The organism is Microbacterium sp. lyk4-40-TSB-66, assembly GCF_030209475.1.
Taxonomy (GTDB): Bacteria; Actinomycetota; Actinomycetes; order Actinomycetales; family Microbacteriaceae; genus Microbacterium.
This window is the reverse complement of record NZ_JARVRW010000005.1, coordinates 1-57,671: the sequence shown is the minus strand read 5'-3', so window position 1 is coordinate 57,671 and position 57,671 is coordinate 1. Positions and strand designations below refer to the sequence as shown.

The window sequence follows — 57,671 nt, the reverse complement described above, 5'->3', positions numbered from 1 at the left end:
ACGCCCCGACCGGACCGGAGGGGGGCTACACCTCCGCCGTGGCCGCACCGGGTGAGGTGACGATCAGCCACACGCGCGTCGGCACCTCGCCGGGTCTGTCGAGCACCGGTCAGATCGTCCTCGCGAGCGTGCCCGTGCGCGTCCTCGCCGCCGGTACGGCGCGGATCGAGCTCTCGGCCGCGCGCCTGGTCTCGACGACGGGAGAGGTGACGACGAATGCCGCCGGGGCGTCGATTTCGCTCCCCCTCACCGCGGTCCCCACCCCGACGCCCACGCCGACGGCGACCGCGACGCCCGCGCCGACCGTCACCACGTCGCCGACCCCCACGTCGACGGCGACCGCGGCACCCATCCCGACGGCGTCCGCATCGCCGTCGCCGACGGGCTCGGCCGCCGCCCGCCCGGGAGGGTCCGATCTCGCGGCCACCGGTGCCGATGCGGCCGCCTGGCTCACGTCCGGCGCCGTCGGTGTCGTGCTCCTCGCCGCGGGCGCTCTGCTGGTCGCCCGTCGCCGCCAGGGGGTGCGCGAATGAGCGTCCGCCTTCCGTCCGCCCCGTCTCGTGAAGGATCCGTCATGACCCCCCTGTCCCGGCGCGCCCTCGCCGTCGCGGCCGCCCTCGGCGTCGTCGCTGCCGGTTCCCTCGTCGCCCCCGCCGCAGCCAACGCGGCGCCGGCGCCCACGGCGGCACCGTTCCTCGCGCCGTACTACACCGAGCTCGACCTCACCGGTGACGAGCAGGTGACCGCGGCCGATCTCGACGTGCTCGCCGCGGGGATCGGGCTCACGTCCGACGACCCCGGATGGCCGGATGCCGCGGGCGCCGACCTCGACGCCGACGGTGCCATCACGGCATCCGATCTCGCCCTGCTGTCGCAGCGTGTGATCTACGACGACGGTCCGTTCGAGCTCGTCGAGGCCGACACCGTGTCGATGCAGGCCGCCATGAACGCCGGCGTGATCACGTCGGTCTCGCTCACCCAGCAGTACCTGGATCGCATCGCCGCGTACGACAAGGTGGTGCGGCAGGACGGCGGGCGCCCGCTGAACTCCATCATCACCACGAGCGCGGTGGCGCTGCGGGCCGCGGCCGAGGCCGACACCGTGCGCGCCGAGAAGGGCATGACGAGCATGCTCCTCGGCATCCCGGTCGCTCTGAAAGACAACTACAACACCGTCGACATGCCGACCACGGCCGGCTGCGGATGCTGGAACGCCAACCAGACGACCACGGATGCCACCATGGTCGAGGGTCTGCGCGCCGACGGCGCGGTCATCGTGGCGAAGGCCTCGATGGATGAGTTCGCCATCAACCTGTCGTCGCAGTGGTCGGCGCACCAGCCCGCGGGCACCGCGCTGACCGTGTCGAGCCCGTACGACACCACGAAGACCTCGGGCGGCTCCAGCGGTGGCACCGGCGCCGCGATCGCCGCGAACCTGGCGGGGCTCGGCTTCGGCACAGACACGGGCGGCTCGATCCGCATCCCGTCGACGTACAACCAGCTCGTGGGGGTGCGTCCCACGGTCGGACTCGCCAGCCGTGACGGCATCGTGCCCCTCGCGCTGTCGCAGGACACCGGTGGGCCGATGGCCCGGTCGGTGCTCGACGCGACGGTCGCGCTCGACGCCGTCGTGGGCCAGGACGCCGGCGACCCCGTCACGGCCCGGCAGGCGGGGAAGGTCCCCGAGACGTATACGGCCTACCTCGACGCGGACTCGCTCGAGGGCAAGAAGATCGGTTACATCGCGTCGATGCTCGGCACCGATCCGATCACCCAGCGCCTGTTCACCCAGGCGCGGGCCTCGCTGGAAGCGCAGGGTGCCACGGTGGTCGAGGTGGCCGCCCCCGAGGGCTTCGCCGCGATCGTGGGCGAGGGCAGTGGCAGCGGTCCCGAGTTCAACCACGACCTGAACGACTACATCGCCGCGTACCTCAATCCCGCGGTGACGACGCGCAGCCTGCTCGAGATCTCGCAGTCGCCCAACATCGTGCCCGGTCGCGCCGAGAATCCCTACGGCTCACGCGCCGCCGTCACCGAGGAGACCTACCAGGCGTGGGCCGGCCCCGAGGGGACGCACACCCTGCAGTTGGCGCGCGGCAAGCAGATCATGACCGCGCTGATGGAAGAGCAGGATCTGGATGCCGTGATCTATCCGAGCGGCAACCCGTACTCCACGATCGGAACGAACATGCGTCTGAGCCCCAACACCGGGCTCCCCGCGGTGACCGTGCCGATGGGTCAGGGAGTGGCGGGGGAGGCCTCGACCGGGGGAGTGAACCTGGAGTTCCTCGGGCGCGACTTCGCCGAAGGCCCCCTTCTCGGTCTCGCCTATTCGTTCGAGCAGGCGACGCACGCCCGGACGACGCCGGCGGCCTACGGTCCGCTCGGCTGACTCCTGCGGCGGCTCCGGACTTTCTGTCCGGAGCCGCCGTCGGGCACGTCGCCGCGTGCGACCCCGGGCTCGCGCCCTCGGTAGACTCGGGGCGTTCGGGAGGGTTGTCCGAGCGGCCGATGGACCTGGTCTTGAAAACCAGTGGGCAGCGATGTCCCGTGGGTTCGAATCCCACACCCTCCGCAACGTGAGAAGCGGGCCCCGTAGGGGTCCGCTTCTCACGTTATGACCGGCCGAGCGGAAGTCGAACGGAGTCGGGCCCACGCCGCCGGAGGCTCCGCGCGTCGCGAAGCGGTCGGTGGAGGGGCGGTCGGGAGAATCCCCGCACCCTCTGCGTGAGGACCGATCGAGCCGGGTTCGTCAGGCCGGGCCGGCGTGTGAAATGCCCGGTCCTCACGCCATTCACAGCCGAGCCTCCCTAGTATTGCTGCGATCTTCGGCTGCCGCGTCGAGGTCGACGTGCTGCCGGGCCGGTGGCATCCGTCTCGAAAGGACCCGAGTGAGCAAGACGACCACACCGCGCGGGCAGCGCACCGCCGCCCGCCACGGGCGACTGTCGTCGCCGGGGCCGTTCGCCCAGCTGTTCCGCGGGCTCGCCATCGTGCTCGCCGTGCTCCTCGTCTCGGGCGGTGCCGTGTTCGCGTACGCCGCGGTCGACCTCACGCGCAGCTTCACCGCCGACGCCGTCGACCTCGAGGGCCAGCCCGCCGTGCCGCCCGACCTGGGCGAGCTGAAGGGCGGGGTCAACCTGCTGCTCGTCGGCACCGACGAGTGCGAGCCCGACTTCGCCCAACTGTTCGGCGACCGCTGTTCGGGAGATGACGCCGAGGGCAACCTCAACGACGTCAACATGCTCGTGCACATCTCCGATGCTCCGCGCCGCGTGACGGTGATCTCGTTCCCGCGCGACCTCATGGTCCCGATCCCGTCGTGCACCGACCAGGACGGCAACGTCAACTCGGCGATGAGCAAGCAGCAGATCAACAGCGCCTACCTCTACGGCGGTCTGTCGTGCGTCGCCGCGACCGTCTCGGAGCTCAGCGGCCTCGAGATCCCCTTCGCCGCCAAGGTGAGCTTCGGCGGCGTCATCAACATCACGGATGCCATCGGCGGCGTCGACGTCTGCATCGCCAACGGCATCCAAGACCCCTACACCGGCATCGACTGGCCGGCCGGCATGCGCCAGGTCAAGGGCCTCGATGCTCTGCAGTTCCTCCGGACCCGCCACGGCGTCGGCGACGGCGGCGACCTCGGGCGCATCTCGAACCAGCAGCAGTACATGTCGCGTCTGGCGAACAAGCTCAAGAGCCAGGAGGTGTTGTCGAACCCGGCGACGCTCTACAAGCTCGCCTCGACGGCGCTGCGCAACGTCGACCCGTCGACGTCGCTGACCAACCCCCTGACGCTGGTGCAGATCGCGTCGGCGGTGAAGGACGTGCCGTTCAGCGACATCGTCTTCATCCAGTACCCGACCTACACCGACCCCTCCGACCCCAACCGCGTCGTCCCCGACCGGGAGGACGCGGACACGCTCTGGTCGGCGCTCGCCGCGAACCAGCCCCTCGAGCTGTCGGGCAACCTCAGCGACGGCGACGGCGTCGTGGTCGACGAGAACGCCGCACCCGCGCCGACTTCGGCCCCCGCGGACACGGCGACCCCCGCCCCGACCGACGGCGCCCCGACCGACGGTGCCACCCCCTCTCCTGCTCCGAGCTCCGACGCGATCGTCCTCCCCGACGGCATCGCCGGCCAGACCGCGGCGCAGGCGACCTGCTCCAACGGCAACGTCCGCGAGTGATCTCGGGCCCTGTCGCCCGGCATCCGGATCGTGGTTCGGATGCCGGGTGGGGACCGGTTAGTATGGACCGGTGTGTTCGAGCCGCGAGGCGCCGATCACCTGGAGACGTCGCATAGTCAGGCCTAGTGCACCACCCTGCTAAGGTGGAGTCCCCGTAAGGGGACCGAGGGTTCAAATCCCTCCGTCTCCGCACGCAGATGTCAGCTCGGAACCCGCGGAAATCCGCGGGTTTTCTGCTTTCCGGAGACGGCTCCTCCCGCCGTGGACGCGTCCTGCGCGCGCCGCTACGGTGAGGGGGTGCGTGCGGTGATCTCGATGACGGGTCGACTGCTCGTCGCGCATTGGCCGGCGCTCGTCGCCTGGTACCTCGCCGGCACGCTCGGCCGGTACCTCGGCATCGAGGTCGCGGGCTTCGTCGGCGGATACACGGCGATCGGCGGCATCCTCCTGCTGCCCCTGGCGATCCTCGCCAAGATCGTCAGCGTCGTGGCCATGTTCCTCGTGCTTCGAGACGGGATGCCGCGCCTCGGCGTTCTCGCTCCGCCGCCGGTGGATCGCGCAAGCCGGCGCGGGGCGTTCCGCGACGCGCTGCTGTCGGCGATCCTGCCGTTCATGGCGGTGTACGCCGCCCTCGGCTTTCTGCGCGAGGATGTCGCGGCCTACCTCGACGCCGCGCTCAGCGTGAAGATCGGACGGGACTTCACGGCGATCGTCACGGGGACGGTCGTCGACACCTCCGGAGCCGTCGATCAGTTGTCGTGGGAACCGTGGACGATCGCTGTGGTGATCCTCGCGCTGGCGGGGCGAGGGGCCTGGAAACGGTGGCAGGCGTCGCTCCCGTCGTGGACCTCGGTCCCTGCGACCTATCTCGAGGCGCTGTGGGTGTTCCTCGCCGCGTACTTCATCGGTGAGGCGCTCGGACAGGTGTCGGGCTGGATCGACAGCCGCCAGGCGATCGCCTGGCTCGCCGACGCCCGGGAGTGGGCCGGCGGGTTGTTCGCACCGCTGGGCTGGGTGTGGGACGCCGTGCTCTGGCTCGCGGGACAGGCGGGGACGATCGTGCTCGTGCCGCTGGCATGGCTCACCGTCGCCGGGGTGATCTACGGGCGAGCGGTTTCGCCGCAGGGCGTGCAGTGGCGCGGTCAGCTCGCGGCGCGCGCCCGCACCCGTTACGGCGTCGTGCCCGAGCGCCTGCGGCGACGGCTCACCGACATCGGCGCGGGCCTCGGAAGCCGTTTCCAGCCGATCTGGCGGGCGATCGTCCTGATGTGGCGAGGTGGACCGATCCTCGTCGGCGGGTACGTGCTCCTGTACGCGCTCCTCCTCCTCGGCGAAGGGTGGTTGCGCATCGCGATCACGCGCATCGTCGGCCCCAACGACTTCGACACGTTCTGGATCGTTCTCGGCCCGCTGCCCCTGATGCTCGTACCGCTCGTCATCGAGCCCCTCCGCACCGTGCTGGTGGCCGGCGCCTACGACGCCACGATCGGAGCGCTGATCGGCGCCCCCGTCGTGGCATCCGGTCAGCAGACGGCGGGCTCTCCGGATCCGTCAGGGAAGGCGGAGGACGAGGTAGCCCGGGAGCTGGTCGCCGACCGTGAGCTCGAGGCTGAACGGTCCGGTGGCGTCGTCGGGGACGAGGTAGGGGACCGCGATCGTGAAGGGCGTGGTCTCGTCTGACGGGCAGGAGCTCGCCCGGTCGTAGCTCCAGTCCACGTCGGCGATGGCGTTGTTCCATCGTCGGCGTTCGCCGTCCGTCTCGCGCAGCATCGGGCTGCTGCACGACAGGATCCTGCCGTGGGGATCGACGGGCACCTCGATGACGACCGCGCGAGCCCCCTCGGGGGCGTCGGCCGCCGTGTCCGCTGCGACCGTGCCCCAGCGCGCGGGACCCCAGGTCGCGCCGCCGTATTCGACGGTCGCGCCGGCGTCGACCGTCGTGGGAAAGACCGGGTCGGCCTGATTCGCGCTCCACCACTCGTTGCCACCGACCACGGCCGCGGTGGTCGGCAGCAGCACGGCCACCGCCGCAAGTGCCACGGCGTTTCGCCGCCACCACCGCGCGGTCATGGGGTCGCCCATCCGGTGGGGGTCAGTTCGACGTCGGCTTGTCGTGTCAGCGAGCCCAGGTCGATCGGAACCTCGACGAGCGAGTCCAACCTCGTGTCGTCGCTGAGGCCCAGCGTGAGAGAGCCCGTGCGGTCGACGGCGGCGGCGGGAAGCTCGAACGCGAGGCTGCCCGAACGCGGGACGCCGACCGCCAACGGCTGCCGGAAGATCGACGCGGGCCGCTCGCTCGCCCGGTAGGCGACACCGTCCACCATCAACTCCGCGTGGAGAAGAAGGGCGTTCATCTCGTCGTACCGAGCAGTGGCGGTGACGTCGACGACCAGCCACGTCCCCTCGGCGGACCACGATCCGGCTGTGGCGCGCGTGCCGAGTCGCGGATCGGTCACCGAGACCTCGAATGCGCGCGCCAGAGCGGTCTCGCCCACGGCCACCGGCACCGCGAACGGCTCCGTGGCCGCATCGTCGCTCGGGGTGATCTGCACCACGCCCCACGCAAGGGCCACCAGCGCTGCGCCGATCGCCCACACCGCCCACGGCCTCATCCCGACGACTCCTCGCTCGAGCCGGAGCCGGATTCCGAGCCGGAGGCGGAGTCCGCCCCCGCCCCGACATCGCTGATCTCGACCGTGGTGCGGGCGCCGACCACCGGGTCGATCCAGGACTCGCCGTACGTGACCAGCTGTCCCGTGTACGAGGTGAAGTCGAGCAGGTCCACGTGCAGCACGTCGCCCGCGGCGAAGGTCGCGGGGTCGACCGCCCACGTGAGCACGAGTTCCGCGGGGACCCCGGGCTGCAGGTACGGCGCCACAGTGGCATCGTCGATCCGGGCGACGGCGTTCGCCGTCGCGCCGCCGAGCTCGGCCACGCTCACCGCGTCGGCCACGCCGGCATCGCCGGACGCCGCAAGCGCGCGGTCCCACACGTTCTCGACACTCACCACGAGCGCCAGCACCCGCTGCCCGTCCGACACCGACGTGCCCGAACCGGGCAGCTCGTCGATGAGTACGGCGCGTTCCACGGTGAGGGCGAACTGATCGTTGCGGTGCTCCGTGCCCGCGGCGATGTCGGGCACGGGCGGGACGGCCACGGCGGAGAGGCCGCCGAACACGGCCGTGACGGAGAGGAACAGCGCCGTGAGGATGCCGGCGAACCACCCCGTCGGCACGCGGTCGGTGATCGCCAGCACGCGGGTGCGTGCCGCGCGCGGAGATCGATCACGACGGCCGGCGGCGTCATCCGGGGGAGGGGCGCTCACGGCCACAGTGTAGAGGGGGCATCGGGCTCGCGTCCGCGCCGGCGCATCTCCAGCGCGCTGAGACCCGGCATCCCGATCCACGAGCGCCCGGCGGGGCCGTCGACCACGGTGAGCAGGACCGCATCGCAGGCATGGCAGCGCACGACCACCCCCATCGCGGACGCGTAGACCGCGGCCGTCGCGAGCAGGTCCTCCAGGCCGCACCGCGTGCAGCGGACACCGGATGCCGTGGCATCCCATCCCAGAAGGTCGTCGAGTCGTCCGGCCAGGGCGTTGCCGTCGAGCAGGGTCATCAGGAGCCTCCGAACCTTTCCGTGCGGACGCGCGCCGCGGCGTGCCCCGCCTCGATCAGCCAGCGCGAGACGGCTTCGACGAACGGCGTCGGTCCGCACACGAACACCCGGGGCTCACGGTCGGCGGGGATGACCGCGGCGGCGAGGCTCTCCGCGGTCAGTCGGCCGGGGGCTGTGGTCGACCCCGGCGGGGCGACGCGGGTGTACACGAGATCGACGCGGAGGCGGTCGCCGCGGTCGGCGATGGCCCGCAACTCGTCGCCGAAGAAGACGTCGCCGGGGGAGCGCACCGAGTACAGCAGTCGGAACGGCGCCGGGTCGTCGCTCTCCGAATGCGCGGCCGCCATCGCGTACAGCGGCACGACTCCGGAGCCGCCCGCGATGAGCTGCACCGGAGCAGGGTCGTCCGACGGGGCCCAGACGAAGAACGCCCCGAGGGGTCCGTGCACCTCGAGACGATCGCCCTCGCGCAGATCGTGCACGAGGAAGGGCGAGACCTCGCCCTCCGGGACCTCGTCGACGGCGAGCACGACGCGGGTGCCCTCACCCGACGAGGCGACCGAGTAGGAGCGGCTCGCCTGATAGCCGTCGGGCGCGGTCAGGCGGACGTCGAGGTGGGACCCCGCGTCGTTGCCGGGCCACGTGGGGACGTCGAGTTCGATGCGTCGAGCCGTCGCGGTCTCGGAGCGGGTGCTCACGACCGTGGCGACGTGCCACGCGGCGCTCCGGCGACTCACCCGTATCGTTCCTCGCGCCACGGGTCGCCTCGCGGGTGGTAACCGTTCTGCTCCCAGAACCCGGGCTTGTCGTGCGGCATCGTGATGAGACCCTGCACCCACTTCGCGCTCTTCCAGAAGTAGAGGTGCGGCACGAGCAGACGGGCGGGGCCGCCGTGCTCGGCGCTCAGCGGTTCACCGTCGGCCTCGAACGCGATCCAGCTCTTGCCGCCGAGCAGGTCGTCGAGGGCCAGGTTGGTGGTGTAGCCGCCGAACGAGTGCACCATCGCGAAACGGTGGGCCGTCTCGACCTGCGCGAAGATGCGGTCCAGCGACACCCCGCGCCAGGGCATGTCGAGCTTCGTCCAGTGCGTGACGCAGTGGATGTCGACGGTGACGTCGTCCACTCCCAAGGCCTCCAGCTGCGCGCGATCCCACCGGTGCACGCCGTTCTCGGTGCCGATGGCGAACTCCCACGAGTCGGAGGCGACGGTGGGGGTGGGACCGGCGGAGAGCACAGGCCAATCGCCGACCAGGCTCTGCCCCGGAGGGAGTCGTGGATCGCGCTCACGGCGGCGGCCTCCGAAGCCGCGGGTGATGAACGACATGGCATCCCTTCGCCGGGGTCGATGCGTGGATTCACCCTAGCCATCCGTCCGGGGGTCGGACAGGGGCAGGCGAGGGGAGGAGGTCCCCGCGACGGAGGACGGATGGTCCGGCGTCCCCCCTCCACCGGCCGGATCTCCTCCCCTCACCGTGGCCGCCACCCCGCCGCGGCGCCGTCGCGCACCCACTAGCGTTGTCCCGCGGCGTGCACGCGCCGCATCCCTCACCCCCGGGAGAAGCGCACATGTCGGTCGGTCTGCTCGCCGTCGTCGATGACATCCTCAGCGCGGCCATGAAGGCCAGCGCCAAGACGGCCGGTGTGGTCATCGACGACGCCGCCGTCACCCCGCAGTACGTGCAGGGCCTCACTCCCGCGAGGGAACTGCCGGTGGTGTGGAAGATCGCACTCGGCAGCATCCTCAACAAGTACGTCGTCATCATCCCGATCGCCCTGCTGCTCACCGCCTTCGCGCCGTGGGTGCTCCCCTTCCTCCTCATCATCGGCGGCGGGTTCCTCTGCTTCGAAGGCGCGGAGAAGGTGCTCGAGTGGTTCGGCGTGCACCACGGCGCGCACGACGACGACGGACCCCGCGACGAGAAGAAGCTCGTGCTGGGCGCGGTGCGCACCGACCTCATCCTCAGTACCGAGATCATGCTGATCGCGCTGTCGAGCCTCGACCCGGACTTCGGGATCTGGATGACGCTGGGCGCCCTCCTCGTCATCGGCCTCGCCATGACGGTCGTCGTCTACGGCGCGGTGGCGCTGCTGGTCAAGCTCGACGACATGGGCCTGCGCCTGATGAAGAGCCCCTCGCGCGGCGTCCGCCGGTTCGGGGTGCGGATCGTGGCATCCATGCCCGCGGTGTTCCGCGTCATCAGCATCATCGGCACGGTCGCCATGCTCTGGGTCGGTGGGCACCTCGTGGTGCAGAACCTCGCGGAGACCCTGTGGTCGGGTCCCTACGACCTCGTGCACGTCGTGACCCACGCCATCGAGGCGGCGGGACCGGTCGTGGTCTGGATCGTCGACACGGCGATCTCGGCGGTGTTCGGCCTCGCGCTGGGGTTGATCATCGTCGCGATCGTGATGGGGATCTCGCGCGCGGTCAAGCGCGAGCACCCCGCCGGCGCCGCGCACTGACGAGCGCGCCGCCGGGCCCCGCGCTCGATCGGCGCGCGTACGCGGAGGCGTCTCCCGAGCCATCGACGTGGGGAGGGCGTTCGTCCGGCTCACCTCGCGTCAGGAGTGGCCGCGTGCCTCTCCCGCAGCGACCGTGCGCGTGAGGCCGGCGACGAGCTCGGGCCAGAGTTCGGGAACGATGTAGTGACCCATGCCGGAGTGCACCTGCAGCTCGGCGTGGGTGAGGGCCTCGGCCATGTCGACGGCCGCACTCCAGTGCAGCACGTCGTCGTCGCGACCGTGGAAGACCAGCGCGGGCACGTCGACCGCCCGGAGTGCGTCGAGTCGCTCGGGGGCGCGCAGCAGCGCGGACCACTGCCGCGAGAAGCCCTCCGGTGCGTAGCCGCGGTCGAACGCCTCGACGGCCGCCCACGCGTTCCACTCGACGTCGAGCGGGTAGCGCTGGCCCGCGGTGGAGGCGGCGAAACCCGCCGCCCCCGCTCGGACGTCTTCGCGCGTGTACCGGACGGGCTGACGCATGAGCTCGGGACGTTCGTCGTGCAGGATGTACCGCGGATCGCGGCCGGGGATGGTCGAGAGCAGACCCAGGCTGCGCACGCGCGCGGGATGCCTGATCGCGACCATCTGCGCCATCATCCCGCCCATCGAGTGCCCGACCAGGTGCCCCGCCTCGACCCCCAGATCATCGAGCACGCGGATGACGTCGTCGCCCATCTCCTCGAGCCCGTAGCCGCCGTCGATGTCGTCCGGACCGCCGAAGCGGGCCGAGAGGCCGACGTCGCGGTTGTCCATCCGCACCACGTGCAGCCCGCGACCGACGAGGGCGGCCACGAGGTCGACGTGCCAGGCGATGAGCTGGGCACCGCCGCCCGCGATGAGGACGACCGTCGGGTCGGCGGCGTCTCCGGCGGTGTCGTAGAAGATCGCGTGATCGGGGGTGTGCGGCATCCGGGGTCCTTGTCTGGGCTGCGAGCGACGATAGTGCGTGTCAGCGGACCGACGGTATGGGCGCGGAGCCCATGCGATCTGCGGCGGGGATGGATGCCGCGTACGTCGCGCCGAGGTCGCGTGAGAGCGCGGCGGCGAGCTCGCGGGCCGCTTCGCGCAGCTCGGGCAGGCGCGCGGAGACGTCTTCGGTGGCTCCCACGATGCACGCGGCCGCAGCGACCAGACCCGCCGCGTCGCGGACGGGCGCCGACACCGAGGTGATGCCGAACTCGTCGACCGAGCGCATCGTGAGCGTTCCCTCGTCGCGGACCCTCCCGACGCGGCGGACGAAGCGCGCGTACTCGGCGGCGCCGTGGCGGCGGGGGAAGAGCTCGGCGAGCTGCGCGGCGTCGAAGTCCATCGCGAGGGTGGGCCCGCCGTCGGACCCCACGAGCGGATGCGGGCGGCCGAGCCACGGCGCCATGCGGAGTCCCTCGCCGAGCGGCTCGATGTGCTCGACGACGGTGAAGCTGCGCATGCCGACGAGGGTCGTGACGAACACGCACGCACCCACCCGCTGGGCGGTCGCGGACGTGCGGCCCGGACCCCCTTGCGCGAGGGTCGGCAGGAACGCCGCGCGATGCCACGCGTGGATCGCGGGATCGACATGGAGGGAGTCGGTCTCGGCGTCGCGGGAGAGCAGGCCCGTCCGCACGAGGGCGTCGACGAGCCGGCGGGTACGGTCGCCTCGCATTCCGGTCGCGGCGGCGACGGCCGAGGCGCTCCCCGGGGCCCGGGCGACGGTCTCCACCACTCGCACGGCCGCCTCGATCGCGCGGTCGGGGACGGACGGTCGGGGCTCGGGCTCGGGCGTCGGCGGACGGTGCGCCCGATCGAGCGACCGCTCGAACGCGCGTCGGGCATCGGCGAGCAGGCGCCGGATGCGCGGTCGGGCGCGGGCCGCGCGATAGACCGGCAGTGCCACCGCGAGCACTCCGACGCGGCGGCCGTCGGGCGCGGTGAGGGCGACCGCGATCTCGACGGCGCGCCCCGTCTCCGATTCGACGACGGCCTCGTCGGCACCGTCGATCGACAGGGCGCGCACGAGGGCTCGGCGGGGGTCGTCGATCCGGTCGCCGACCGCGGCCGGCACGTGCAGCGTCCACCCCGAGGCCACGGAGGCCGTGATGCGGACTCCGCCGTCTTCGGGCGCGGCGAGCACGACGGTCTCCGCGGTGTCCTGCGCGAGGCGGTGCAGCTCGTAGTGCACGGTCGGTCCGAGCGCCGCGGCGGCCCGACCGGAGAGCGAGATCGCGCGTGCGCCCACACGGAAAGTGCCGTACGCCTCGGCCCGCTCGATCAGGCCGACCTCCGCGAGCTCGGCGCACAGGCGAGAGGTGGTGCTGAGGCTCGCGCCGATCGTCGCCGTCAGTCGAGACAGGGGGAGCGGCACGGTCGGGTCCACCCGGCCGGCGACCGCGCGCAGCACGGCGACGGCCAGCTCGATACGCGTGCTCACGGCATCCGCTCCTGAATCTGCAAAGTCGACGATGGGAAATTGCGGCTGAGTGCGACGGTAACAGGGCCGCGACGGGCGGTTCGAATAATTGCCGGTATTCGCCGGACGCCCGTCCGGCCACCCGGAAGGATCCGTCATGGAGGAGTTCGACGTCGCCGTCGTCGGGTTGGGCGCCCTCGGCAGCGCGGCCGCGTACCACCTGGCCGGCCGCGGCGCGCGCGTCGTCGCCTTCGAGCAGTACGAGCTCGGCCACGTGCGAGGCGCCTCGCACGACACCTCGCGGATCGTGCGGACGTCGTACGGCTCGGCCGCGTACGTGCGCTTCGCCCAGGCGGCCTACCGGGAGTGGGCGTCACTCGAGGCGGCCACCGGCGAGCGCCTGCTGACGGTCACGGGCGGAGTGGTGTTCATCCCCGACACCGGACCCTACGACGCCGCCGACTTCGCGCGCAGCTTGTCGGAGAGCGGCGTGCCCTTCGAACTCCTCGGCCCCGACGAGGTCCGCGGACGGTGGCCGCAGTTCGTCGTACCGACGGGGGTGACCTGCGTCTACACCCCCGACTCGGGCATCGCCCACGCCGCGCGCACCGTCGCGACCCTGCAGATGCACGCGCGCATGCGCGGCGCCGACCTGCGCGATCGCACCCGCGTGGACCGCCTCCTGCCCGACGCCGGCGGTGTCGTCGTGCGCACCTCCGGCGGTGACGTGCGCGCGCGACGCGTCGTCGTCGCCGCGGACGCCTGGACGAACGAGTTGCTCGAGCCCCTCGGCATCCGCATCCCCCTCGAGGTCATGCAGGAACAGGTGAGCTACTTCGCGCCGAGTGCGCCCGAAGCGTTCGACCGCGACCGCTTCCCGGTCTGGATCTGGGAGGACGAGGAGTGCTTCTACGGCTTCCCCACCTATGGCGAGCCGACGGTCAAGGCGGCGCGCGATGTGTCGGAGATCCACATGACGCCCGCGGAACGCACGTTCGTGCCGTCTCCGGAGCGCACGGCCGAGTTGGCGGCGTTCCTGACCGCGACCCTTCCCGGCAGCGGTCCGCTGCTGCGCACGGTCACCTGCCAGTACGCCCTCACGCCCGACCGCCGCTTCCTGATCGGCCCTCTCGTCGAGCAGCCCGACATCGTCGTCGCGCTCGGAGCCGGCCACGCGTTCAAGTTCACGCCCGCGATCGGGCTGGCGCTCGCGGAACTCGCGCTGGGCGGCGAGACCACCGACGACCTGACGGCGTTCGCGGTCGACGCGACCGTCGCCCCGGCGATGTGAGGACGAGCATGCGAATCTGCCGACGAGACCCGGTGCCGATGTGCGCTTCGGGGGTGCAGTGATGAGACACGACGCCGACTACGCGCTCGAGGACGTCGATGCGGTGCGCGCCCTCGTGCGCGAGAACCCGTGGGCGACCCTGGTGAGCCACGTGCCGCGCCGCGGCCTCGTCGCCTCGCACTACCCGGTGCTGATCGACGACACCGTCGAGGAGCTCGCGCTGGTGAGCCACGTGGGGCGTCCCGACGAGGCCCTGCACGAGCTCGGCGCCCGCGAGGTGATGGTCATCGTCTCCGGGCCCAGCGGGTACGTGTCGCCGAGCTGGTACGACGTCTCGCCCGCCGTGCCGACCTGGAACTTCGTGGTCGCCCACCTGCACGGCATCCCGGAACTGCTGTCCGACGACGACAACCTCGCCGTCCTCGACCGGCTCGTGGCGCATTTCGAGGCGCCGCTGCCGAATCCCTTCCTGATGCACCGGAGCCGGGAGAACACCGCCTACGCCGAACGGATCGTGCGGGGCACGGTCGGCTTCCGCCTTCCGGTGGCGCGGTTCGACGCCAAGCAGAAGCTCAGTCAGGACAAGCCCGACGAGTTCGTCGACCGTATCGTCGCGGCGCTTCGCCGCCCCGGCCCGTACGCCAACCCCGCCCTGGCCGACCGGATGGACACCATCCGCCCCCGAAAGGAACGAGAACAACGATGACCGGATTCGTCGGCGTGGATGCCATGGTGCGCTGGGTCGCCACGCACGGGGCCGAGAGGCTCATGACCGACATGGTCGCCTACCTGGAGGCCGATTACCGGCGGTGGCCGTCGTTCGACAAGGTCGAGCGGATGGCGAGCCACACCCCGTTCGGCGTGATCGAGTTGATGCCGATCAGCGACCCCGACACGTACGCCTTCAAGTACGTGAACGGGCACCCCTTCAACCCCGGCCGCGGTTACCAGACGGTCACCGCGTTCGGCGTGCTCGCCGACGTGCACAACGGGTATCCGGTGTTCCTGTCGGAGATGACGCTGCTGACGGCGCTGCGGACGGCGGCGACGTCGGCGATGGTCGCCCGCCGGCTGGCGCGCCCCGACTCCGACATCATGGCGATGATCGGCGCCGGCAGCCAGGCCGAGTTCCAAGCGCTGGCGTTCCGCGGCGTACTCGGGGTCGACCGGCTCCGGGTCTTCGACGTCGATCCCGCCGCCAGCGCCAAGCTGGTGCGCAATCTGGCACCTCTGGGCTTCGACATCACGGTGTGCGACTCCGCCGCCGAAGCCGCCCGGGGCGCCGACATCGTCACGACCTGCACCGCCGACAAGACGGCGGCGACCGTGCTGAGCGATGCCGACGTGGCATCCGGCATGCACATCAACGCGATCGGCGGCGACTGCCCCGGCAAGACCGAGCTCGACCCGGCGATCCTCTCCCGCGGGTCGGTGTTCGTCGAGTACACGCCGCAGACGCGCATAGAAGGAGAGATCCAGCGCGCGGCCGCGGACTTCCCGGTGACCGAGTTCTGGGAGGTGCTGACGGGTCGCACCCCCGGCCGCACCTCCGTCGACCAGGTGACGGTGTTCGACTCGGTCGGCTTCGCGATCGAGGACTTCTCGGCCCTGCGGTTCCTGCGCGACAGCGTAGCCGGCACCGAGCTCGCGCTCGAGATCGACCTCGTGGCCGCCCCCGACGATCCGAAGGACCTCTTCGGCCTCGTCGGCGCCCCGGTGCCGTCGCGATGAGCGCGCTCACGTTGCGCTCCGTCCGCCCCTACGGAGGCGAACCGGTCGACGTCGTCGTGCGCGACGGCCTCATCGTCGCGATCGCCCCCGCCGGCTCGGCGCCGGATGAGAGCGAGGTCCTCGACCTGGACGGCCGCTTCGTCGGCCCCGGCCTGTGGGACGCGCACGTGCACTTCACGCAGTGGGTCATCTCGAGCCGGCGGGTGGATGTCGGCGGTACGGGCAGTCCCGAAGAGGTCGTGGACGTCGTGCGGCGCGCGATGGCCGCCGGAGCGCCCCGCACCGACGGCGTGCTCGTCGGCTACGGCTACCGCGACGGCCTCTGGTCGACGCCGACCTCGCTCCGCGCTCTCGACGAGGCGTTCCCCGACGACCCGGTGATGCTCGTCAGCGGTGACCTGCACGCGGGGTGGATGAACTCGCGCGGGGCGGAGCGGTTCGGTCTGCACCCCGATGCCGGCGGCGTCGTCTCGGAGGCCGACTGGATCGGCTCTCTCCAACGCTTCCAGAAGGCGGCGTCCATCCCTCTCGAGGCGTACGAGCAGGTGGCCCAGGCGGCCGCCCGACGGGGGGTCGTCGGCATCGTCGACTACGAGAACGTGCCGAACTTCCGTGAGTGGCCCGAGCGGGTCTCCGCGGGCGTGCGCGCGCTGCGCGTCGACGCGTCGGTGTGGCCCGACCGGCTCGAAGAGGCCCTGGCCGCGGGGCTGCGGACGGGTGACCCCCTCGATGCCGATGGCCTCGTCACCATGGGGCGGCTGAAGGTCGTCGTCGACGGCTCCCTCAACACCCGCACGGCGTTGTGCTGGGACCCGTACCCCGGTGCCGACCCGCACGCCGAGCACGGGTGCGGGGTGCGGAGCGTGCCCGTGGACGAGTTGCGCCGACTGCTCGTGCGGGCGAAGGAGGGCGGCATCCTGCCCGCGGTCCACGCGATCGGCGACCGCGCGAACACCGAGGTGATCGAGGTCTTCGAGGAGCTCGGGATGCCGGGCATCATCGAGCACGCCCAGCTCGTCCGCGACGCCGACTTCCCGCGGTTCCGTCGGGCCGGTCTCATCGCGAGCGTGCAACCGGAGCACGCGATGGACGACCGCGACATCGCCGACCTGCACTGGGCCGGACGCACGGCGCGGGCCTTCGCCTTCGGGTCGCTGCACCGATCGGGGGCCGCGCTGCGATTGGGCTCCGACGCCCCCGTCGCGCCGCTCGACCCGTGGCACGCCATCGCCTCCGCGACGGCGCGCAGTCGCGGCGACCGCGAGGCGTGGCATCCGGAGCAGCGTCTGCCCCTCGAGGTCGCCCTGGCGGCGAGCAGCCGCAGCACGCTGGCGGTGGGGCAGCCGGCCGACCTCGTCGTGACCGATCACGACCCCTACGCCGCCGATCGCGATGCGCTGCGGGACATGCCCGTGGCCGCGACCCTGCTCGGCGGGCGGTTCACGCACCGGGCCGGGGTGTAGGCGCAGGGTGTCGCCGTGCCCGCGCGGCGGGGCGACACCCTCGACACCGGTGCCCGGTCTCGCCGGGGGCCGCGGGCGACGTCAGGCGTCGAGGACGAGGGACGAACCCGCCCGGGCGCGCGAGACGCACGGGTAGATCGTGCGCGAGTCGTCGTCGGTCGTGAGCGAGTCACGATGCTCCACCGCACCCTCCCGCACCGGCAGCGCGCACGAGCCGCACACCCCGCGCAGACACGATCCGCTCACGGCGACCCCGGCGCCCCGCAGCGACTCGAGCAGCGACCGCGCGGCCGGCACCTCGACCGTCACCCCCGAGCGGGCCGCGGTCGCCGTGAAGGGCTCGTTCGGTGCGAACGCCCGTCGACGCGGCTCGAAGCGCTCGAGATGGATGCCGGATCCCGACGGCAGCATCGGGGTCAGATCGAGCAGCGCGTCGGTGAAGGCGGCGGGGCCGCACGCGTAGACGTCGGTGCCCGGTGCGATCGACCCGATGACGGCCGCGAGGTCGAGGCGTCCCCGGGTGCCGCTGACATGCACCTCGGCGCGGTGCCCGAGCGCGGCGATCTCGTCGGCGAAGGCGACCCCGTCCGCGTGGCGCGCGGCGACGATCATGCGCCAGTCGGCGCCGACGGATGCCAGGTGGCGGGCCATCGAGAGGATCGGGGTCACACCGATCCCGGCGGCCAGCAGCAGATACGCGGGCGCCTCGCCGAGCTCGAACAGGTTGCGGGGCGGGCGCACCCACACGGTGCCGCCCTCGCGCAGGAACGCGTGGATGTAGTGCGACCCCCCGCGCGAGAGCTCCTCGCGTCGCACGGCGATGCGGTACGACGTCGCGTCGTCGGGGTCGCCGCAGAGCGAGTACTGCCGCTCGTGTCGGGTGACGAGCTGCAGGTCGATATGGGCACCGGGTCGCCACGCGGGGAGGGGGGATCCGTCGACGTGCTGGAGGCGGAGGCTGACGATGTCGGCCGTCTGGCGGGTGATCTCGCGGACCACCAGGGGCATGAGTCCTTCGCGGCTGCGCACCTCAGTACAGCGCCCGGTACGCGCCGGTCATCGCCTCGTCGATGACGTCGCCCACGCTGGCGTCCCATCCCGAGGTGCTGGCCCAGATCTGACCCGAGGTCGGCACCTGGGCGGCCAGGTCCTGCATCTCGGCGTCCCAGATCCCGCCCCGCAGCAGCGCGCGCCCGCAGTGCAGATACACCTGCTCGATGCGCAGCACGATCGCGAGGTCGGGAACGGTGTGGTCCTGCTCGAGCGAGCGCAGCAGGACGGGGTCGTCGGTGACCACGGCGGTGCCGTTGATGCGCAGCGTCTCGGTCATGCCTGGCACGAAGCAGAGCAGCGCGGCGTGGCCGTTGTCGACGATGTTGCGCATCGAGTCGGCGATCCTGTTGCCGAGGCGGTCGGGGAGGACCACCGTGCGATCGTCGATCGCGCGGACGAAGCCGGGGTAGTCCCCGCGAGGGGAGCAGTCGCACGTCCCGTCGGCATCGGCGGTGGCCAGCGTGGCGAAGGGCGAATGCGCGAGGAAGCGCAGGCAGTTCTCGTCGAGACGGTCGGTGATCTTCTGCAGCGACGGCCCCTCGGGCTCGCCCAGCGCGGCGCGGATCTCCGCGAGTCCGAGCGCGCGGAAATCGGTGGAGAGCATACGTTCGACGCTACCCTCCACGTTGCCGCGGCTCATCGTCGTGCTGGCACAGGATCGTGGGGCGGATGTGTGCCCCCGGCACAGCGTCCACGTCGGAGTGAGCGCGCGGCCCGCGTCGCCGGAGGGTCAGCGCCCGGTCCCGAGCAGGCGGACGCGGCAGGCCAGCTCGACGGCGAAACGGGTGTCGGGATCGTCGAGGTCGACGTCGAGCAGCTCGCGGGCCCGGCGGATGCGGTATCCCACCGCGTTCGGGTGCAGGTTCAACTCACGCCCCGCCTGGGCGAGGGAGTTGCGGTTGCCGAGATACGACAGCAGCGTGCGCACCGCCGTGATCGACTTCTCGGACCCCAGCACGTCGAGCGGATGCAGGATGTCGTCGAGCAGATTGCGACTCACGGGTGAGGCGTAGAAGTCGAGCAGGAGGCGGCGGAGCCCCGTCACGTCGGTGAGCTCGATGGCATCCAATCGACCCCCGGCGATGGCGGAGTCGGCGGCGACCCGCGCCTCGGCGGCCGACTGCCGCAGGCCCGCGGCGCCCGTCTGGGGCGTGCCGAGGCCGACGGTGTAGGTCCAGTCGTCGCCGACGAGACGGCGTGCCTGCGCCTGGACGCGCGAGATCACGTCGCGCAGGCGTCGCTGGTGGTCGCCGGCACCGTGGTCCTCGCTGCTGACGACGAGCACATCGTCCTGCAGGAAGGCGATGTGCCACAGTTCGGGGCGGTCCTCGATGAGCTGCAGGGTGAACAGCTCGAGCGCCGCCTCCACGAAGCGCGGGGCGCGCAGTCCCGGGTCGGTGCGGTGCTGGGGTCGCATCCAGGCGACCGCGTGGGACAGCTGCAGCGGCAGGCCGAGGCGCGCCGCGGGTGCGACGAAACCGTCGACGCGTCCCGCCTCGGCCAGCATGAGCTCGACGATGAGGTCGGCCCGCGACTGATTGGGGGCGAAACGATCCTGCAGGTGGCGCTGCATCGCGCGCGACACCAGAGACGCCACGACCGGCAGCGCGACGGTCGCGGCCGGGTCGGACGTCTCGGCCACCAGGCGCCCGATCGGCACCTCGCCGGCGAACACCGCGTCGGCGTCGGTCCACGACGTCGTGAGGTCTTCGCGCAGGCTCACCCGCACGCCGAGTGCCGTGCCGGCGGCATCGAGGATCGCGGGGACCGCGTCTCCCTCGCCGGCCGCCGCCGCCTGCGTCGCCTTCTCGACCGCGAATGCCGCGCGGGTCATCGACTCGGCCGCTCCGCCGCTGATGACGCGGTCGATCGCGACGGCGAGATCCGGTGCGCGCGCCGCCAGCGAGACGAGCACCGGGACGCCGCCGCGAGCCGCGAGGACGGCGGCCGTCTCGGTCACCGAGAAGCCGGTGGGCATGACCAGGCCGGCGAGACCGCGCGCACTGGCCTGGCGCAACGCGACGTCGACGAGGTACGGAGCGGGCGGTTCGTCTCCGGCCACCACGGCGAGGGCCCCGGCGGGCAGGGTGGGCAGATCGGCGAGGGTCGTGACCTCGACCCGGGCGATGACCGCGCCTTCCTCGGGGCCTGCCGCGTGCGCGACACCGAGCCGCTCCGTCTGAGCGAGAAGGTCCCGTGTCGTGAGCTGTGCCACGAGCACAATCTACGCGGATTCCCTGTTGCGTCACCACATTGTCGCTCTCGGGGGTGGTGCTTAGTGTCATGACATGGCATTCCCGTCCCTCGCTCCGCCGACCGCGGCCCGCGCCCCCGAGCACGTCACGGCCGACGACATCGCGGCGCTCGCCGCGGGCGCGGCGATCTTCGGCACGGGCGGTGGCGGCGCCGTCTACACCTCGCAGCTGACCACCGAACGCGCGATCCGCGAGCACGGTCCGGTGCGGCTGTTGAGCCTCGACGACCTCGGCCCCGACGACGCCGTCATCATGATGAGCGGCATCGGCGCACCGACGGTCGGCATCGAGATGCTCTCGTCCGTGCAGCAGATCGAGACGCTGCTGCACGAGGCCGAACGCGTCGCGGGGCGCAAGATCACCGCGATCATGCCCGCGGAGATCGGCGGCAGCAACGGCGTCTCGCCCGCCGGATGGGCGGCGCGCCTCGGCGTGGCGCTCCTGGACGCCGACGGCATGGGCCGCGCGTTCCCCGAGGCCACCATGATCTCCACCAACGTCGCAGGGGTCCCGTGCGAGTTCGCGGTCCTCAGCGACGTCGTCGGCAACGTCGTGACCCTGCGCACGGTGGACCTCGGATGGCTCGAACGCCACGCCCGCGCGGTGACCGTGGCGGCCGGTGGCATCTGCCTCGGCGCGCACTACCTGCTCACCGCCGAGACCGCCCGGGGCGCCGTGATCCCGGGCACCATCAGCACGGCGATCCGCGTCGGGCGGGCGCTGCTGGGCTCGGCCGAGCCGGTGGCGGCGATCGCCGAGGAGCTGGACGCCGACGTGCTCATCTCGGGCAAGATCGTCGACGTCTCGCGGCGGACCGAGGGCGGATTCGTCCGCGGCTCGATCACGATCGCCGGGATCGGCGACGACCGCGGGCGCCTCCAGCGGGTCGAGCTGCGCAACGAGAACCTCGTCGTGCTCGAAGACGGCGAGGTGCTCGCCACCGTCCCCGACCTGATCACCGTCGTCGACATCGAGACCGGTCACGCCATCTCGACCGAGATGCTGCGCTACGGCCAGCGCGTGTCGGTGCTGGCGTGGGCGTGCGACCCCCTCTGGCGTACCGAGCGGGGGCTCGAGATCGCCGGCCCCCGCGCGTTCGGCTACGACCTGCCCTACGTCCCCTTCGAGCGGAAGGACGCGCGATGATCGCCGTTCGCGACCTGTCCATCGGCGTCGACGTCGGCGGAACCAACACCGACGCCGTCGTCGTGGATGCCACCGGCTCGGTGATCGCGTGGACGAAACAGCCCACGACGGGAGACGTCATCGGGGGGATCCGGGCGGGCATCGCCGCGGTGCTGAACCAGCTGGGCGACGACCGCGACCGGGTGTCGCGCGTGATGCTCGGGACGACGCACGCGACCAACGCGATCGTCGCCCGCCGGGGTCTCGACCGGGTCGCCCTCGTGCGGCTCGGGGCGCCCGCGGCGACCGAATGGCCCCCGCTGACGGGCTGGCCGGCCGACCTCAGCGACCAGGTGCTGGCCGGGGCGGCGATGCTCGGCGGCGGGCACATGGTCGACGGCACTCCCATCTCCCCGCTCGACCGCGACGGCATCCGGCGCTTCCTCGACGCACTCGACGGCGGCTTCGACAGCGTCGCCGTCTGCGGCATCTTCGCGCCCTCGTCGCCCGACCAGGAGCGCGAGGTGGAGCAGCTCGTGCACGATCACCTCGGTGAGAACGTGCCCGTCTTCCTCAGCCAGGACATCGGCCCCGACGGTCTGCTCGAGCGCGAGAACGCGACCGTGCTCAACGCGGCTCTGCGCGGGGTCGCCAGCGAGGTCACCCGTGCGCTGGTCGATGTCGTCGCCGAGGAGGGCCTCGACGTCTCGACGTTCTTCGCGCAGAACGACGGCACGCTCATGTCGCTCGACTACGCGGTGAGCTATCCCGTGCTGACCATCGGTTCGGGGCCGGCGAACTCCATCCGCGGGGCGGCGTTCCTCTCGGGGGCGCAGAACGCGATCGTCGTCGACGTCGGGGGCACCACCAGCGACCTCGGTGTGCTCGTCGACGGTTTCCCCCGGGAGTCGACCCTGCCGCGCGACATCGGCGGGGTGCGGACCAACTTCCGCATGCCCGACATCCTCAGCCTCGGCATCGGCGGCGGCACGATCATCGACCCCCGCACGGGTGCCGTAGGCCCCGGGTCCGTGGGATACCGCATCGCCCAGGAGGGGTTGCTCTTCGGCGGTTCCACCCCGACGCTGACCGATGCGGCCGCGGCCGCGGGGCACGGCATCCGGGGACTGTCCCTTCCGTCGCTCTCGTCCGGACAGCGCGACATGCTCGCCCGAGCCCTCGCCCACGCGCACGAGCGCATCGAGGAGGCCGTCGAACGGCTGTCGCTCGGCCGCGTCGACCTGCCGCTCATCGTCGTCGGCGGCGGAGCGCACCTCGTTCCCGACGACCTGCCGGGAGCCGGCGACGTGCTGCGACCCGACCGGGCCGACGTCGCAAACGCGGTCGGTGCGGCCATCTCGCTCGCCGGGGGCCGCGCCGACCAGATCTCCGACGCCGACGACCGGGATGCCGCGATCGCGGCCGCCTCGGAAGCGGCCATCCAGAAGGCCATCCAGGCGGGGGCCGATCCCCTCGCGGTCGAGATCGTCGACGTCCTCGAGACGTCGTTGTCGTACACGGCCCGTCCCACCCTCAAGGTGTCGGTGAAAGCAGCCGGCCCCCTGAGCCACCTCGCCGCGCCCATCCCCGCGCGCTGACACCCACCGCACCACCCTCCGGCACCACCGACGCTTCACCCGAATCAAGGAGCAAGGCAATGAAACGCAGCACCGTCGTCCCGGCCGCAGCCGCGGTCGTCCTCCTCGCATTGACACTTGCGTCGTGCGCCGCGCCGTCCGACAACGGCGGGGGAGGGGGCGCCGTCGTGTCGGGCGGCACGTTCGTCAAGGCGATCAGCGACGACCCGGGCGACCTCGACCCGATGAAGACCGTCTCCCCCGACACCTTCGACGTCGTCACGATCGCCTACGAGTCGCTCATCTACGTCACCCCCGACGGCGAGTACGAGCCGTGGCTCGCCGAGAGCTGGACCGATGAGGGCACCTCGGCCACGTTCACGCTCAAGGACGGCATCACCTGCGCCGACGGCTCGGAATTCACCGCGCAGACCGTCGCCGACAACCTGAACTACAACGCCGACCCGGCCAACGCGACCTTCTCGTACGGCACCGTCATCACCGAAGCCGTCTCCGCCACGGCCGAGGGCGATGTGGTCACGGTCACCAGCACCGTCAACGACCCGTTCCTCTCCATCAACCTGGGCACGATCATGATGGTCTGCGACGCGGGGCTCGCCGACATCGCCTCCCTGTCCGACACCACCGACGGCACCGGCCTGTTCCAGCTCAGCGAAGCCCGCCCCGGCGACGCGTACGTGTTCACCAAGCGCGATGGATACACCTGGGGCCCCTACGGCGTCACGGGCGACACCGAGGGCCTGCCCGAGACCATCGAGGCCCGCATCGTCTCGGATCAGAGCACGGTGACCAACCTGCTGCTCTCCGGCGAGCTCAACTCGGGCGTCGTGACCGGCCCCGACCAGGACCGCTTGCAGGGCGCGGGCATCGAGTACGCGGGCGTGCGCAACCCCGTCGGCCAGATCCTCTTCAACGAGCGCGAGGGGCGGCCGTTCTCCGACCCGCTCGTGCGTGAGGCGCTCTCGATCGCGATCAACCGCGACGAAGTGGGCCCCGTCATCGCCGGCGCGACCGGTCTGCCCTCCGCGGGCCTCGTCATGAAGACGCCCCTGCTCTGCGTGCAGGACCCGCCCAGCTGGACGCTGCCCGACACCGACCTCGACCGCGCCGGCGAGCTGCTCGACGAAGCCGGGTGGACCCTCGGCTCCGACGGCATCCGTTCCAAGAACGGTCAGCCGCTGAACGTGAAGTTCATCTACGACGCCCCGACGGCCTCGCACGCTCCGGCCGCGGAACTGGTGAAGGAGACGTGGGACCAGCTCGGCGTGGTCACCGAGCTGTCGGCGAACGACGCCGCGGCGTGGTCGGACCAGCTCTACACGAGCTTCGACTGGGACACCGGTTGGGTGCAGATCGCGCCGGGCAGCCCCGTCGTGCTCGACCTGTTCTTCGGCGGCGCGACCCCCGACCAGGGCGGTCTGAACTTCATGTTCGTCGACAACCCCGAGTACAACGCCCTCGCCACCCAGGCGAAGACGGCATCGCCCGACGCGGCATGCGGTCTCTGGCAGCAGGCGGAGCAGCAGCTCATCGAGCAGTTCGACACCTTCCCGGTGATCGACAACATCCTGCCGAACTACATGAGCGGCGCGACGTTCGAGCAGCCGAACTTCCTGAACCCCACCTCGATCCGGATGCAGGGCTGACCCCGTGACCGCCACCCCTCCGCCCGTCGTCGCCGATCTGGCCGGCGCCCCCACCGCCGCCCTGGCGGTGCGGGCGGAGGGGCGCGGCCGCGGCCCGCGACTGTCGCCGCGCGCGGCGTTCCTGGTGCGGCGGCTCGGGCGCCTGCTCGTCTCGCTCGTCGTCGTCGTCGTCGCGTCGTTCTTCCTCATCCACCTCGTGCCCGGAGATCCCGTGCGCGCGGCCCTCGGCATCCAGGCCTCGCCCGAGCTCGTCGCCGCGACGCGGGCGGAGTTGGGTCTGGACAAGCCCATCCCGGTGCAGTTCTTCGACTACGTCTCGAACCTGCTCCGCGGGGACTTCGGCGAGTCCATCCGCACCGGCCGCTCGGTGTCCGAGACCATCGGCCAGCGTTTCCCCGCGACCGTCACCCTCGGAGTGGTGAGCTTCCTCGTGGCGCTGCTGGCGGCGGTCCCGCTCGGCATCGGCGCCGCCGTCGCCCTCCAGCGTCCGGGTCGCCGGGTCGCCGATGCGCTCATCTCCGGCGTACTGGGCATGCTCATCGCCGTGCCCGGCTTCCTTCTCGCCGTCGGTCTCATCGCCCTCTTCGCCGTGCAGTTGCGGTGGCTGCCGGCCGCGGGGTGGGGCTCGCCACAGGATGCCGTGCTCCCGGTGCTCGGGCTCGCGCTCGGACCGATGGCCTATCTCGCCCGTATCGTGCAGGTCGAGATGTCGGGCGTCCTGGGCGCCACCTACATGACCACCGCCCGCGCCAAACGCCTGCCCGGCCGCCTCGTGTACCTGCGGCACGCCCTGCCGAACATCATCACCGCGTCGCTGACGGTCAGCGGGCTCCTGCTCAGCGGCATGATCGCCGGCACCGTGCTGATCGAGACGGTGTTCGCCATCCCCGGCATGGGCGGGGTGATGGTGCCCGCGGTGGGGGCGAAGGACTATCCCATCGTGCAGGGGCTCGTCATCGTCTACGCCCTGATCATCCTCGGCGTGAACCTGATCGTCGATCTCATCCTCGTGACCGTGGATCCGCGGTCCTCGATCACGGAGGGCTGACCCATGACCTGGCGCTCACGACTGGTCTCACCGGCCGGTATCGCCGCCCTCGTCGGCGTGCTGCTCTTCCTCTTCCTCGCCGTGGCGGGACCGAGCGTCTTCGTCGCCGCGGCGGAGACCTCGAACGTGCCCGAACGGCTGCTCGCGCCGAGCCTGGCGCACCCGTTCGGAACCGACGACCTCGGGCGCGACATCTTCGCCCGCGTGCTGGTCGCCGCCCGCATCTCGCTGCTGCTGACCCTCGGGGCCACCGTGGTCTCGACCGTCGGCGGCATCGCCTACGGCCTCATCGCCGTCGTCCTGCCCCGTCACGTGCGTCGTCTCGCGACCGGCCTGCTCGACGTGCTGCTCGCCTTCCCGTGGTTGCTGATGGTGCTGTTCTTCACCGTCATCTGGGGAGCCAGCGCGACGAGCGCGATGTTCGCGATCGGCATCTCGGGGATCCCGTTCATGGCGCGTCTGGTCTACAACCTCGCCTCGTCGGTGTCGGGCCGCGACTACGTCCGCGCCGCGCGCGTCGTGGGTGTCGGGCCCGTCGGCATCCTGGTGCGGCACATCCTGCCGAACATCGCCAACCCCCTGTTCGTCAACGCCGCGGCCACCGCGAGCGTCACCCTGCTGTCGTTCGCGGGGCTGTCGTTCCTCGGGCTCGGCGTGCAGGCCCCCGAGTACGACTGGGGTCGCCTGCTGCAAGACGGGATCACCCGCATCTACGTCAACCCGCTCGCCGCCATCGGACCCGGAATCGCGGTCGTGCTCGCCGGACTGGTGTTCACCTTCGTCAGCGAAGCACTCGCCGACACCCGCGGCGGGGGACGCAGCGCCGTGGCACGGCGCGCCGTGGGAGCCGTCGCGCCCACGCGACGCCCGGGCGTGGTCCCGGCGGTGCGTCCGGCACCGGTCGAGGCTGAACCGGTCGCCGAGATCGCCGACCTGCGGGTCGCCTTCTCGACCGCCGACGGCGGCGAGGTGGAACGCGTGAGGGGCGTGAGCGTGCGCATCCTCCCCGGCGAGGTCGTCGGCATCGTCGGGGAGTCGGGGTCGGGCAAGTCGCTGACAGCGATGGCCCTCGCGGGTCTGCTCGGCGCTGACGCGCGGATCACCACGACCGCGCACACCTTCCACGGCATCGACATGACCCGACCTCTCAGCGCGGCCGACCGATCGACCCTGGGCGTGGAGCTCGGGATGGTCTTCCAAGACCCGCTGACCTCGCTCAACCCCGCTCTCACCATCGGCCGGCAGCTCACCGAGGTCCCCGAAGTGCACCTCGGGATGTCGCGCGCGAAAGCCCGCGCGCACGCCGCCGACGCTCTCGAGGCCGTCGGTATCGCGGATGCGACACGGCGTCTGTCGCAGTACCCGCACCAGTTCAGCGGGGGCATGCGACAGCGCGCGATGATCGGTCAGGCCCTCACCGGCCGCCCGAAGCTCATCATCGCCGACGAACCGACGACCGCTCTCGATGTGACGGTGCAACGACAGGTGATGGGCGTGCTCCGGCGCGCACAGCGCGACACGGGAGCGGCCATCGTCTTCATCTCGCACGACATCGCCCTGGTCTCGGCGTTCTGCGACCGCGTGCTCGTCATGAAGGACGGCGCCATCGTCGAGGAGCTCGACGCGCAGCGTATCCGCGAGGATGCCACCCACCCCTACTCCCGGGCGCTCATCGCCTGCCTGCCCGACATGACATCCGACCGCACGCGGCCGCTCCCGGTGATCCCGCCGGAGCTCGCCGCCGCCGCCCTCGCCGAGGAGGTGGGGGTGTGAACGCCCTCGAGATCGACCGACTGAGCGTCCGCTACGGGCGGGCCACCGTCGTCGACGACGTCTCGCTCGTCGTCCCCGCGGGCCGGACCCTGGGGCTCGTGGGTGAGTCCGGGTCGGGCAAGAGCACCATCGCCGCCGCGACGGTGGGCCTGGTCGCTCCCGCCGCCGGGGAGATCCGGGTCGGCGGGGTCGTGGCATCCGGTCGCGGAAGGGCCGCACGCGAGGCTCGCCGTCGCTTGCAACTCGTCTTCCAAGACCCGTTCTCGGCGCTCGATCCGCGCATGAGCATCGGCGACTCCATCGCCGAGGCGTTGCGCGCAAGCGGCAAGCCCTTCTCACGCGACGCCCGCGTCGCGCGCGTGCGCGAGCTGTTGGGCCTCGTCCACCTCGACCCCGACCGCGCAGGCGATCTGCCGGCGGCCTTCTCGGGCGGGCAACGCCAGCGCGTGACCATCGCGCGCGCACTCGCAGGAGAACCGAGCGTCCTCATCGCCGACGAGGTGACCAGCGCCCTCGACGTGTCGGTGCAGGGATCGGTGCTGAACCTGCTGCGGGAGCTCCAGGAACGGTTCGGTCTGTCGATGCTCTTCATCTCGCACAATCTCGCGGTCGTCCGGTACGTGAGCGACGAGATCGCCGTCATGCGCCACGGACGCATCGTCGAGTCGGGTCCGACCGAGCAGCTGCTCGCCGCCCCCGGCGAGGCGTACACCCTCGACCTGCTCGACGCGGTGCCGGTGCTGGGCGTCCGGATGGCGACAGAGTGAAGGTCGCGGTCGACGAGGTCGAGGTGCTCACCGCCGATCTCGTCGCGGTACGCCGCGAGCTGCACGCGCTCGCCGAGGTCGGACTCGACCTGCCCGAGACGCAGGCGCTGCTGCTGCGCGAACTCGCCGGCCTGGGCCTGGAGATCACGACGGGCACGGCGCTCTCGTCGGTCACCGCCGTGCTGCGGGGCGCTCTCCCCGGGCCGTCGGTTCTCCTGCGGGCCGACATGGACGCGCTCCCCGTGGTCGAGGCGACGGGTCTTCCCTTCGCCTCGTCGCGGGGGACCATGCACGCGTGCGGGCACGATCTGCACATGGCCGGGCTCCTCGGCGCCGCCCGCATCCTCGCGGGCCGTCGCGACGAGCTCGCGGGGTGCGTCGTCTTCATGTTCCAACCGGGCGAAGAGGGCTACGCCGGTGCCCGGTCCATGATCGACGAGGGAGTGCTGGATGCGGCCGGGGCGCCGCCCGTCGCGGCTTTCGCGCTGCACGTCGACACGATGACCGACGGGGGCACGTTCGTCACCCGGCCGGGACCGATGATGGCAGGCGTGAGTGCGGCGACCCTGACCGTGCGCGGTACCGGCGGTCACGCGGCGATGCCGCACCAGGGCATCGACCCGGTCCCGGTCGCTGCGGAGCTCGTGCTGGCCGTGCAGTCCTACGCCGCCCGGCGGCTCCCCGTGACGGACCCCGCCGTGCTGTCGGTCACGGGCCTGCGCAGCGACTCGGCCGCCGGCAACGTGCTGAGCGAGACGGTCACGCTCGTGCTGAACATGCGCACGTTCTCGGATGCCACTCGCTCGCGCGTCCGCGACGATCTGCCGGCGCTGCTCACCGGGATAGCGAGAGCCCACGGCTGCGACCTCGAGACGCAGTGGGTCGATTCCTACCCCGTCACCGTCAACGACCCCGACGAGACCGCCGCCGTGCTCGACATGCTCCGGGCGGCGCACGGCGTCGAGCGGGTGCGCGTCCTCGACGCGCCGTCACCGGCGTCCGAGGACTTCGCGTACGTACTCGAACGCGTCCCCGGCACCCTGGTCTTCCTCGGCGTGGCCCCGGCCGGACAACGCGCTCCGCTGCACTCCGACCGCGCGGTCTTCGACGACTCCCACCTGGGCCTGCACGCGGCCACCCTCGCGGAGCTCGCGTGGGAACGGCTGCATCGCACGGGGCCCTGAGGGCGCCGTGGTCGACTCCGGCGACACCCCTGTCGTCTCCGATGCCGACGACATCGCGGCGCTGCGTCGGCGCACCGGTGAACTCGCAGCGCTCTACGCCAGCGCGCGAGAGCTCACGGCGGTGCGAGACGTCGATGCCGTGCTCGAGCGTCTCGTGGAGCGTGCGCACGAGCTCCTCGCGGCCGACGTCGCCTACCTCTCGGAGTTCGACGACGACGATGTGACGCTCCGGGTCCGTGAGACCCGCGGGGCCGTGACGGCGGCGCTGCGCGATCTCGTCGTCCCTCCCGGCCGCGGCCTGGTGGGGGCGATCGCGGAGTCCCGACTGCCGCAGGCCGTCCGCCGGTACGACACCGTGGCGCCCGAGCGGCACACCGAGGGCATCGACGCGGTCGTGGCGGCCGAGGGGATCGTGTCGATGCTCGGCGTTCCCCTGCTCTCTCGAGAACGGGTCCTCGGCGTGCTCTTCGTCGCGGAACGTCGCGAACGACTGTTCACCCCCGACGACATCGCGTTGCTGGCGGCTCTGGCCGACCACGCCTCTGTCGTGCTGCAGACCGCGTCCGCGCTCGCCGACGCCCGCCGGCAGGCGGAGCGCGCCCGGGCTGCCGCGGCGGAGCTGAAGGCTCACCTCGACGCACGGGACCGGGCCAACCGGGTGCATCTCGAGCTCGTCGACGCGGTGCTGGCCGGTGGGGGCCTCGCCCCCGTGGCGCACACCCTGTCGACCGCGCTGCAGGCCCCCGTCGCGATCGTCGGCGCCGACGGCGTCGTTCGAGCGAGCCACGGCGCCGATGCTCCCGCCGTGGGCGGGAGCATGCCGCCGCGCACCGACGTCGACGCACGGGTGACGAGCCCGATCCTGGCCGGTGGTCGTAGTTTCGGGGCCATCGTGGTGGGGGCGTCCGATCGCACGCTCGACGACGTCGACCGGCGCACGATCGAGCGGGCGGCGCAGGTCGCAGCCCTCCTGGCGTTGTCGGAGGAAGCCGTCGCCGAGGCCGATCACCGCCAGCGTTCCGACCTGCTCGTCGACCTCGTCACCGCGTCGGAGCAGCGTCGGGCCGACATCGTCGCGGCGCTGCGTCGCGCGGGCGTCGACGCGGGGCGCCTCGGCGCGGTGACCGCGGTCGCGGTGGACGGAGGGCGACGGGCCGAAGCCGCCCGCACGGTGGCGCGACAGCTGGGCGCGGGCGCGCTCGTCGGCGAGCTCGACGGGCTCGTCATCGCGGCGCACGGGGCGAGCTTCGACGCCGCATCGCACCGGCGCCTCCGCGACGCCCTGGCGACGGAGACGCTGGTCGTCACCGCGGTCGCCGACGCGGGGGACATGCCGCGGGCCACCCAGGACGTGCGGTCGGCGGTGGCCCTGGCCCGGGCGCTGGGGCTGCGCGACGCGCTGGTCACCGCCGACGAGCTCCTGCCCTACGCGGCGGCGATCGGGGCCGACGGCCGGGCGCTCGCGTCCTTCCTCGACTCCGCGCTGGGCGCCGTGCGGCGCCATGACCAGGCGCGCGGAAGCGACCTCCTCGCGACGCTCCGTGCCTTCGTGCGGCACGGGGCGAGTCCGACGCGCACCGCCCGGGCCCTCACGTTCCACACCAACACGATCCTGCAGCGGCTCGAGAAGCTCGACGGGCTGCTCGGGGCGGGCTGGCGGGACGACGAGAGGTTCTTCCGCCTGTCGATCGCCGTGCGCCTGGACGAGCTCCGCGAGCGCGTGGGACGCGGCGTCGATGGATGAGTCCTCCACCCGGAACGCGTGCCACTGTGGCGCCGGTCCATACCCGCCCGGCCGCCGTCGACCTAGCGTCGAGGTGACGCCGTGGTCATCGCGGCGCCGTCCCGTCGAAGGAGCCCGTGTGACACCCTCCAGCCGCCTCTCCGGACTCCGCGACCACGGCCCGATCGCGCGACGTGCCCTCGTCGCCCGGGCGGCCGGGCTCGATCCCGCCGTGCTGGGGGCTTTCGAACCGACGGACGGCTTGACGCTGTCGCAGGCCGACCACATGGTCGAGAACGTCGTCGGCCTCATCGGCATCCCCGTCGGGATCGCCACGAACTTCCGCATCGACGGCGTGGACCGGCTCGTGCCGATGGCGACCGAAGAGCCTTCGGTCGTCGCCGCCGCATCGAACGCCGCGCGCATGGCCCGGCAGACCGGAGGGTTCGTCACCTCCTCGACGGGCGAGGTGATGACCGCGCAGGTCCAGGTGCTCGACGCCGTCGACCCCGAGGGGACGCGCCTGCGTCTGTTGGAGGCGCGGGACGAACTGCTCGCCCTCGCCGACGCGCAGGACCCCCTGCTGGTGTCGTTGGGCGGCGGCGCCGTCGACATCACCGCGCGCACCCTCCCCACGCGCACCGGCGTTCACGTGATCCTGCACCTGCACGTCGACGTCCGGGATGCCATGGGAGCGAACGCCGTCAACACGATGGCCGAAGCCCTCGCTCCGCGGATCGCCGAGATCGCCGGGGCGCGGACGCTCCTGCGCATCCTGACCAACAAGGCCGATCGGCGCCTGACGCGCGCGCGTGCGCTCTTCTCCGCCGACGCTCTCGGCGGGGCGCAGGTGGTCGCCGACATCGAGGCGGCGAGTGCGTTCGCCGAGGCCGACGCGTATCGGGCCGCCACGCACAACAAGGGCATCATGAACGGGATCAGCGCCGTCGTGCTGGCCACCGGCAACGACACGCGCGCGGTGGAGGCCGGATGCCACTCGCATGCGGCGCGCGACGGCGGGTATAGCGCCCTGTCGCGGTTCGAGCGGAACGCCGACGGGGATCTCGTCGGCACGCTCGAGGTGCCCCTCGCGGTCGGGCTCGTCGGAGGAGCGACCCGCGCGCATCCCACCGCCCGCGCCGCCGTGCAGCTGCTCGGCGTCGACACCGCGCGTCAGCTCGCGGCGACGATCGCCGCGGTGGGCCTCGCGCAGAACCTGGCCGCATGCCGCGCGCTGGCGGCCGAGGGCATCCAGCGGGGGCACATGACCTTGCACGCTCGCACCGTGGCCGCCAGCGCCGGCGCGGCGAGCCACGAGATCGCGGCGGTGGCCGCACGGATCGTCGCGGACCGGCGTATCCGGGTCGAGTACGCGCGCGAGGTGCTCGACGAGCTGCGCGGAGCGCACTCGTGACGACCCCCCTTCCCCGCTCGCATCCTCGCGTCGTGCCGCGGGAGGGGATGCCGGCCGCGGTCACCGTCTACGAGGTGGGGCCGCGCGACGGACTGCAGGCCGAGACGGACGTCATCCCCACGGCCGTGAAGTCCGAGCTGTGTGCGCGCCTGTTCGCCGCGGGTACCCGTGCGCTCGAGCTGACGAGTTTCGTACCGCCGTCCTGGGTCCCGCAGCTCGCCGATGCGCACGCGGTCGTCGCCTCCGTCCGCCCGCCGGAGGGGGCCCGTGCCGTCGCCCTCGTCCCCAACCGACGCGGGTTCGAGGACGCCCTCGCCGCGGGGGTGAGGGAAGTCGCCGTGGTCGTCAGCGCGACCGACGCCTTCGCTCGCGCGAACCTGAACACCGACCGCGCGGGTTCCCTCGCCCGCTCCGCCGCCGTCGTCACCGACGCCCGTGCGATCGGGATCCCCGTCCGCGGGTACGTCTCGATGGCGTTCGGCGACCCGTGGGAGGGCGACGTGGACGTCGCCGCGGTCGTCGACGCCGCCGCCGAGCTCTACGGTGCCGGGTGCCGCACGATCGCGCTGGGCGACACGATCGGCGTTGCGACGCCCGGAGACGTCGAGCGGATCGTCGACGCGGTGGAGGATGCCGGCGTCCCCCGCTCCGCCCTCGCATTGCACCTGCACGACACGTACGGTCAGGCGCTCGCCAACGTCCTCGCCGGGCTGCAGTCCGGCGTGACGGAGTTCGACTCCTCGGTCGGCGGCCTCGGCCGCTGCCCCTACGCCCCCGGTGCCACCGGCAATCTCGCCACGGAGGATCTGGTCTGGATGCTCGAGGGGCTCGGCATCCGCACCGGTCTCGACATCGCCGCCCTCGCCCGCACCAGTTCCTGGCTGGCGGGGGTCCGCGGCCGACCGCACGTGTCGCGCGTCGCCGCCGCCCTGACCCGCACACCACCCGAACTCTCTGAGGAGCCATCCGTATGACCACCCCCCTCGCGCCCGGATCCGGCTCCCTGGCGGGCGTCGTCGTACTCGACCTGTCGCGGGTGCTCGCCGGTCCCTACGCCGCGCAGACCCTCGCCGACCTCGGCGCCACGGTCATCAAGATCGAGAACCCCCGCGACCCCGACGTCTCGCGTGGTTTCCCGCCCTACCTGACCCACGGCGACGAGGAGTTCAGCGCCTATTACGCGCAGTACAACCGCGGCAAGCTCGGCGTCGGGCTCGATCTGGCGGCCCCGGGCGGTACCGAGACGCTGATCGACCTCGTGCGTCGGGCCGACATCCTGGTCGAGAACTTCCGCCCCGGCACGATGGACAAGCTCGGGGTGGGGTACGACGTGCTGCACGCCGCCAATCCCCGCCTGGTCTACGTCGCGGTCTCGGGGTACGGACAGACCGGCACGCGCAGCCGTCGACCGGCTTTCGACAACACCGCCCAGGCGGCCGGGGGCATGTGGTCGATGAACGGGTACCCGGGTCAACCTCCCGTGCGGGTGGGCGTCACCATCGGCGATCTCTCGGCGACCCTGTTCGCCGTCGTGGGCACCCTCGCCGCGCTCCGTCACGCCGAGCGCACCGGTGAGGGCCAGCTCGTCGACGTCGCGCAGGTCGACAGCATCCTCGCCCTCACCGAGACCGCCGTCGTCGACTACACCGTGCGCGGGGTCGAAGCCTCACCGGCGGGGAACGCGCACGCATGGGTGCGGCCGTACGAACTCTTCGATTGCGCCGACGGTCAAGTGTTCTTCGGCGCCTACACCGACAAGCTCTGGCGGGCCAGTTGCGCGTTGTTCGGTTCGCCCGAGGCGGCGGACGACCCCGAGATCGACACCATGCGCAAGCGCATGGACGCCGACGTCTACGCCCGCCGGGTCAAGCCGCTCGTCGCAGGCTGGCTCGCGGGGCGCACGAAGGCGGAGCTCGAGGAACTGGCCGGCGACGTCATCCCCCTCACCGCGATCAAGACGATCGGTGAAGTGGTCGACGACCCCGGCACCGCCGAGCGCGAGATGATCGTCGAGGCCGACTACGGCGAGCTCGGCACGCTCCGCATGTTCGGCCAGCCCATCAAACTGAGCGCGACCCCCGCCACCCCCGGTCGTGTCGCGAACCGCTTCGCCGAGCATTCCGACGCCGTCCTGACGGGCCTCGCCGGATACGATCGCGCCCGCATCGCGGAGCTGCGCGCATCGGGAGCCCTGTCGTGACCACCTCGCGTGCGCAGGTCCTCGACGCCGCGCAGGCGGAGGCCTATCGCGGCACGTTCGCGTCGACCGAAGCGGTGCGCGACGACGGCGAGGCGCTCCCACCCGGTTGGGAGGGCGTCTTCTTCCCGTTCGCCGCGGCGTTCGCCGACCTCCGCCCCGACGGCACCCCGGCGCGCGACGGCGTGCTGCCCGAGATCGACCTGCCTCGCCGGATGTACGCGGGAGAGGACACGACGTTCCCCGGTGACCTTCGGCTCGGAGACGTGGTCGTCCAGACGGCGACGGCCGGATCCGTCGTGGAGAAGGCGGGGGCGAACGGCCGGCTCGTCTTCGCCGACATCGAGCGGCAGTTCTCCGTCGGAGGCGAGGTGATGGTGCGCAGTGTCTGGCACGACGTCTTCCTGGAGTCCGCGTCCGGCCCCGGTCGTCCGCCCCGCACCGACCCGGCGGCGGCGGCGACGGCAGCGTGGGTCGACGACGTCGTGCTCGACACGCGGCGGCTCTTCCGGTTCTCGGCGCTGACCTTCAACACGCACCGCGTGCACTACGACCGCACGTGGGCGCTCGAGGTCGAGGGACTCCCCGACCTGCTGGTCCACGGTCCACTGCTGCGCATCTTGATGGTGGATGCGGCCCGTCGGCACGCTCCCGGCCGACGCATCGTGGAACTCCGCGTGCGGATGACGGCCCCGGCGTTCGTCGACGTGCCCATCCGCCTGTGCGGCACCGTCGACTCCTCACGCGTCGTGGCACTCGGTCCGGACGACGCGGTGCTCGCCACGGCGGAGCTCACCCTGGAGTGACGCATCGACCGTGTCGCGCTCGCCGGGGAGGCGACTTCCCCGGGCTGGGGGAACCGCGGACGGACCCCGTCGGCACGTCGCCCACCCCGGTAGCCCGACGGCGTCCGGCGGGACGGCGCTGATACCCCGGGTCAGTCGAGCAGCGAGTGCTCGCCGAGGCGGTGCCAGCTGCGGTTGTAGTACACCAGGGCCGCGCCCGCTTCGCCGGGCTCGAGGTCGCGTTCGACGTCGACCTGCAGGGCTTGAGCGGCGATGACGGTGGAGCCACCGGCATCCATGCGGCTGACCACCTTGCAGCGAAGCCACGCGCGGACGCCGTGATACACGGGTTCGCCGGTGGCGAGGCGCGACCACGCCGAGGTGTCCGCGAAGCGGTCGAGGCCGCTGGTCGCCCCCGCGCGGGCGAGGGAGATGTCTTCGGCGTCGAGCAGGTGCACGACGATCGTGTCGGCCGCGATGATCGTCGGGGTCGCCGACGACAACGCCGACACCGAGAAGATGAGCAACGGCGGGTCTGCGCTCACCGACGACACCGACGACGCGGTGAGGGCCACGGGGCCGTTCTCGCCGTACGCCGTGATGACGGCGATACCGCCCGGGTGACCGCGGAACGCGCGCTTGAAGTCGTCGGCCGAGACCGACGTGCCGATGGCGGGATTACTGTCGGGGATCCCGTGCGCAAGCGAGCTCATACCTACGACGGTAGGCGCTCCCGGGCGAAACGGCGCGGCATGGCGCAACACGATGAAACGCAGCCGCCGCTCCGCTGCCGTGGGGATGCGGATCGAACCGCGAGCGCGAGGCGGGGCCGGATCAGGCCGACTCGACCTCGGCGACCTTCCGACGGGACGCCTTGGGGGTTCCGAACCGACGGGCGACCCGTCGCGCGAGGTGGTGGCTCGGCCGCTCCACGAGTCGGAAGAAGACCTCCGCCAGCACGAGCGCCACGACGATCACCACGGGCAGGAGCAAGAGCGGGTGGACGGGCTCCGGGAGAAGCCGTCCGAACGCGACGATCATCGGCTCGTGCACGAGGTAGAGGCTGAACGACCGCGTGCCCAGCCACCGCAGCGGACGCACGCTGAGGGCGCTGCCCAGACCCGGCGACAGGATGACGAGGATGACGAGCAGCGCCGCACCGAGCACCTGCAGCACACGCGTCGCCGGCGCCACGACGTCGAGGACGCCCTCGCTGAGGGGGAGCGCGAAGACCATCCAGTAGCTGGTCACCAGCAGGACGGTGAGGACTCCGAGGCCGGCGAAGACCGGGGTGGGGTTGCGCAGTCGGTCCCGCAGTGCGGTCAGGCGGTCCCACTCGAAGGCGATGAGGCAGCCCAGCGCGAAGATGGGCAGCTGGAACAGCGCGCCCAGGGCGTAGGGGCGCTCGATGGGTCCTTCGTAGGCGCCGACGATGAGCAGCGCCAGCACGAATGCGACCTTGAGGGGGAGCCCGCGGCGCCATTTCGCCGCGAACAGGATGAACAGCGGCAGCAGGAGCGAGAAGATGATCTCCCACTTCAGCGACCACAGCACCGTGTTCGTCATCCCCGGCTGCGCGGGCACGATGAGGATGAGGTCGCGCAGGATGCCGAGCGGCACCGGATCCATGTGGATCTGCAGGAACCGGCTGCCCTCGACGAGATCGGGGAGCGCGTAGATCCAGATCAGCGCCACGCCCACCGAGGCCCAGACCGGGATGTACAGGCGCACGAGTCGGCTCGGGTAGTAGGCGCGCCAGTTCATGCGCGTGTGACGGGCGGGGAGGCACAGGACGAAGCCGCTCAGCACGAAGAACACGAAGACGGCGACCGACCCCTCCCACGGCAGGTGCAGGGGGGTGTGGGTGAGCCACCACATCGGCTCGGCGGGGGTCGTGGTGGGCCGGGGGTCGGCGAAGGGGGTGACGAAGTCGTCCGACAGCAGCAGACCGTGCAGCAGCACCACGACCATCGCGGCGACGCCGCGGAGTCCGTCGAGGCCCTCGATCCTGCGCGAACCCGCCGTCGACGGCGGGTCGGTCTTCGTGGCATCGCTGTTCATGTGGTCTTCCCCCCGGGTATTGCCCCGGGTCAGCATAGGGACTCGGGATCACGGGCGTGTAACGCGCGGGTGCCCGCACGGGACCATTCGCGCGCACACATCGGAAAGGGCCCGGATGCCGTGGCATCCGGGCCCTTCGTCGACGGGCTCAACCGAGCAGCGGCACGGCCCCCACCAGCACGCCGACGGCGAGCATGACGAGCGAGACGACCGTCGCGCGCCACAGCACCTTCTTGTGGTGGTCGCCGAGGTTGACGCCGGCGAGCGAGACGAGCAGCAGGATCGCCGGGACCAGCGGGCTCTGCAGGTGGACGGGCTGGCCGGTGATCGAGGCGCGGGCCATCTCGACCGGCGCGATGCCGTAGTTCGCCGCGCTCTCGGCGAGCACGGGCAGGATGCCGAAGTAGAACGCGTCGTTCGACATGAAGAACGTGAACGGGATCGACAGCACGCCGGTGATGACGGCGAGGAACGGTCCCATCGACGACGGGATGACCTCGGTGATCCACGCGGCCATCGCGGTGACCATGCCGGTGCCGTTCAGCACGCCGACGAGCACGCCGGCGGCGAGCACCATCGACACGACGCCGACGATGCTGGGCGCGTGGGCGACGATCTCGTCGGCCTGTCCGCGCAGCTTCGGGAAGTTCACGATCAGGGCGAGGGCCGCGCCGACCATGAACACGAACGCCAGCGGGAAGATGTCCATCACCAGCAGCACCATCACCGCGAGCGTGAGCGCGAGGTTGAACCAGATGAGCTTCGGCCGCAGCGTCGCACGGTTGGGGTCGAGCATGGTGTCGGCCATCGCCGTGTCGACGACGTCCACGAGCTGCGGGGCGGCGACGGCGTCGCGGCCGCCGCGGACCGTGACGACGTTGCCGGTGCGCAGCGACGCGACGGCGCCGGGCTTGGGCTCCGCGCCGCGGACGAGGGCGGGGCCGCCGAGGCGACCGAAGGCGCCGGGGGTGCCGAGCTTCGAGGTGTCGACCGAGCCGGCGAGGCGCTTGCGCTCGGACAGGCCGAGGAACCAGGCGAAGGCGAGCGAGACGACGAGGCCCGCGAGGAGCGAGGGGATCATCGGCACGAACACGTCGGTGGGCTGCAGGCCCAGCGCTGTCGCGGCGCGGATGGTCGGACCGCCCCACGGCACGATGTTGAGCGTTCCGTTCATCAGACCCGCCACGCAGGTGAGGACGACGGGGCTCATCCCGAGACGCAGGTACAGCGGCAGCATCGCGGAGGTCGTGATGATGAAGGTGGTGGAGCCGTCGCCGTCGAGCGACACGGCGCCGGCGAGGATGGCCGTGCCCAGCACGATCTTGGCGGGATCGTCGCCGAGGAAGCGCGTGATCACGCGGATCAGCGGGTCGAAGAGGCCCACGTCGATCATGATGCCGAAGTACATGATGGCGAAGAGAAGCAGCGCCGCGGTCGGGGCCATCTTGCCGATCGCGTCGATCACCATGTCGCCCAGGCCGAAGCCGGCACCGGCGATGAGGCCGAAGACCGTCGGAACGACGATGAGGGCGACCATGGGGGTCATGCGCCGCGTCATGATCAGGGCCATGAACGACAGGACCATGAGGAAGCCGAGGGCCACGAGCACCCCGTCGGCGGGCGTGTAGGCCACCGGGTACTCGGCCGTTTCGGCCGCAAGGATCAGGGGGGTCATCGCGACTCCTTCGTCGGGACGGGCGCGGCTCTCGCGCTCTCGATGCGGTGACATTACGGATGCCGCCCTCCCGGGCGCGCGCTTGCTCGCATTGCGCGGGGTTATGCGCGTACCGTGTGTTCTGCGCATTTCGCGCACGGGTCACCCCGCTCGAAGGGAGGTGCGCCATGCGGTTCGCCACGCGGATGCTCGTCGTGCAGGTCGCCACCCAGGTCGCCGTGGTCGCCGTGTGCACCGCCGTCTTCGCCGGGCTGGGGGTGCAGCAGCTCAAGGCCGAGGCCGATTCGTCGGCGCTGAACATCGCGCGATCGGTCGCCGAATCACCCCAGGTGCGCGACCTCGTCGCGGAGTACTCCGCCGATCCCGGGACCCCGGATGCCACGACCCTGCGCGACGGCGTGCTCCAGCGGTACGCCGCCGACGTCACCGACCGCACGGAGGGTCTGTTCGTCGTCATCACCGATGATCACGGCATCCGTCTCGCGCATCCGGATCCCGACCGCCTCGGACAGGTCGTCAGCACGAGCTTCGCCGACGCGCTAGCGGGCCGGGAGGTCGTGACCTGGGAGGTCGGAACCCTGGGGGAGTCCGCCCGGGCGAAGGTCCCCGTCTACCCGCCCGACGGCGGCGCCCCCGTGGGCGAGGTGAGCGTCGGCTTCGAACGGGCGAGCGTCTTCGACGACCTGCCCGCCCTGATCGCCGGAATCGCCGTCGCGGTGCTGCTCGCCGTCGCCATCGGTGCCCTCGTCGCGTTGCTGATGCGTCGCCGGCTCGAGCGGCTCACCCTCGGCGTGCAGCCCGAGGAGCTCGCCGCCCTCGTGCAGACCCAGACCGCCGTGCTCGAGAGCGCCGACGAGGGCGTGCTCGCGCTCGACGACGCGGGGGTGGTGCGCGTGTGCACCGCCGCCGCCGAGCGTCTTCTCGGAATCACGGATGCCGTGGGCCGGCCCCTCGCCGACCTCGCCCTTCCGCCGGTGGTGACCGCGGCGCTCGCGGGGACCGGGGCGAGCACGGGGCTGCCGGTGGGCGACCGCGTGGTCTTCATCGACGTCCGCCCGGTCCGCCGGGGCTCGCGCACGCTCGGCCGTGTGGCGGTGCTGCGCGACCGCACCGACGTGGCCGCGCTGTCGGGGCGGCTCGACAGTGTGCGGGCGATGGGCGATGCGCTGCGGGTGCAGCGGCACGAGAACGCCAATCGCCTGCACGCGGCGGTGGGTCTGCTCGACGCCGACCGCACCGACGAGGCCCGGGCCTTCCTCGCCGACCTCGTCGATCGCGGCTCGGTCGACTGGGCGGTCCCCGGCATCGAGCTCGTCGGCGACGCGATGCTGCAGTCGTTCCTGGGGGCGAAGGCGCTCGCGGCCCGCGAGCGGGGAGTGGCGCTGCGGATCTCCGACGACACGTTCCTGCGCGGCACCGTCGACGACGTCGAAGACGTGGTCGCCGTGCTCGGCAACCTCGTCGACAACGCCGTAACGGCCACGGCGTCCGCTCCGGAGCCCCGCGAGGTCGAGGTGGCGGTGCTCGGCGACGGTGACGCCGTCGTGCTGACGGTGGCCGACACCGGGACCGGCATCGCCGACGTCGACGCCGTCTTCGCCCCCCGCGAGCGCGGCGACGACCCGGCCGCGGTGCACGGTCTGGGCATCGGCCTGCCGCTCTCGCGCGAGTTCGCGCGGCGTCGTGGCGGAGACGTCTGGATCGTCGATCCGGGCGGCGACGGACGCGGTGCCGTCGTGGCCGCGCGCTTGCCGGGCGTCCTGGGCCGCACCGAGGGACCTGATGCTTCGAGGGCGGGAGACGCCGAATGACCGACATCCGCGTCCTCGTCGTCGACGACGACTTCCGCGTCGCGGGGCTGCACCGTGACGCCGTGGCCGGTCGCCCCGGGTTCGTCGCCCTCGAGCCCGCACGCACGGTCGGCGAGGCCCGGGCGGCCCTCGCCGCGCACAGCCCCGACCTGCTGCTCGCCGACGTGTACCTGCCCGACGGAGACGGCGTGGAGCTCGTGCGCTCGGCGGGAGTCGACGCCTTCGTGCTGTCGGCGGCGACGGATGCCGCGACCGTCCGCCGTGCCTTCACCGCCGGCGCCCTCGCCTATCTCGTGAAGCCGTTCGACACGCGCGTGCTGGCGGAACGACTCGACCGTTACGCCCGGTACCGCAACCTCCTCACCAGCGCGCGCCCGCTGTCGCAGGACGACATCGACCGCGCGGCCTCCGTCATGCGCGGCGAGCGCGAGGGGCCGTCGCTCGCGCGCTCGGCGACCGAGCAGACGGTGTTGGCGGCCCTCGGCGCCGAGGAGGCGTCGGCGTCGGAGGTGGCCGAGCGCATCGGCGTTTCGCGCGCGACCGCGCAGCGGCATCTGACGACACTGGCCGAGAGGGGGCTGGTGCAGGTGAGTTTGCGGTACGGCTCCACCGGGCGCCCCGAGCACCGCTTCCGCGCCGGCGCCTGACCCGCGCGGGGAGGTGGCCGAGCTCGGCTCGCGATCCCGTGGAGCGCACGGCGGGGTGGCTGAGCCTGTCGAAGTCACCGGGCGTCGTCGTGCGGGTCCCGGTCCCTTCGACAGGCTCGGGGGACCTCGTGGCGCGCCCCGCGCACCGGCCTCAGGCCTCCAGCACCGCCCACCCGCGCGGGCCGAGCTCGACGCGCCCCTCGACCGGCGATCCGGCGCCGGCGGCGAGAACGCGCCCGTCGGCGATCGGCAGCGAGACCGGCTCGTCGCCGATGTTCAGCGCCACCACGACCGCGTCGTCGCCCACGGCCGTGCGCAGCGCGATCGCGGTGTTCGACACCTCGATCACGTCCGTGTGTGCACGCCAGAGCCAGGGCTTCCGCCGTCGCAGGGCGATCAGCGCCTGGTGGGCCTGCAGGATCCGCTCATCGACCTCGGCATCGTCGGGACGAGCAGGGAAGGCCGGTCTCACCGCGTCGTCGCCGCCGAGGCGCTCCTCTTTCACGCCGGTCCAGCCGAACTCGTCGCCGGCGTACACCGACGGCGTTCCGGCCACGGCGAACAGCACGGCCAGCGCGTGCGGTACGAAGTCCGCGCCCACGGCCGATGCGATGCGGGTGACGTCGTGATTGCCGACGAAGGTCTGCGGCACGAAGGTCGCGAGCAGTGCGTCGTGACGCTCGATCGCGTGGCTCAGCTCGAAGAGGTTGCGGTCGCTGAGACCGTGCCAGATGCCCTGCCACAGCTCGTACTGCGTGAGGGAGTCCATGCTCGACGTGCGCACGATCTCGACGGCGTCGCCGTGGATCACCTCGCCGAGGAACCACGCGTCGGGGAAGCGCTCGCGCACCCGCGGCAGCACCTCGGCCCAGAACGACGGCGGCACCGCGTACGCGGCATCCAATCTCCACCCGTCGATCCCGCGCTCGAGCCAGTGGCACATGATCTCGACGACGAGGTCGACGACCGCGGGGGAGGAGTGCTCGAGCGCGACCAGGGCGTCGTGCCCCTCGAAGACCTCGGCCTCGAATCGGCCGTTCACCCACCGCCCTCGGAACATGTTCGGTCCGTCTTCCTTCATGTCGCGGAAGGCGGGATGCTCGCGCCCCACGTGGTTGAAGACGCCGTCGAGAAGGATCCGGATGCCGCGCTCCCGCGCCGCGGCGACGAGTCGCGCGAAGTCCTCGTCGTCGCCGAGCCGCGGGTCGATGCGGAAATGGTCGACGGTGTCGTAGCCGTGGGTCTCGGCGGCGAAGACGGGCCCGAGCAGCAGGCCGTTGAGGCCGAGCGAGATGACGTGGTCGAGCCACGGCTCGAGGCGTTCGAGACGGTGCACGGGCTCGGCATCCGGGTCGACGCCGTCGCGGATCGGCGCACCCACGAACCCCAGCGGATAGACGTGCCACCAGATGACGTGCTCGGGCCACGCGGGCATGGGGTCTCCTCCGCCCGGCAGGTCGGTGCCGGGACCTTTCGACGCTATCCGCGTCGCCCCCGACCCCCGCGGGGGTTGCGGTCTCCCTCTGCGCGGCGTCGCCGCCCCGCAACCCCGTCGAATGTCCGGGACACGCCGCGCGTCTCGCGCCGAGACGGCATGTCGTGGACGGTCGACGGGAGGCCGTCAGGCCCGCGCCCGGTCCTCCGGCTGGGCGAAGGCGGCGAGATCGAGCGCGCGGGTGCGTGCGGACTCGACCGCGGCGGCCACCGCCCCGATCGAGACGATGTCGGCCCCGAGCGTCGAGGCGACGATCCGTGGAGGCGGTAGGTGCAGCGAGTCGGGGATCGCGTCGATCGCGGCCTCGATGATCGGCCCCGCGCCGGCGGCGATCGCCCCCGACACCACCACACGCTCCACGTCGAACAGACTGCCGAACACCGCCGCGACACCCGCGAGCGCCCCGCCGACCTCGCGGGCGACCGCGAGGGCTCCGGCGTCGCCCGCCGCCGCCAGATCGAGCACGGTCTTGGCCTCGATGGAGGCCGGATCGACGTCGCGGAGCGCGCTGTCGGACGGGAGGGAACCGGATGCCAGGGCGGCGCGCGCCGCGTCGACGCACCGCGGTGCGAGCCCCCAGGCGCTGCCGACGCCCTCGACGCGGTCGAACGCGACCGTCTCGCCGGCGCCGCCGTGCGTGCCCCGCAGCAGACGTCCGTCGACGCTGATCCCGGCGCCGAACCGCTCGCCGGCCAGCAGCGCGACGAAATCGTCGCACCCGACGGCGGCGCCGTGCGCGCGTTCGGCGACGGCCGCGAGGGTGGCGTCGTTCTCGACGCGGACGAGCGGCGCCCACGCGGCGAAGGTGTCGATGAAGTCCGGGTTCATGCGGGCCCAGAACCCGTCATGGTGCACCGGCGAGCGGCCCGCCCTGTTCACGGGGGCGGGCACCCCGACGCACAGGGCGACGATCTCGCCCCGACCGCGCCGTGCGCGGGTGAGGGCGGCGCCCACCGTCGCCTCCGCCGCGCGTCGGCGCCTCTCGGGCGAGTCGAGCTCGGGGTCGACGGTCAGTCGCGACGTTCCGAGGGTGCGTCCGCGCAGGTCGGCCACCGACGCGGAGAGGTGTCCGCGACCGGCGTCGACGCCGACCACGACCCCGGCCTCCGGGCGGAAGGCGAAGCGGCGAGCCGGTCGGCCCTTGGAGTACTCCCCGACAGCGCGGGCGTTCGGCATCTCGGCGAGGAGTCCGCGGGCGGCGAGCTCGTCGAGCACGTCGATCGCCGTCGATCGGGTCAGGCCGACGGCGGCGATCACGTCGCTGGCGGTGAACGCCTCGGCGTCCCACGCGTGGCCGAGCACGGCGTCGAGGTTGTGGCGGCGCAGCGACGGCGTCGTCGTGGTGGCATCCATCGTCACTCTTGACCCCTCTCGCTCCCGATGCAATACTGCCTGCACGACATTGATTTGGCGAGTAGATTTACTGGCTGATACAACATATTCGCAGTGCGGCGGAGGAGGCAGCAGGTGTCGACGAAGATCAGGGCGGGGCGACGATGGATCGCCGTGACCACGGTGGGGGTGCTGGGGGCCGCGATGCTCGCCGGGTGCTCGGCCGATGGACGCGAGACCATCCGCTTCACCTTCAGCAAGCGCGAGGCGCTGTCGTTCATGAACGACGTCGTCGCGCAGTACAACGCGTCGCAAGACGGCGTGCGCGTCGAGATGGACAGCTCGGGTGTCGACGTCGTCTCGGCGAGCTTCGTGCGCGGCAACCCGCCCGACATCATGCTCGCGAACTACAACTACGAAGTCGCCCGCTTCGTGCAGCGCTGCGCGCTGAGCGACCTCAGCGGCACCGAGGCGGCGGGGACCGTCCGTGAAGACCTGCAGCCGCTGCTCGACCAGTACGGGTCGTGCGAGGGACGCACGAGCGCCCTGCCGTACTCGGTGATGGCCGCGTCCGTCATCTACAACAAGCAGATCTTCGAGCAGCTGGGTCTGTCCGTCCCGACCACCTACGACGAGCTGCTGCAGGTCTCCGACACGCTGAAGGCCAACGGCGTCACCCCGTTCTACGGCACGTTCAAAGACGACTGGACCGTGGCGCAGGGCTGGTACGACTACTCCGTCGGAGGCTCGCTCGACGTGCTCGACTTCTTCGACGGTCTCGCGGCGGAGGGCGCCGAGGTGGGGCCCGATTCCCCGGTCTCGTTCGCCAAGGACTTCACCGAGCCGATGGACCGCATGCTCGAGCTGGCGCGGGACTACACGAACCCGGATGCCGAGAGCCGGGCCTACGGCGACGGCAACCTCGCGTTCGCCCAGGGTGAGGCCGCGATGTACCTGCAGGGCCCGTGGGCGCTCGGCGAGATCGCGAAGACCGCGCCCGATCTGCCCGTGGGGACCTTCCCCCTGCCCATGACCGACGACCCCGACGACCTCGCGGTGCGCGTGAACATGGACCTCGCGGCGATCATCCCCGAGGCCTCCCGGCACAAGGATGCCGCGCGCGACTTCCTCGAGTACCTCTACACGCCCGAGATCATCGAGGCCTACAACGAGTCCCAGCTCGGCTTCGCGCCGACGAAGGACGCACCGTCGCCGAGCGACCCCCGCGTCGCGGGGATGATCCCCTACTACGACGAGGGGCGCATCTATCAGGGCGCCTCGGTGCTCGTCCCCAAGACGATCCCCACCTTCAACTACGCGCAGGCGATGATCTTCGGCGCCTCGCCCGAGAGCACGCTGCGCACCATGGACGAGGACTGGTCGCGGCTCGCCTTCCGTCAGCCGCCGGCCTCGACCACCGACGCAGCCGTCGAGGAGGACGCGCGATGAGCACCACCACCACGATCGTCACGGGTGGGAAGGCGGCCGCGCGCCTCAGCACCCGCCGCGTGGAACCGATCTACTACCTGTTCCTGCTGCCGACACTCGCGCTGTTCACCCTGGCCATCACGGTGCCGGGCATCATCGGCATCTTCTTCAGCTTCACCGATTCCATCGGCCTCGGCGAGTGGAACTTCACCGGCCTCACGAATTACATCGCGATCTTCAGTGATCCGGCGATCCTGCAGGCCTACCTGTTCACGTTCGGCTTCTCGGTGGCGACGGTCCTCGTCGTCAACGTCGCGGCGTTCCTGCTGGCCGTGGGCCTGACCTCGCAGATCCGGTTCAAGAAGGCGCTGCGCACGGTCTTCGTCATCCCGATGGTGATCTCGGGCATCATCATCGCCTACGTCTTCAACTTCCTCTTCAGCAACTCGGTGCCCGAGGCCGGAGCCTCGCTCGGCATCCCGTGGCTCGAAACGAGCCTGCTGGCCAATCCCGACCTGGCATGGGTCGCGATCGTCATCGTCACGGCGTGGCAGGCGATCCCCGGCACCCTGCTGATCTACATCGCGGGTCTGCTGTCGGTCCCCGGCGACGTCTACGAAGCCGCCGGCCTCGACGGCGCGAGCAAGACCCAGCAGCTCCTGCGCATCACCCTGCCGCTCGTGGCCGGGTACGTCGTCATCAACATCATCCTGGGCTTCAAGGGCTTCCTGAACGCCTACGACATCATCGTCGGCCTCACCGGCGGCGGGCCGGGCACCGCGACCCGCAGCGTCGCGATGTCGATCATCCTCGGCTTCAACGGCGGTGACTACGCGTACCAGATGGCGAACGCGGCGCTGTTCTTCATCGTCGCCATCGTCATCTCGCTCCTCCAGCTCTCCCTCACCCGGGGAAGGAACACCCTGTCATGACCGCTCTCAACCAGCCCGCGCTCGCGTTCGAGCAGGCCGAACTCACCGTCCCCGACCGCCAGGGCGCGAACGGCCCGGGCGACGGATCCCCGAGGCGCCGCTTCCGTCGCGTCGGTATGGAACGCGTCAACTGGTCGACGACGACCATCCTGGTGCTCTGCTCCCTCACGGTGCTCCTGCCCCTGTACGTCACCGTCTCGATGGCGCTCAAGAGCGGTACGCAGGTCGTCGACGGCAACGCCTTCTCGTTCCCCTCGCCGATCAGCTTCGACGGATTCGTCCAGGCGTGGACGCTGACGAAGTTCCCCGTGGGGCTCGCGATCTCGCTGCTGGTCACCGCCGGCACGGTGGCCGCGACCATCATCCTCGCGGCCTTCGCGTCCTATGCGATCGCCCGCAATTGGGAGCGCAAGCTCTTCCGGTACTCGTTCTTCTATCTGCTCGCGGCCATGTTCATCCCGTTCCCCGTGGTGGCACTGCCGCAGATCCAGCTGACCGGGCGAGTGGGCCTCGACAACCCCGCGGGCGTGATCATCCTGGCCACGATGTTCCAGCTGAGCTTCAGCGTGCTGCTGTTCACGGCGTTCCTGCGCTCGATCCCGCTCGAGCTCGAAGAGAGCGCGCGCATCGACGGCGCGACGACCTGGCAGACCTTCTGGCAGCTGATCTTCCCGCTGCTGGCTCCGATGAGCGCGACGGTCGGCATCTTCGCGTTCCTCTACGCGTGGAACGACTTCATGATGCCCTCGCTCATCATCAGCGACCCGACGCTGCAGACCCTTCCGGTGCGGCAGAACCTCTTCCAGACGCAGTTCAGCAACAACTACAACGTCGCCTTCGCCTCCTACCTCATGGCCATGGCCCCCGCGATCGTCGCCTACCTCTTCACCCAGCGATGGGTGATGGCCGGCGTCACGCAGGGCGCCATCAAGGGCTGAGCATCCATCCCCCCTCGAAAGGAACACACGTGACCACCGCCGCACCCTCCGTGCAGACCCGCGAACTGACCGCAGCCCCCGACTGGTGGCGCCAGGCCGTGGTGTACCAGGTGTACCCCCGCAGCTTCGCCGACACCGACGGCGACGGCCTGGGCGACATCCGCGGGATCACCTCGCGCGTGCCGTACCTGGCGGAGTTGGGGGTGGATGCCATCTGGCTCAGCCCCTTCTACCCCTCCGACCTGGCCGACGGCGGCTACGACGTCGCCGACTACCGCGACGTCGACCCACGGCTGGGGACCCTGGCCGACATGGACGAATTGATCGCGCAGCTGCACGCTCACGGCATCCGTGTCGTCGTCGACATCGTGCCCAACCACACCTCCGACAAGCACGCCTGGTTCCAGGAGGCGTTGGCCGCCGGTCGCGGCTCCGCGGCCCGCGGGCGCTACATCTTCCGCGAGGGCACCGGACCCGATGGTTCCGAGCCGCCCACCGACTGGGTCTCGGTGTTCGGGGGAGCGGGCTGGGAGCGTGTCGCGGACGGTCAGTGGTACTTCCACAACTTCGACGTGTCGCAGCCCGACCTCGACTGGACCAACCCCGAGGTGCGCGCCGACTTCGTCACGACCCTGCGCTTCTGGAGCGACCGGGGCGTCGACGGGTTCCGCATCGACGTCGCGCACATGCTCACGAAAGACCTGAGCGAGCCGCTGCCCTCGCAGGCGGAGCTCGACGCCATGCCGCAGGACGGCAACCACCCCCTCATCGACCGCGACGACGTGCACGAGGTCTACGCCGAGTGGCGCGCGGTGTTCAACTCCTACGACCCGCCGCGCACGGCCGTCGCCGAGGCGTGGGTGCACCCCTCGCGCGTGCCGCTGTACGCGAGCATCGAGAGCCTCGGACAGGCGTTCAACTTCGACCTGCTCGAAGCCGACTTCGACGCCGGCCAGTTCCGCCGGATCGTGGCCGACAACCTGATCCTCGCCGCGCAGTCCGGCTCGTCGACCACGTGGGTGCTCTCCAACCACGACGTCGTGCGTCACGCCACGCGGTACGGTCTGCCCGACGCCGAGCGCGGCGACGACGGGCGGCCCACGCGCAAGCACGGCAACGAGTGGCTGCTCTCCGGCGGACAGTCCCCGGCGCTCGACGCGGCGCGCGGCGAGCGCCGGGCCCGGGCCGCGGCGCTGTTCGTGCTGGGCCTGCCCGGCTCGGCATACCTCTACCAGGGGGAGGAGCTCGGCCTGCACGAGGTCGCCGAGATCCCCGACGACCAGCGTCAGGACCCGACGTTCTTCCGCAGCCCCGGCATCGACCTCGGTCGTGACGGATGCCGCGTGCCCCTGCCGTGGAGCGCCGAGGGCTCCGCGTTCGGCTTCGGTGCGGGCGGTGCCCATCTCCCGCAGCCGGAGTGGTTCGGTGCCTACGCCGTCGACCGCCAGGACGGCGACCCGTCGTCGACGCTGACGCTGTACCGCCGCGCGCTCGATCTGCGGCACGAGCTGCAGACCGACGAGCAGTTGCAGTGGGTCGACACCGACCGTGACGACGTGGTGGCCTTCGCGCGCCCGAACGGGTGGACCGTCGTGACGAACTTCGGCACCGAGCCCGCAGCGCTCCCCGCGGGCGAGGTGGTGTTGTCGAGCACCGCGCTCGAGGGCCACACCCTTCCCGGGGAGTCCTCGGTCTGGCTGCGCCGCGCCTGACCCGTCCCGCCGCTCGCGAGCGGCATCTGCAAGGCCCCGGCGCCCGTGCGTCGGGGCCTTCGCGCGCGCGCGGCGTGGGGCCACCGCCGCGGATCAGCGCACCCGCGCCCAGCCCTCGCCCCGGCGCTCGATCGCCCCGGCCGCGGCGAACGCGTCGAGCCATCCGCCCATGGGCCACACGCCCCACCGCTCGTGGAACGCGGCGCCGTTGCGCAGGATGTCGTCGAGGTGCTGCCACGGGGGAGACGACACCGGATGCCACTGGTGGTACGCGTCCGCGCCGCCCACCCACCGCAGCTCGACGTCGCGCGACCGAGCAGTCCAGGCGAGGTCGGTGTCCTCGGCGCCGTAGCCCTCGTACCCGGGGTGGAAGCCCCCGATGCGGTCCCAGGTGGCGGGCGTCACGGCGAACGACAGCGACCAGAACAGGTCGTACTCCGCGGCGGTCGCCGCCCGTGTCCTCCCGGCGGGAAGCGCCGGTCGCGCCCGGTGCGGCCGGGTGAGCAGCGGCAGATCCTCGGCGCGTTCGGGGCGTTGCACGCTCGCGAGGTAGGTCACCGCGCCCGCCAGCAGCGCGTCCGGATGCGCGGCGGCCCCCGCGCGATACGCGGTGAGCAGGTCGGGCCCGGGCAGGCAGTCCACGTCGAGGAACACCAGCAGCTCCGCGCCCGCCGTGACGGCGACCTCGGCCGCGTGGTTGCGTCCGTCGCCCACCCGCAGTCCGGAAGGCCCGGGCGGGACATGCAGCGTCAGCGTGCCGGCGTCCCGGATGCCGTCGGGAGGCGACTCATCGAGCCACGCCTCGACGCGCACGATGTCTTCCGCCACGTCGGCGAGCACGCGCCGCTGGCGTTCCAGGTGCTCACGGCGGGCGGCCGAGGCGACGGTGATCACGGCGGTCTTCACGGGCGGGTCCCCTCGATGGCGGCCGCCATCCGCGCGGCGGCGCCGGAGACCCGCCACCGACTCCAGTCCGGGGCGTCTCCCGCCGCCTTCTCGACGAGGTCGACGAGGTGCTCGGCCGAGACGGCGCCGTCGGCCCGCCGAGCCAAGCCCCATGCCTCGAGGGACTCGGCGGTCGCCCGCTGCTCGTCGAAGGGACGCTCCTGCCCGATCACGACGGCTCGGGCACCGGATGCCGCCAGGTCGGCGACGCTGTTCTGTCCGGCGGCGCTGACGACCACCGTGCTCCGCGTCAACAGCGGCCAGGGGTCGTCGACGCGCGAGGCATCGTCGTGTCCGACGGAGGTGACGTTCCACCCGCGCTCGCCGAGGCGCCGGACGCTCTCATCGCGGACGTCCGGGGGGAGCACGCGGCCGAGGAGCAGCACCCGTCGGTGATCGACGGCCCCGGACACCGCCCGCGCGTCGAAGCGCGAGATCCCACCCGTCCAGGTGACGCGATCGGCGTGCGGTGCCAGTCCCGGTGCGTCGACCGCGCCCTCGGGCCACGGAGCGACGATCCGGTCGGCCAGGTCGTACGCGAGAGCGTGCGGGGCGTCCGTGCGCGTGCCCGGCTGGGTGACCGCGACCGTCCGCACACCCAGCAGCCGCGCGAAGGCCACGACCTCGACGCTGACGTCGACGACGAAGGTGTCCAGATCACGGGATGCGGCGGTCGCGGCGATCGTCGCCAGCCGCTCCCGGTGGCCGGGGTGACCGTGCGGCGCCCAGTGCAGGTGGCCGCGCGCGGTCGGGTCGGCGTCGCGAGGTTCCACCCGCGTGCCGTCGGGTGCCTCGAACGGCTCGGCATCCGGGGGCAGCCGCACCCACTCGACGTCGCCCGCGAGCCCGGCGGGTCGGGGCATCGACGAGAACGCGATGACCGGCGCCCGCAGGTGCGGCTGTACGGCGAGGAACCGGGAGACGTGACCGAAGCCGTGGTGGTGGATGTACCAGCCGATCACCACGACACCGCCGGCACGCGGCGCGCGGCGACGGGCTGTGCGGTGTGGGCGAGCACCCGCTCGACCTCTCGGTAGCGCTCGGCGAGCGAGTGCTTCCGCACGGCCGCCCGACGCGTCCACACGCGGGTGAGGGGTTCGCGCGCGCCTTCCGCGGCGAGCCGCGCGGCGGCCTGTCCGAGGGCGACGACGTCGCCGGGCATGACGGTCGCTGATCCCGGCATCCCGGCGAGGACCTCCGACACTCCACCGATGTCGAAGGCTGCGACGGGCGTGCCGGTGGCGAGGGCTTCGGCGATGACGAGGCCGAAGGGCTCCTCCCACATGGGCGTGACCAGGGCGACGGCCGACGACCCCACGAGGCGGCAGAGGTCCGGCTGGTGAAGCGGCCCGACGTAGCGGGCGTGGGCTCCCAGACGCGGCACGATCTCCTGCTCGAAGTAGTCCACGTCGCCGATCCGTCCGGCGAGCACGATGTGCGCACCGGCCGAGCGTGCGGCCTCGATGGCCAGGTGAGGGGCCTTTTCGGGAACCACGCGGCCCGACCACACCCACGACGTCCCGCCCTGGCCGCGGGTCCACTGCTCGGTGTCGATGCCGTTGGGGAAGACGAAGGCGTCGACACCCTCGATCGACCACGCGCGGGCCGTCGCCTGGCTCACCGCGACGAAGCGGTGCGGACTGTCGCCCACCTCCGCCGCGGCCTCCAGCATCGGCTCGAGCGGCGGAGTGTGCAGCGTCGTGACAACGGGGATGTCCGCCGTGCGGCTCCACCGGATCGGGGCGGGGTTCAGGCTGTGGTTGTCGACGACGTCGTACAGGTGGCGGTCGGCGATCAGGCGGTCGAGGGCGGCGTCGTAGGCGATGTCGACGGCGGCGGCGTACCCCTCCGGGTACTCGGTGTCCGACGAGTGCTCGGGGCGCGTCCACTCGGGGACGGGCAGGCGGAATTCCGCCACGTCACCGAGGAAGTCCGACCCGTCGGCGGCGCAGAGCGACACCTCGTGACCCCGGGCGCGCAACCACCGGACGCGATCCCACACGCACGCCTCGAGACCGCCGGCGTGCGGCTGGCGCAGCGGGTGGCGCGAGGGAGCGACGACGAGCACCCGCAGCGGACGCGTGCCGCGGATCACGCGGCGACCTCCGCGGCGAGGGCACCGCGGTAGACGGCGACGTGCGACGCCCGCACGCGGTCGAGCTCGGCGCGGCGTTCCGCGCGTCGGCGTTCCACCTCGGCGCAGCGCTGCGCCGATCCCGGAGACGACGATGCCGGGCCCGTGGCATCCATGATCGCCCTCGCGAGCGAGACGGGGTCGCCCATGTCGTATGCGTGGAAGTCGGCGGGGTGCTGCGCGGCGATGTGCCCGACGGGGGTGCTGACGACGGGCACCGCGAGGTCGTAGCAGAGCTCCGCCCACCCCGACTGCGTGCCGTGGCGGTAGGGCAGCACGCACGCGTCGAGATCGGCGAGCCAGGACGACAGGGCGTCGTCGTCGAGGCGGGAGCCGCGCTCGACCGTGACGGCGTCGGCCCCCTCGGCGAGGAGGGCGATGGATGCCGCGGCCTCCGCGTCGCGGACCCGTTCGTTCATCCGCACCACGGCCTCCACGCGCGCGCCGTGCGCCCGCAGGGCGGCGACGGCGCGGACGAGGGTGGCGGTGGTCCCGACGCCGTCGATGTTGGGGCGGAGATCCCGCAGGTGCACGCCCACGCGCACCGCGTCGTGGGCGTCGCCGGTGGGACGCGGGGCGTCACCGAGCAGCGTGGGGTGGGCGATGACCGTGACGGGACGACGGGTGAGCTCGCGCACCGACGCGCCGGCGGTGTCGGTCAGGGCGATGAGCGCATCGGCCCCGGCGGCCAGCACGGCCAGCGACGCGCGGTGGCTCTCCTGCGAGGTCAGCTGGGGGTTCTCGAGATCGTGCACCGTGTAGACGAGGGGTCGTCCCAGTCGACGGAGGGTGGCCACCGTCGCCCGCAGCTCGTCGGGAGAGTAGGACTCGATCCCGAAGTGCACGTGGACCAGGTCGAAGTCGTCGGCGTGCGCCTCGAGCCACTCCGGCAGCAGAACCTGCGGCGGCCACCACTGACCGGCCGGGGCGCCGGGAGGCGGCGGATCGGCGAGGACCGTCACGCGACGGGGGTCGGTGATGGCGGAGACGTAGGGGTGGGCCGATGGGACGGCGGCGATGCGAACCGGGGGGACGGTGGTGACGACGATCTCTCTCCTCCTCGTGCAGTGATGTGTCGTGGCGTGCGTGCGCGTACCGCATCGCCAGGCACATCGCAATGCAACGGGGCGGTTGGGACGACGATGACACCGACGGATACGTTCACATCATGGGTGGTGAAACGGCGCGGCTGCAGAGCCTTGCGGACCACGGCGACGCGGTGATAGCGCGGCGGCGCCACTACGGAGAATTCTTCGGCGAGATTCCGTTGCCGGAAAATTTCGGCCTGGTCGTGGGCAATTGTCAGGCGGAATCACTTCGGTTGGTCATCGCATCCGACGCCCTCCCCGCCATCCGCGTCCCCGCGGTGCACGAGCTCACCGCGACCGACGCGGAGCGCCTGCACGTCCTCCTCGCGGAGGCTGCGTTCCTTGTCGCCCAACCCATCCGCGACGACTACCGCGACCTCCCCCTCGGCACGGCTCAGCTGCGTGCCTCGCTCGCCCCGACGGCCCGTCTCGTGACGGTCCCCGCCGTCCGTTTCGCGGGACTGCACCCGTTCCAGGCGGTGCTGCGTCTGCCTGCGTTCCCCGAGGACCCGCCCCTCGTTGCCTACCACGACGTCCGCATCGTGGCCGAGGCCGCGGGAACGCCCGTCCCCGCCGAACTGCCCCCGGCGACGGTGCACGCGATCGCCGGGGCGTCCGTCGCCGAGCTGCGTCGCCGCGAGGCCCTCGGTCTCGACGTCGTGGCATCCGATCTCTTCGCCCCGGTCGTCGACGACCTCGCCCGCACCGTCAACCACCCCGGCAACGCCCTCTTCCTCCCGCTCGGGGAGCGGCTCGTCGCCGCGCTCGGTGCGCCCGGCCGTGTCGTCGATCCCGGTCGTCCGATCCTCGCGGGCGTCCGCGCGCCGTTGGAGCGGTGGGTCGTCGACGCCTGGAATCTGGATGCCGCGCCCCGCCCCCACTGGACGGTCGCCGGCGAGACCCTCCCGGCCGAGGCCGTCCGCGAGGCGCATCTGGCGTACTACGCCGAGCGCCCCGAGCTGCTCGCCGCCGTCGTCGCGCGCATGGCCCCCCTCCTCCGCACATGGGCGGCCGCCGCGTGACGGCCTCCTCGATTCCGGATGCCACCCCGCCCGTCCTCCTGGTGCACCCGGGGCCGCACGGCGTCGCCGCCTACGCGCGCGAGATCGCGGCCGAGGTGCTCGAGCAGGAGCCGGCGGCGCGCCTCAGCACCGCCGACGCTCTCGCGGCCCTTCCCGCGGGCACGCCCGTGCACGCCCACGTCACCGACCGGTTGTGGGGGTCGTCGCCCGAACAGGCGACACGTGTCGTCGTCGATCTCGCCGGCCGTCATCCGCTGTCGGTGACCTTCCACGACGTCCCTCAGGCGTCGGACGGTGAGCGCAACCGCCCCCGCCGTCGCGCGTTCTACCGGTCGGTGGCGGAGGCAGCGCGCGGCGTCGCCGTCAACAGCGCGCACGAGCGCGAGCTCCTCCGCGAAGAGGGTGTCTGGGACGGCCCCGTCGCGATCGTCCCCCTCCCCGTCGAGACGGTCGGGCGGTCGGCGCTCGTCGCCGGCGACGATGCTGTCGGGGTCCTCGGGTTCTTCTACCCCGGCAAGGGGCACGACGAGGCGCTGGTCGCGACGGTTTCCGCGGGTATGACCCGTCTGACGGTGCTGGGACGCGCCTCCGACGGGCACGCCGAAGACCTCGAGGCGTTCGTCCGCCGCGCGTCCGCCGCGGGCGTCGACGTCGAGGTGACGGGATGGCTCGACGACGCAGAGATGATCGCGCGGGCGCGCCGCGTCTGCGTGCCCGTGATCGCCCACCGGCACGTGTCGGCGTCCGGGTCGCTGACGTCGTGGATCGGCTGGGGCCGCCGGCCGCTCGCCGTGCGCAATCGCTACATCGACGAGATGGCCGAGCTGCGCCCGGGCGCGCTACGCGTGGTCGATGCCGAAGTCCTCGCCGCCGAGGTGGCGGACGCCCGCCACGACGCGACGCGCACCTGGCACGGCCTCGACCCCGTGCCGTTCGGACGGGCGGACGCGGCGCGCGCCTACCGACGTTGGTGGTCGGAGGTCTTCCGGTGAGTGCGGGATCGACCGAGGAGACCGATCGGATGCCGTGGGTCCCGGGCAATCGGTGGGATCTCGTCGCCGACCGGCAGCCGGACCCTCCACGGGTCAGCGTCGTCGTGACCCACTACGACCAGCCAGAGCAGCTCGCGCGGACGCTCGCCGCCCTGCAATGCCAGGACCACCCGGCCGAGCTCCTCGAGATCATCGTGGCCGACGACGGTTCGCCGACGGAGCCGGTCGTCCCCACCGGGGTCCGCCTCCTCCGTCAGGAGGACCGCGGGTTCCGTGCCGCCGCTGCCCGCAACCTCGGTGCCGCCGCCGCCAGGGGCGACGTCCTGTGCTTCCTCGACGCCGACACCACGCCCGAGCCGGAGTACGTGCGTCGCCTCACCCGCCTGCCCGCTCTCCTTCTCGAGGCGGTCACGGTCGGACGACGCCGTCACGCCGACCTGACCGGGGTGGATGCCACAACGCCGGTCGCCGAGGCCGGACCGGCCCACGAGCTGCCCGAGCCCGCGTGGCTCCGCGACGAGTACGCCCGCAGCGGCGACCTCCTGCACGCCGACGACCGCTCGTACCGGTACGTCATCAGCGCCGTCCTGGCCTGCTCCCGCACGTTCTTCGAGGAGGTCGGCGGTTTCGACGAGTCGTTCTCGTCGTACGGCGGGGAGGATTGGGAATGGGCGCATCGCGCCTGGCAGGCCGGGGCCGTGCTCGCCCACGTTCCGGACGCCGTCGCCTGGCACGACGGTCCCGACTGGGCGGGACGTTCGGGAGACGATCGCGTCCGCGAGGGCAATCGGCAATCGTTGCTCCTCGCGCGGAAGATCCCCGTGGCGGGGTCGAGCGGCCGCGGCCTGCTGCCGACCGTTCCCGATCTGGTGGTGCACCTGCCCGGGGGGCTCTCGTCGTCCGCCGAGTTCGTCTGCGTCGATTCCGTGCTCGCGGCGTTCCCCCTCGCGACCGTGGTGGTACCGCTGTCGCAGGGGGAGTCGCTGGTGCACGCCGACCCTCGCGTACGCGTCGGTGACGAGGGCGCCGACCTCGACGCGAGGGTGACACTCCGTCTCGACCGCGCCCTGGTGATCCGGGATGCCGCCCCCCTCGCGGTGGCGCTGTCCTCGCTGGGCCAGGGGCGGATCGGAGCCATGACCCTTCTCGGCGAGGACGGCATCGTGCTCGCGCGTGCGGATGCGCGGCGTGCGCGCCGTCGCGAACGCCGGTGGTCGACATCCGCCGGCTTCGACGAGGTGGCGCTGACGGTCGAGGGGGTACACGCCCTTCGGGACGAGCCGCATGTGGAAGCGTGGGTGGGCGGCTGGGGAGGGCCCGATCGCTTCGTGTGAGATCCCGGACCCGTCGCCCTACGGGGCCGAGGAACACCGCCGGTCCTGCCCGGGCCACGTCACGACACGCCCGGGATGTGGCTGGATTCGCCGAGGCGCCCGTGCGCACGTAAGTTATTACCTGTTCGCCCCACAGGGGAGAGCGGAGCGGCCGAGAGGCCCCGCGTCCCCTCAAGTAGCGAACCGCCCCAACAACTGCACTTGAGAGTTTCGGCTCCCTCGGCTACAGTTGGGATCTGCCACTCGGCACACACCACACTCAGTTGCTCCTTTTCGGAGTGATCGTGTGTTGGTCTGGTGCTGATTCGTGGCATTCATATCGTGAACTGCCTCATGGGTTGGTCGGAAGACTGTTTCTGTGGGTGCGTCCGTTCCT

Annotated in this window: 49 protein-coding genes and 2 tRNA genes (1 of these 51 running past the window's edge); 32 read left to right on the top strand and 19 right to left on the bottom strand. The window is 71.9% G+C overall.

The window, feature by feature from the left end:
- The 6 genes from QRO03_RS10115 to QRO03_RS10090 form a co-directional block, all read left to right on the top strand.
- A protein-coding gene (locus QRO03_RS10115) for a cohesin domain-containing protein (protein WP_285137377.1) crosses the window boundary here: on the top strand, window positions 1–533 show its 3' portion. 268 nt of this gene lie to the left of the window's left edge; the window shows 533 of its 801 coding nt (coding positions 269–801); the start codon falls outside the window, past its left edge; its stop codon occupies window positions 531–533.
- Between the two features lie 41 nt (window positions 534–574).
- On the top strand, window positions 575–2,392 hold the full coding sequence (locus tag QRO03_RS10110) for an amidase family protein (RefSeq protein ID WP_285137376.1): 1,818 nt from the start codon (window positions 575–577) through the stop codon (window positions 2,390–2,392).
- 98 nt (window positions 2,393–2,490) lie between these two features.
- Window positions 2,491–2,575 (top strand) — tRNA-Ser (locus QRO03_RS10105).
- Window positions 2,576–2,891: 316 nt separating this feature from the next.
- Window positions 2,892–4,190 carry an LCP family protein gene (locus QRO03_RS10100; RefSeq protein WP_285137375.1) on the top strand — a complete coding sequence of 433 codons (1,299 nt, stop codon included), beginning with the start codon at window positions 2,892–2,894 and terminating at the stop codon, window positions 4,188–4,190.
- 101 nt (window positions 4,191–4,291) lie between these two features.
- Window positions 4,292–4,380: transfer RNA gene (locus QRO03_RS10095), tRNA-Ser, on the top strand.
- Window positions 4,381–4,487: 107 nt separating this feature from the next.
- Complete coding sequence (locus QRO03_RS10090) at window positions 4,488–5,870, top strand: hypothetical protein (RefSeq protein WP_285137374.1); 1,383 nt, start codon at window positions 4,488–4,490, stop codon at window positions 5,868–5,870.
- 386 nt (window positions 5,871–6,256) lie between these two features.
- On the opposite strand, the gene QRO03_RS10085 is transcribed toward QRO03_RS10090, so the two are convergent.
- The 5 genes from QRO03_RS10085 to QRO03_RS10065 are packed head-to-tail and all read right to left on the bottom strand — an operon-like array spanning window position 6,257 to window position 9,132.
- Entirely contained in the window at window positions 6,257–6,802 is a 546-nt protein-coding gene (locus QRO03_RS10085; RefSeq protein WP_285137373.1) for a hypothetical protein, read from the bottom strand.
- Window positions 6,799–7,515 (bottom strand): hypothetical protein, encoded by a 717-nt coding sequence (locus QRO03_RS10080; protein WP_285137372.1) that lies wholly within the window; start codon window positions 7,513–7,515, stop codon window positions 6,799–6,801. The genes QRO03_RS10085 and QRO03_RS10080 overlap by 4 nt, the downstream gene beginning before the upstream one ends.
- On the bottom strand, window positions 7,512–7,808 hold the full coding sequence (locus QRO03_RS10075; RefSeq protein ID WP_285137371.1) for a DUF6510 family protein: 297 nt from the start codon (window positions 7,806–7,808) through the stop codon (window positions 7,512–7,514). Before QRO03_RS10075 ends, QRO03_RS10080 begins: the two co-directional genes overlap by 4 nt.
- Window positions 7,808–8,545, bottom strand: coding sequence for an FAD-binding oxidoreductase (locus QRO03_RS10070; RefSeq protein WP_285137370.1), 738 nt, complete (start codon window positions 8,543–8,545; stop codon window positions 7,808–7,810). Before QRO03_RS10070 ends, QRO03_RS10075 begins: the two co-directional genes overlap by 1 nt.
- Window positions 8,542–9,132 (bottom strand): molybdopterin-dependent oxidoreductase, encoded by a 591-nt coding sequence (locus tag QRO03_RS10065; RefSeq protein WP_285137369.1) that lies wholly within the window; start codon window positions 9,130–9,132, stop codon window positions 8,542–8,544. Before QRO03_RS10065 ends, QRO03_RS10070 begins: the two co-directional genes overlap by 4 nt.
- A 242-nt stretch (window positions 9,133–9,374) precedes the next feature.
- Here QRO03_RS10065 and QRO03_RS10060 point away from each other — a divergent pair, with 242 nt between their 5' ends.
- The gene (locus QRO03_RS10060; protein WP_285137368.1) at window positions 9,375–10,271 is read left to right on the top strand and encodes a DUF808 domain-containing protein; all 897 of its coding nucleotides are present in this window, start codon (window positions 9,375–9,377) and stop codon (window positions 10,269–10,271) included.
- Window positions 10,272–10,370: 99 nt separating this feature from the next.
- Here QRO03_RS10060 and QRO03_RS10055 read toward each other — a convergent pair whose 3' ends face one another.
- Window positions 10,371–11,219, bottom strand: a complete 849-nt coding sequence (locus QRO03_RS10055) for an alpha/beta fold hydrolase (RefSeq protein ID WP_285137367.1) — start codon at window positions 11,217–11,219, stop codon at window positions 10,371–10,373.
- A gap of 40 nt (window positions 11,220–11,259) precedes the next feature.
- Window positions 11,260–12,717: an IclR family transcriptional regulator domain-containing protein gene (locus tag QRO03_RS10050; RefSeq protein WP_285137366.1), complete on the bottom strand. Its 1,458-nt coding sequence runs from the start codon at window positions 12,715–12,717 to the stop codon at window positions 11,260–11,262.
- 136 nt (window positions 12,718–12,853) lie between these two features.
- Here QRO03_RS10050 and solA point away from each other — a divergent pair, with 136 nt between their 5' ends.
- The 4 genes from solA (at window position 12,854) to QRO03_RS10030 (ending at window position 17,181) form a co-directional block, all read left to right on the top strand.
- Window positions 12,854–13,987: an N-methyl-L-tryptophan oxidase gene (gene solA, locus QRO03_RS10045; protein WP_285137365.1), complete on the top strand. Its 1,134-nt coding sequence runs from the start codon at window positions 12,854–12,856 to the stop codon at window positions 13,985–13,987.
- A 61-nt stretch (window positions 13,988–14,048) separates the two neighbouring features.
- Window positions 14,049–14,693: an FMN-binding negative transcriptional regulator gene (locus QRO03_RS10040; RefSeq protein WP_285137364.1), complete on the top strand. Its 645-nt coding sequence runs from the start codon at window positions 14,049–14,051 to the stop codon at window positions 14,691–14,693.
- Window positions 14,690–15,718 carry an ornithine cyclodeaminase gene (gene ocd / locus QRO03_RS10035; protein ID WP_285137363.1) on the top strand — a complete coding sequence of 343 codons (1,029 nt, stop codon included), beginning with the start codon at window positions 14,690–14,692 and terminating at the stop codon, window positions 15,716–15,718. Before QRO03_RS10040 ends, ocd begins: the two co-directional genes overlap by 4 nt.
- Window positions 15,715–17,181: an amidohydrolase gene (locus tag QRO03_RS10030; protein ID WP_285137362.1), complete on the top strand. Its 1,467-nt coding sequence runs from the start codon at window positions 15,715–15,717 to the stop codon at window positions 17,179–17,181. Before ocd ends, QRO03_RS10030 begins: the two co-directional genes overlap by 4 nt.
- A gap of 81 nt (window positions 17,182–17,262) precedes the next feature.
- Here the strand turns inward: QRO03_RS10030 and QRO03_RS10025 are convergent, their stop codons facing one another.
- From QRO03_RS10025 to QRO03_RS10015, 3 genes are all read right to left on the bottom strand, one after another.
- Window positions 17,263–18,189 (bottom strand): PDR/VanB family oxidoreductase, encoded by a 927-nt coding sequence (locus QRO03_RS10025; RefSeq protein WP_285137361.1) that lies wholly within the window; start codon window positions 18,187–18,189, stop codon window positions 17,263–17,265.
- Between the two features lie 22 nt (window positions 18,190–18,211).
- Window positions 18,212–18,838 carry an MSMEG_1061 family FMN-dependent PPOX-type flavoprotein gene (locus QRO03_RS10020; protein WP_285137360.1) on the bottom strand — a complete coding sequence of 209 codons (627 nt, stop codon included), beginning with the start codon at window positions 18,836–18,838 and terminating at the stop codon, window positions 18,212–18,214.
- 126 nt (window positions 18,839–18,964) lie between these two features.
- On the bottom strand, window positions 18,965–20,449 hold the full coding sequence (locus tag QRO03_RS10015; RefSeq protein ID WP_285137359.1) for a PucR family transcriptional regulator: 1,485 nt from the start codon (window positions 20,447–20,449) through the stop codon (window positions 18,965–18,967).
- Window positions 20,450–20,522: 73 nt separating this feature from the next.
- On the opposite strand from QRO03_RS10015, the gene QRO03_RS10010 reads away from it, so the two are divergent.
- From QRO03_RS10010 to QRO03_RS09955, 12 genes are all read left to right on the top strand, one after another.
- On the top strand, window positions 20,523–21,635 hold the full coding sequence (locus tag QRO03_RS10010; protein WP_285137358.1) for an S-methyl thiohydantoin desulfurase family protein: 1,113 nt from the start codon (window positions 20,523–20,525) through the stop codon (window positions 21,633–21,635).
- Window positions 21,632–23,212 (top strand): hydantoinase/oxoprolinase N-terminal domain-containing protein, encoded by a 1,581-nt coding sequence (locus QRO03_RS10005; RefSeq protein ID WP_285137357.1) that lies wholly within the window; start codon window positions 21,632–21,634, stop codon window positions 23,210–23,212. Before QRO03_RS10010 ends, QRO03_RS10005 begins: the two co-directional genes overlap by 4 nt.
- Window positions 23,213–23,271: 59 nt before the next feature.
- On the top strand, window positions 23,272–24,858 hold the full coding sequence (locus tag QRO03_RS10000; protein WP_285137356.1) for an ABC transporter substrate-binding protein: 1,587 nt from the start codon (window positions 23,272–23,274) through the stop codon (window positions 24,856–24,858).
- 4 nt (window positions 24,859–24,862) lie between these two features.
- A complete protein-coding gene (locus QRO03_RS09995; RefSeq protein WP_285137355.1) occupies window positions 24,863–25,906 on the top strand; it encodes an ABC transporter permease in 1,044 nt (347 codons plus the stop codon).
- A 3-nt stretch (window positions 25,907–25,909) separates the two neighbouring features.
- Window positions 25,910–27,679, top strand: a complete 1,770-nt coding sequence (locus tag QRO03_RS09990) for a dipeptide/oligopeptide/nickel ABC transporter permease/ATP-binding protein (RefSeq protein WP_285137354.1) — start codon at window positions 25,910–25,912, stop codon at window positions 27,677–27,679.
- On the top strand, window positions 27,676–28,446 hold the full coding sequence (locus tag QRO03_RS09985) for an ABC transporter ATP-binding protein (protein ID WP_285137353.1): 771 nt from the start codon (window positions 27,676–27,678) through the stop codon (window positions 28,444–28,446). Before QRO03_RS09990 ends, QRO03_RS09985 begins: the two co-directional genes overlap by 4 nt.
- Window positions 28,443–29,630, top strand: coding sequence for a M20 metallopeptidase family protein (locus tag QRO03_RS09980; RefSeq protein ID WP_285137352.1), 1,188 nt, complete (start codon window positions 28,443–28,445; stop codon window positions 29,628–29,630). Before QRO03_RS09985 ends, QRO03_RS09980 begins: the two co-directional genes overlap by 4 nt.
- A gap of 7 nt (window positions 29,631–29,637) precedes the next feature.
- Window positions 29,638–31,374, top strand: coding sequence for a helix-turn-helix domain-containing protein (locus QRO03_RS09975; RefSeq protein ID WP_285137351.1), 1,737 nt, complete (start codon window positions 29,638–29,640; stop codon window positions 31,372–31,374).
- Window positions 31,375–31,492: 118 nt separating this feature from the next.
- Complete coding sequence (locus QRO03_RS09970; RefSeq protein ID WP_285137350.1) at window positions 31,493–32,767, top strand: hydroxymethylglutaryl-CoA reductase, degradative; 1,275 nt, start codon at window positions 31,493–31,495, stop codon at window positions 32,765–32,767.
- Entirely contained in the window at window positions 32,764–33,741 is a 978-nt protein-coding gene (locus tag QRO03_RS09965) for a hydroxymethylglutaryl-CoA lyase (RefSeq protein ID WP_285137349.1), read from the top strand. Before QRO03_RS09970 ends, QRO03_RS09965 begins: the two co-directional genes overlap by 4 nt.
- Entirely contained in the window at window positions 33,738–34,967 is a 1,230-nt protein-coding gene (locus QRO03_RS09960; protein ID WP_285137348.1) for a CaiB/BaiF CoA transferase family protein, read from the top strand. Before QRO03_RS09965 ends, QRO03_RS09960 begins: the two co-directional genes overlap by 4 nt.
- Window positions 34,964–35,770: an HTD2 family dehydratase gene (locus tag QRO03_RS09955; protein WP_285137347.1), complete on the top strand. Its 807-nt coding sequence runs from the start codon at window positions 34,964–34,966 to the stop codon at window positions 35,768–35,770. The genes QRO03_RS09960 and QRO03_RS09955 overlap by 4 nt, the downstream gene beginning before the upstream one ends.
- Window positions 35,771–35,901: 131 nt before the next feature.
- Here QRO03_RS09955 and QRO03_RS09950 read toward each other — a convergent pair whose 3' ends face one another.
- The 3 genes from QRO03_RS09950 to QRO03_RS09940 form a co-directional block, all read right to left on the bottom strand.
- Window positions 35,902–36,462 (bottom strand): flavin reductase family protein, encoded by a 561-nt coding sequence (locus tag QRO03_RS09950; protein WP_285137346.1) that lies wholly within the window; start codon window positions 36,460–36,462, stop codon window positions 35,902–35,904.
- Window positions 36,463–36,583: 121 nt separating this feature from the next.
- Window positions 36,584–37,810 (bottom strand): acyltransferase family protein, encoded by a 1,227-nt coding sequence (locus QRO03_RS09945; RefSeq protein WP_285137345.1) that lies wholly within the window; start codon window positions 37,808–37,810, stop codon window positions 36,584–36,586.
- Window positions 37,811–37,958: 148 nt separating this feature from the next.
- On the bottom strand, window positions 37,959–39,485 hold the full coding sequence (locus tag QRO03_RS09940) for a CitMHS family transporter (RefSeq protein ID WP_285137344.1): 1,527 nt from the start codon (window positions 39,483–39,485) through the stop codon (window positions 37,959–37,961).
- Between the two features lie 167 nt (window positions 39,486–39,652).
- Between QRO03_RS09940 and QRO03_RS09935 the strand changes: the two genes are divergently transcribed.
- Complete coding sequence (locus QRO03_RS09935) at window positions 39,653–41,296, top strand: sensor histidine kinase (protein ID WP_285137343.1); 1,644 nt, start codon at window positions 39,653–39,655, stop codon at window positions 41,294–41,296.
- Window positions 41,293–41,943, top strand: coding sequence for a response regulator (locus QRO03_RS09930; protein ID WP_285137342.1), 651 nt, complete (start codon window positions 41,293–41,295; stop codon window positions 41,941–41,943). The genes QRO03_RS09935 and QRO03_RS09930 overlap by 4 nt, the downstream gene beginning before the upstream one ends.
- Window positions 41,944–42,094: 151 nt before the next feature.
- On the opposite strand, the gene QRO03_RS09925 is transcribed toward QRO03_RS09930, so the two are convergent.
- The gene (locus tag QRO03_RS09925; RefSeq protein ID WP_285137341.1) at window positions 42,095–43,378 is read right to left on the bottom strand and encodes an alpha-amylase family glycosyl hydrolase; all 1,284 of its coding nucleotides are present in this window, start codon (window positions 43,376–43,378) and stop codon (window positions 42,095–42,097) included.
- A gap of 186 nt (window positions 43,379–43,564) precedes the next feature.
- Window positions 43,565–44,791, bottom strand: coding sequence for an ROK family protein (locus tag QRO03_RS09920; RefSeq protein ID WP_285137340.1), 1,227 nt, complete (start codon window positions 44,789–44,791; stop codon window positions 43,565–43,567).
- A 114-nt stretch (window positions 44,792–44,905) separates the two neighbouring features.
- On the opposite strand from QRO03_RS09920, the gene QRO03_RS09915 reads away from it, so the two are divergent.
- The 4 genes from QRO03_RS09915 to QRO03_RS09900 are packed head-to-tail and all read left to right on the top strand — an operon-like array spanning window position 44,906 to window position 49,780.
- Entirely contained in the window at window positions 44,906–46,219 is a 1,314-nt protein-coding gene (locus QRO03_RS09915; protein WP_285137339.1) for an ABC transporter substrate-binding protein, read from the top strand.
- Entirely contained in the window at window positions 46,216–47,130 is a 915-nt protein-coding gene (locus tag QRO03_RS09910; protein ID WP_285137338.1) for a carbohydrate ABC transporter permease, read from the top strand. Before QRO03_RS09915 ends, QRO03_RS09910 begins: the two co-directional genes overlap by 4 nt.
- Window positions 47,127–48,068 carry a carbohydrate ABC transporter permease gene (locus QRO03_RS09905; protein WP_502883026.1) on the top strand — a complete coding sequence of 314 codons (942 nt, stop codon included), beginning with the start codon at window positions 47,127–47,129 and terminating at the stop codon, window positions 48,066–48,068. Before QRO03_RS09910 ends, QRO03_RS09905 begins: the two co-directional genes overlap by 4 nt.
- A gap of 29 nt (window positions 48,069–48,097) precedes the next feature.
- Window positions 48,098–49,780, top strand: coding sequence for a glycoside hydrolase family 13 protein (locus tag QRO03_RS09900; protein ID WP_285137337.1), 1,683 nt, complete (start codon window positions 48,098–48,100; stop codon window positions 49,778–49,780).
- 93 nt (window positions 49,781–49,873) lie between these two features.
- Here QRO03_RS09900 and QRO03_RS09895 read toward each other — a convergent pair whose 3' ends face one another.
- From QRO03_RS09895 to QRO03_RS09880, 4 genes are read right to left on the bottom strand one after another with little or no spacing between them, the layout of a single operon-like run.
- Complete coding sequence (locus tag QRO03_RS09895) at window positions 49,874–50,686, bottom strand: glycosyltransferase family 2 protein (RefSeq protein ID WP_285137336.1); 813 nt, start codon at window positions 50,684–50,686, stop codon at window positions 49,874–49,876.
- A complete protein-coding gene (locus QRO03_RS09890; RefSeq protein ID WP_285137335.1) occupies window positions 50,683–51,687 on the bottom strand; it encodes a hypothetical protein in 1,005 nt (334 codons plus the stop codon). The genes QRO03_RS09895 and QRO03_RS09890 overlap by 4 nt, the downstream gene beginning before the upstream one ends.
- The gene (locus QRO03_RS09885; RefSeq protein WP_285137334.1) at window positions 51,684–52,820 is read right to left on the bottom strand and encodes a glycosyltransferase; all 1,137 of its coding nucleotides are present in this window, start codon (window positions 52,818–52,820) and stop codon (window positions 51,684–51,686) included. The genes QRO03_RS09890 and QRO03_RS09885 overlap by 4 nt, the downstream gene beginning before the upstream one ends.
- Window positions 52,817–53,977 (bottom strand): glycosyltransferase, encoded by a 1,161-nt coding sequence (locus tag QRO03_RS09880; protein WP_285137333.1) that lies wholly within the window; start codon window positions 53,975–53,977, stop codon window positions 52,817–52,819. The genes QRO03_RS09885 and QRO03_RS09880 overlap by 4 nt, the downstream gene beginning before the upstream one ends.
- Window positions 53,978–54,027: 50 nt before the next feature.
- Here QRO03_RS09880 and QRO03_RS09875 point away from each other — a divergent pair, with 50 nt between their 5' ends.
- From QRO03_RS09875 to QRO03_RS09865, 3 genes are read left to right on the top strand one after another with little or no spacing between them, the layout of a single operon-like run.
- A complete protein-coding gene (locus QRO03_RS09875; RefSeq protein WP_285137332.1) occupies window positions 54,028–54,969 on the top strand; it encodes a WcbI family polysaccharide biosynthesis putative acetyltransferase in 942 nt (313 codons plus the stop codon).
- Window positions 54,966–55,961, top strand: a complete 996-nt coding sequence (locus QRO03_RS09870; protein ID WP_285137331.1) for a glycosyltransferase family protein — start codon at window positions 54,966–54,968, stop codon at window positions 55,959–55,961. Before QRO03_RS09875 ends, QRO03_RS09870 begins: the two co-directional genes overlap by 4 nt.
- A 29-nt stretch (window positions 55,962–55,990) precedes the next feature.
- Window positions 55,991–57,295, top strand: a complete 1,305-nt coding sequence (locus tag QRO03_RS09865; RefSeq protein ID WP_285137330.1) for a glycosyltransferase family 2 protein — start codon at window positions 55,991–55,993, stop codon at window positions 57,293–57,295.
- Window positions 57,296–57,671: the final 376 nt, after the last annotated feature.

What these genes read in the sequence shown, in the direction of transcription:
- QRO03_RS10110 (WP_285137376.1), top strand. Translation starts at nt 575, where the DNA reads ATGACCCCCCTGTCCCGGCGCGCCCTCGCCGTCGCGGCCGCCCTCGGC.
- QRO03_RS10085 (WP_285137373.1), bottom strand. Translation starts at nt 6,802, where the DNA reads ATGAGGCCGTGGGCGGTGTGGGCGATCGGCGCAGCGCTGGTGGCCCTT.
- QRO03_RS10075 (WP_285137371.1), bottom strand. Translation starts at nt 7,808, where the DNA reads ATGACCCTGCTCGACGGCAACGCCCTGGCCGGACGACTCGACGACCTT.
- QRO03_RS10065 (WP_285137369.1), bottom strand. Translation starts at nt 9,132, where the DNA reads ATGTCGTTCATCACCCGCGGCTTCGGAGGCCGCCGCCGTGAGCGCGAT.
- QRO03_RS10060 (WP_285137368.1), top strand. Translation starts at nt 9,375, where the DNA reads ATGTCGGTCGGTCTGCTCGCCGTCGTCGATGACATCCTCAGCGCGGCC.
- QRO03_RS10055 (WP_285137367.1), bottom strand. Translation starts at nt 11,219, where the DNA reads ATGCCGCACACCCCCGATCACGCGATCTTCTACGACACCGCCGGAGAC.
- solA (WP_285137365.1), top strand. Translation starts at nt 12,854, where the DNA reads ATGGAGGAGTTCGACGTCGCCGTCGTCGGGTTGGGCGCCCTCGGCAGC.
- QRO03_RS10040 (WP_285137364.1), top strand. Translation starts at nt 14,049, where the DNA reads ATGAGACACGACGCCGACTACGCGCTCGAGGACGTCGATGCGGTGCGC.
- ocd (WP_285137363.1), top strand. Translation starts at nt 14,690, where the DNA reads ATGACCGGATTCGTCGGCGTGGATGCCATGGTGCGCTGGGTCGCCACG.
- QRO03_RS10030 (WP_285137362.1), top strand. Translation starts at nt 15,715, where the DNA reads ATGAGCGCGCTCACGTTGCGCTCCGTCCGCCCCTACGGAGGCGAACCG.
- QRO03_RS10025 (WP_285137361.1), bottom strand. Translation starts at nt 18,189, where the DNA reads ATGCCCCTGGTGGTCCGCGAGATCACCCGCCAGACGGCCGACATCGTC.
- QRO03_RS10020 (WP_285137360.1), bottom strand. Translation starts at nt 18,838, where the DNA reads ATGCTCTCCACCGATTTCCGCGCGCTCGGACTCGCGGAGATCCGCGCC.
- QRO03_RS10010 (WP_285137358.1), top strand. Translation starts at nt 20,523, where the DNA reads ATGGCATTCCCGTCCCTCGCTCCGCCGACCGCGGCCCGCGCCCCCGAG.
- QRO03_RS10005 (WP_285137357.1), top strand. Translation starts at nt 21,632, where the DNA reads ATGATCGCCGTTCGCGACCTGTCCATCGGCGTCGACGTCGGCGGAACC.
- QRO03_RS10000 (WP_285137356.1), top strand. Translation starts at nt 23,272, where the DNA reads ATGAAACGCAGCACCGTCGTCCCGGCCGCAGCCGCGGTCGTCCTCCTC.
- QRO03_RS09990 (WP_285137354.1), top strand. Translation starts at nt 25,910, where the DNA reads ATGACCTGGCGCTCACGACTGGTCTCACCGGCCGGTATCGCCGCCCTC.
- QRO03_RS09960 (WP_285137348.1), top strand. Translation starts at nt 33,738, where the DNA reads ATGACCACCCCCCTCGCGCCCGGATCCGGCTCCCTGGCGGGCGTCGTC.
- QRO03_RS09950 (WP_285137346.1), bottom strand. Translation starts at nt 36,462, where the DNA reads ATGAGCTCGCTTGCGCACGGGATCCCCGACAGTAATCCCGCCATCGGC.
- QRO03_RS09945 (WP_285137345.1), bottom strand. Translation starts at nt 37,810, where the DNA reads ATGAACAGCGATGCCACGAAGACCGACCCGCCGTCGACGGCGGGTTCG.
- QRO03_RS09940 (WP_285137344.1), bottom strand. Translation starts at nt 39,485, where the DNA reads ATGACCCCCCTGATCCTTGCGGCCGAAACGGCCGAGTACCCGGTGGCC.
- QRO03_RS09935 (WP_285137343.1), top strand. Translation starts at nt 39,653, where the DNA reads ATGCGGTTCGCCACGCGGATGCTCGTCGTGCAGGTCGCCACCCAGGTC.
- QRO03_RS09930 (WP_285137342.1), top strand. Translation starts at nt 41,293, where the DNA reads ATGACCGACATCCGCGTCCTCGTCGTCGACGACGACTTCCGCGTCGCG.
- QRO03_RS09925 (WP_285137341.1), bottom strand. Translation starts at nt 43,378, where the DNA reads ATGCCCGCGTGGCCCGAGCACGTCATCTGGTGGCACGTCTATCCGCTG.
- QRO03_RS09920 (WP_285137340.1), bottom strand. Translation starts at nt 44,791, where the DNA reads ATGGATGCCACCACGACGACGCCGTCGCTGCGCCGCCACAACCTCGAC.
- QRO03_RS09910 (WP_285137338.1), top strand. Translation starts at nt 46,216, where the DNA reads ATGAGCACCACCACCACGATCGTCACGGGTGGGAAGGCGGCCGCGCGC.
- QRO03_RS09905 (WP_502883026.1), top strand. Translation starts at nt 47,127, where the DNA reads ATGACCGCTCTCAACCAGCCCGCGCTCGCGTTCGAGCAGGCCGAACTC.
- QRO03_RS09875 (WP_285137332.1), top strand. Translation starts at nt 54,028, where the DNA reads ATGGGTGGTGAAACGGCGCGGCTGCAGAGCCTTGCGGACCACGGCGAC.
- QRO03_RS09865 (WP_285137330.1), top strand. Translation starts at nt 55,991, where the DNA reads ATGCCGTGGGTCCCGGGCAATCGGTGGGATCTCGTCGCCGACCGGCAG.